Origin of the sequence: Pantoea phosphatilytica (assembly GCF_051025615.1) — a bacterium.
GTDB lineage: Bacteria > Pseudomonadota > Gammaproteobacteria > Enterobacterales > Enterobacteriaceae > Pantoea.
In genome coordinates this window covers 617594-672413 of record NZ_JBPFDF010000001.1, presented here as the reverse complement: position 1 = coordinate 672413, position 54820 = coordinate 617594, and the positions used below count along the sequence as shown (strand labels likewise).

Here is a 54820-nt window from a genome sequence, read left to right as displayed (position 1 = left end):
GACCGCTTGGGAAAATGACATGTGTGTGTGTCCTGTCTACAGGTTAATCAGAGAATCTGACGTACGTCGTCAAGGGTGGCGGAGCCCATGGTGCCGAGATCCAGTTTTGTGGTGTCGTTGGCCGTACTCACCCCGTTGACGTAGGCGTAGTTAAGCGGTTGTGCCACCAGTTGTGTGCTGCCATTGCTTGCGGCAATAGCAACGGTATATTTCCCATCCGGGGCGACAGAGCCATCGCTCAGCTTGCCATCCCAGGAGAAGGTGTGAACGCCTGCGCTCAGCGCGCCCAGGTCCACGGTGTTGACCACGGAACCGCTGGCATCCTTAATGGTGGCGGTGGCTGCCGTCGACGCGGAGGTCAGCTCAACGCCAAAGGGGGTGGTGGTGCCCTTGCCAACCAGAATCTGCCCGCCGTTAACCATGACGCCATGACCAATCAGCGTGGAGCTCTGCAGCGACTGGCTGGTGTTGATCTGTCCGGAGATCGATCCCAGCGTGGTATTCAGTTTTTCAATGCCGCTCAGGGTATTGATCTGTGCCAGCTGTGTGGTGAGCTGGCTGTTATCCATCGGATTGGTGGGATCCTGGTTTTGTAACTGCGTCACCAGCATGGTCAGGAACTGATTCTGCAGATCCTGCGCACTGTTACTGGTGCCGGTGCTGGATGAGCTGAGGACCGTGGGGTCCAGCTTTTCGTTAACGCCTACCGCAATAGCCATTATCTTTCTCCGTTATTGCCCGATCGTCAGGGTTTTCATCATCATCGACTTCACGGTGTTGAGCACTTCAACGTTGGCCTGGTAACTGCGGGACGCCGACATGGTGTTGACGCTTTCCGAGACCACATCCACGTTGGGCATTTTCACGTAGCCTTTGGCATCCGCCATGGGATTGCCCGGGTCGTAGACCAGCTTCGGCGGCGTGGGGTCATCCACCACTTTCGCCACTTTCACGCCACCGGTCGCGGCGCCTGGCGCCGCATCGGTCTGGAAGACCACCTGTTTGGCCACGTAGGGTTTACCATCGGGGCCGGTGACGCTGTCGGCGTTGGCCAGGTTACTGGCACTGACGTTTAATCGCTGTGATTGCGCGGTCATCGCTGAGCCGGCAATGTCAAAAATGTTCAGCAAGGCCATAATTATTGCCCTTGTAACACGCTCATCATGCCTTTGATCTGGCTGCTGATGAGGGTGAGGTCGGTTTGATATTTCAGGCTGTTATCCGCGAACTGGGTACGTTCACGGTCCATATCTACGGTGTTGCCGTCGGCAGAAGGCTGATCGGGGATCCGATAAAGCATGTCCATCGAGGGCGCACTGTTGGTCTGCGCTTCAATGTGGCGGGCTGACGTGACTTTTAACGCCATGCTGCTGCCTTCCGCACGACCGTTGGACATCACCCGACTCAGCTCGCTGGCAAAGTCGATATCCCGGGCCTGATAGCCAGGGGTATCGGCGTTGGCAATGTTTGACGCCAGGATCTCCTGACGCTGAGCACGCAGGTTGAGGGCCTCGGTTCCAAATTTCAGCGCCGCATCCAGTTTGTCGAGCATGTTTCCTCCGCAAATGAGAATTTCGAGCTGGCAGCTTAATTTGAAAAAGCAAGAGGTCATCGTCTGAATAACGCCTCAAATGACCGCTATTTTAACTCTTGAGGATTTTCGGGAAGGGGTACACTCGTCGGCATTATCGGTGAGGAGATGCAAAATGCGTCGATATCTGACTCTGCTGGCCAGCCTGCTGGTCGCAATCGCCCTGCCGGCTTCTGCCGGGGATCTCACGGCACAACTGAATCAGTTTTTTAAAGCGCGTGACGTGCAGCATGCTGCTGGCATGGTGGTGGTGATTCGCACGCCGCAGGAGCAGTGGCCCGCCTGTGAGTCACCGCAGTTCAGCCTGCCCGGCAACAGCCGGCTCTGGGGCAATATGAGCGTGGCGGCCAACTGCGGTGAGAACCGTCGTTATCTTCAGGTACAGGTGCAGGTGACCGGCACCTACCTGGTGGCAAACCGTCTGCTGAGCCGTGGCAGCAGCGTCAGCGAGAGCGACTTCACGCTGCAGACAGGCCGCCTGGATACCCTGCCCGCCCGCGCCCTGCTGAACAGCGACGCCGTTGCCGATGCCGTGGTGCTGCGCGATATACAGCCCGGTCAGCCGATTAACCCCTCCACGCTGCGTCAGCCGTGGCGGGTCAAGGCCGGTCAGAACGTGATTGTGATTGCCAGCGGCGACGGTTTTGATGCCAGTGGCGAGGGGCAGGCGCTCAACAATGCCGCCCGATCGCAGTGGGTGCGGGTCAGGATGGGAAATGGCCAGATTGTCAGCGGTAAGGTGCGCGAGGATGGGAATATTCTTATAACGCTGTAAAGTGTTAAAGAAGCCCCTCATGCTGCCGATAGAAGAATCAACAAAGCGATTACGCTATTATGATTCAGGTGGCAGACTTCCCCTGACCCTACAGGAGCCCGAATATGAGCATTGACAGAACGCAACCTCTGAAACCCGCCAGCACCGTACAGAGCCGTGATAACAGCGAGCCTGGCAGCAGCAAGGTGCGTCAGAGTGCCAGCCCGGTCGCGAGCGCGCCTGCGGCAGCCCAGGTCAGCCTGAGCAGCGCGCAGTCACAGCTGATGCAGCCGAGCAGCAAAGACATTAACGTCGAGCGCGTTGAACAACTGAAAACCGCCATTCGCAATGGCGAACTGAAGATGGATACCGGCAAAATCGCCGATGCGCTGATTGCCGACACTAAAGCGTATTTAGAGGGTAATTAATTCCCATGAGTAATTTGCAGACCACATTAGATAAGATGCAGGATGTGCTGGCGTCGCTCTCCGCTGTGCTGGAAGAAGAGCAGCAGCAGCTGGCAGCGGGCAGCATTAACAGCCATCTGTTGCAGCGTATTACCGAAGATAAGAGTGCGCTGCTCACTACGCTGAATTATCTGGATGAGATGCGCCGGACCGCCGAACAGAGTCAGGCGACATCCGCACCTTATCGTGGTCAGAACGACATGGCGCGCCGCTGGGAGACCATCCAGCAGCATACCCGTCGTCTGCAGGATGCCAATGTGCATAATGGCCTGCTGCTGCAACATCAGATCCGCTATACCGAAGAGGCGCTTAATGTGCTGAAGCCGCATCAGACCCAGGCCTTTTATGGCCCGGATGGTCGGGGAAAAGGCCTGGCGACGCTGAGTCGCAAAGCCTGAAATCCGGACATAAAAAATCCCGCCTGATGCGGGATTTTTTATTATCTGCTTTCGCAGCGGGTTACACCGCCGTGCGGCGGGCGTAGTCGCGCAGCCGGAAGCCCAGCAGCCCCAGCGCGAGGAAGTACGCGCCACCGCCGACCGCACAGACCGCCGCCAGACGCAGCAGGCGCCACAGCATCGAGCCCTGCTCCCAGGCCGGCATCCACTGCAGCACCGCAAACAGCGCCCCTGCCATCGCCACTACCGCAATCAGCAGACGAATCAGGAAACTGCCCCAGCCTGGCTGCGGCATAAAGATCTTCCGCTTGCGCAGCTGCCAGTAGAGCAGCGCCGCATTCAGGCACGCCGCCAGACCAATCGACAGCGACAGGCCCGCATGTTTTAACGGACCGATAAACGCCAGGTTCATCATCTGCGTCATGATCAGCGTAATAATGGCGATCTTAACCGGAGTTTTGATGTCCTGACGGGAGTAGAAACCTGGCGCCAGCACTTTCACCACGATCAGGCCCATCAGGCCGACCGAATAGGCGATCAGGGCGCGCTGCGTCATGGCCGCATCAAATGCCGTGAATTTACCGTACTGGAACAACGCCACGGTCAGCGGGCCGGAGAGCATGCCCAGCGCCACCGCGCTGGGCAGCGCCAGCAGGAAGCAGAGGCGCAGGCCCCAGTCCATCAGCCGTGAATACTCATCGTGATTGCCGCTGGCAAAACTCTTCGCCAGCGACGGCAGCAGGATGGTGCCCAGCGCCACGCCCAGCACCCCCGACGGAAACTCCATCAGGCGATCCGCGTAGTACATCCAGGAGACCGATCCCGACACCAGAAACGAGGCGAAGATGGTGTTGATAATCAGCGAGATCTGGCTGACCGAGACGCCCAGAATGGCCGGGCCCATCTGGCGCATTACCCGCCAGACGCCCGCGTCACGCAGGTTCAGGCGCGGCAGGACCAGCATACCGAGTTTTTTCAGGTGAGGCAGCTGATAGCCGAGCTGCAGCACCCCGCCCGCGACCACCGCCCAGGCCAGCGCCATCACCGGCGGATGGAAGTGCGGCGCGGCAAACAGGGCAAACCCGATCATGCTGACGTTCAGCAGGGTCGGCGCAAAGGCAGGCACCGAAAAGCGGTTCCAGGTGTTCAGCACCGCCCCCGCCAGTGAGGCCAGCGAAATCAGCATGATGTAAGGAAAGGTTACCCGCAGCAGCGAGCTGGTCAGGGCAAACTTATCTGCGCTGTCGGCGAAACCCGGCGCCGTCACCATGATGACCCAGGGAGCCGCAATCATGCCCGCCACGGTCACCAGCGCCAGGACCAGCGTCAGCAGACCGGAGACGTAGGCCAGAAACAGTTTTGTCGCCTCGTCACCCTGTTTGCTTTTATATTCAGCCAGAATAGGCACAAAGGCCTGGGAAAAGGCACCTTCGGCGAAGATACGCCGCAGGAGGTTGGGCAGTTTAAAGGCAACAAAGAAGGCATCGGTCGCCATGCCGGCGCCAAACACCCGCGCCACAATGGCATCACGGGCAAAGCCCAGAACGCGGGAAAACAGGGTCATGGAACTGACCGCTGCCAGCGATTTCAACAGATTCATAATTGACGGCGCATCCTGAAAAGAATCAGCAAAAAAGGAGAATTAGCGCGGACACCAAAAGGTGCCCGGCGACAGTCTACTGCCACAGCCGGAAATGACCAGCACGGAGTGTTACAAGGCGTTATTCACGGGTCGCATCGCGCCACAGTTTTTCCACCACGCGCTGCGCCATCAGCGCCTGCTCACCGCTGGTTTCAGGCTTCGTCTGATTTTGTACGCAGTCGATAAAATGGCGGGCGGCTCCGCTGAAGCCGCGCTGAGCCAGATGGCTCTGCCAGGCAGGGGGCGGCGGGATCAGCAGTTGACCGCCCTGCTCCTCCTGCCAGTCACGCATCTCGCTGATGTCGATACACTTTCCTGCACCCACCACGCTGACCCGTTCGCGCTGACTGCCCGCGCGCCGGTGCATGCTGGTCGTGATCGACAATCCTGCCAGCGAGAAGTGATGTTCGGCATAGAGCATCTGCCCCTGCTCGTTGGTATCGATGCGCCCCTGAACCTCACGAAAGGGTTTGCCGCCCAGCCAGAGTGCGGTGTCCACCACATGCAGGTAGTCGTCAAGCAGGGTAAAACGCAGATCCTGCGGCCCGACGCTGTCGCTGCGATGCTTTTCAATCCGCAGCGACGCCGCGCCTGCCATTTCCGCCCGCAGTTGCTGATAGCGCGGCGCGAACCGGCGGTTAAACCCCACCATCAGTTTACGCTGCCGTTTTTCCGCCAGCGCCACCAGCGCCTCTGCCTGATCCAGCGTGTCGGCCAGCGGCTTATCGACGCAGACATCCTTTCCGGCCAGCAGCAGTGTCCTGACCACCTCATAATGGGTGGCGGTGCTGCTGTGGACAAACACCGCATCGCAGGCCGCCGCTAAGTCATCCAGCGATCCAAAACAGTGCATGCGATAGCTGTCGCAGATTGGACGGGCTTTGGTCTGGTTCGGGGAAAAGGCACCCACCAGCGTCCAGTCCGTTGCCGCCGACAGTACCGGCAACCAGGCTTTCTGCGCAATCCCGCCGAGTCCCACTACGCCAATACGTACGCTCATCTCAGCTCTCCGGTGACAGCAGTTGATCAAGCCGGGCCTGAAGCCGGGCGACCTGGGTTTCCAGCGTGGCAACGCGCGCCGCCAGATCGTCCTGTATCTCCGCTGACGCTGCAGACGGGGGCGTCTCACTCTCGTCACCCAGCAGATGCATAAAGCGGCTTTCGCGCTTGCCCGGCTCGCGCGCCAGCCTCATCACCTGCGCACTGTCGTCACGCTGCATCAGCGCCTCCAGCGTCTGTTCAACTTCGCTGACATCACTGAAGTCATGCAGCCGTCCGCTGCGGGTGCGCAGCTCACCTGGCGTCTGCGGCCCGCGCAGCAAAAGCAGCGTGAGGATGGCGACTTCGGCGCTGTTCAGCTTCAGCGCGCCAAAGGCGGAGTTGCAGAAACGCTGCCCATACTTCATGACCCGCTGCCCGCCGCCACTGCTGGCGGTGATCAGATGTCGCTTCTCCAGCTGATCGAGCTGATCCTGCACCTCACTCTCGCTTAGCTCCATTACCGGCTCGCGATTCGATTTCTGGTTGCAGGCCACCACTACTCCATTCAGTGACAGCGGATACTGCTCCGGCGTGGTGACCTGCTTCTCCAGCAGGCAGCCCAGCACCCGCTGCGCCTGTGCCGATAAAGCCATCTTCATGTTCGCATCCTCATTAGTGTCCACGCCGGTCAGGCGTCCATTCCCGCTGGGTTAACGCCGTCAGTACGTGATCCTGCCAGCGCCCGTCGATCAGAAGATAATCTTTCGCGTAGCCCTCTTTTTCAAACCCGAGCCGCGCCAGCAGATCGCCGCTGCGCTGATTGTGTGGCATGTAGTTGGCCATGATGCGATGCATATGCTGCTGGCGCTGCATATAGCGGATAGCCGCCTGCAGTGCTTCGAACATCAGTCCCTGGCCCTGCCACTTTTCACCCAGTGAATAGCCAAGGTAACAGGCGTGAAAGGAGCCGCGCAGCACGTTGCTGAAGTTCGCCACGCCCCGCACTTCGGTTTCTTCGCTGTCCATCAGAATGAAATAGAAGGCCGACCCCTGTTTATGCAGGTCAGTAATGAGGCCGAGTCGCGCCTGCCAGCCAGAGGGGTAGCAGTGGCTGTCATCGCGCACCGGCTCCCACGGTTTGAGAAAAAGGCGGTTTTCCGCATAGTAATCTGCCATTCGCCAGGCATCACGTTCGTGAACCAGACGAACCACCAGCCTGTCGGTGGTTAAGCGCACCCTGGGCGCGGCAGAACGATAGCCAAACATCCTGACTCCTGAAATCAATGGCTGATAGAGATGAGCCGTCATTACCCGGCCTTCACTATAACCGCCACCCGGGCTAGGGTAAAACGTTACTGCGGTTCTGCCATAAAGCGGTTGATTTCGCACGGTTATCGCCACCTGCGACGGTGACGCTGCTGGCCGCCCGCGACCCCGGTTTGCCCTGTCCACTAATCTCTTCCATACTTTTTATGGGTCCGCAAAACAGCATGAATTGATTCATGCTGTTAAACCCTAAACCTGCTATACGGGAGATCAGGATGAAGCTCTATATCTATGACCACTGCCCTTTCTGCGTGAAAGCGCGCATGATTTTTGGTCTGAAAAATGTGCCGGTTGAGCTGGTGGTGATGCTCAACGATGATGAAGAGACGCCAGTCCGTCTGGTTGGCAAAAAAATGGTGCCAATTCTGCAGAAGCAGGATGGCAGCGCCATGCCGGAGAGCATGGAGATTGTCCACTACGTGGATCAACAGGATCACGCGCCGCTGATCACCGGCGCGCTGAATCCGGCCATCGCCGACTGGCTGCGTCACATGAACAGCTATGTGAACAAGCTGCTACTGCCACGCATTGCAGAGGCGGCGTTTGCCGAGTTTGCTACGCCAGAGGCGCGCAACTATTTCCGCACGAAAAAGCAGGCGAGCATAGGCGACTTTGCCGCACTGAAGAGCCATTCGGCCGGATTGATCAAAAATGTCAGCGATGACCTGCGCAAGCTCGACAGGCTTATCGTCCAGCCCAATGCGGTCAACGGCGAGCTATCGGAAGACGATTTTAGCCTCTTCCCCCTGCTGCGCTCGCTGACGCTGGTAGCCGGTATCGACTGGCCCGCCCGGGTCGCCGACTATCGCGATAACATGGCAAAACAGACCCAGGTCAATCTGCTCTCGTCCATCGCCCACTGACCCGCCAGATGAGAGGCGCTGCGGCGTTTCTCATCCCTTTCCTGATGACACCCGCCCTACATTCAGGCAGGCTATGGCCTGTTTACTGGCTCTGATATTCAGGATATCGATCGATGAAAAAGGCTTTTTTCGGGCTGACCGCCCTGCTGTTCGCCCTGCTGCTGAGCGGCTGTAATAAGCTGATGCAATACACCATCAGCGAGCAGGAAGTTAACCAGGCGCTGCAGAAGCATAACAACTATGAGAAAGATATTGGCGTTTCCGGACTGGTTAACGCGCACATCGTGCTGAACAATCTCAGCAGTCAGATTGGTCGCGAAGAGCCGGGCAAAGTGACCCTCTCCGGCAGTGCCAAAATCAACGTCACCTCGCTGTTCGGGCCACAGCAGGCCGATATGCAGCTGAAGATGCGGGCTCAGCCGGTCTACGATCCGCAACAGGGTGCCATCTATCTGCGCGATCTGGAGATTACCGATGCGCAGGTGGCACCGGAAAAAATGGCCGCGATCATGAAGACGCTGACCCCCTACCTCAATCAGTCGCTGAAGAGCTATTTTGATCAGAAGCCCGCCTACGTGCTCAGCGCCGACCGCAGCAAAGGCGAGTCGCTGGCGAAGCGGTTCGCGAAAGGGCTGGAAGTGAAGCCTGGCGAGCTGGTGATCCCTTTTACGCAGTAAGCCCGAATGCCGCGCCTCTGGCGCGGTTTTTCTTTTCTGCATAAAAAGCAGGTGCAAACGGTTGCCTGAATCCTTATGCTTAGACCCCGGCCAAAACACGCCTTTTGTTTTCTCTTCTGCCGGAGCTTCACTGATGACAGCACACCCTCAGCAACTTACCCTGCGTCGCCCTGACGACTGGCATATTCATCTGCGCGACGATGAGATGCTCAAAACGGTCCTGCCCTATACCAGCGCGGTAAATGGTCGTGCCATTGTGATGCCAAACCTGGTGCCGCCTGTGACCAGCGTTGCGGCGGGGGAAGCCTATCGCGAGCGTATTCTGGCGGCACTGCCCGACGATCATAAGTTTACCCCGCTGATGACCTGCTATCTGACCGACTCCCTCGACCCGGATGAGCTTGAGCGCGGTTTCACCGCCGGTCTGTTCACTGCCGCCAAACTCTATCCGGCCCACGCGACCACCAACTCCAGCCACGGCGTGACCGACATCGCCTCGATTGCGCGGGTGCTGGAGCGGATGCAGACGCTGGGCATGCCGCTGCTGGTGCACGGTGAGGTGACCGCGGCGCATGTCGATATCTTTGATCGTGAAGCGCGCTTTATCGAAACGGTGATGGAGCCGCTGCGCCGCCAGTTCCCGGCGCTGAAAGTGGTAATGGAGCATATTACTACCCAGGATGCCGCGGACTACGTTGCCGCTGCCGATGAGAACCTGGGGGCGACCATCACCCCGCAGCATCTGATGTTTAACCGTAACCACATGCTGGTGGGCGGCATCCGTCCGCATCTCTACTGCCTGCCGATCCTCAAGCGCAACGTGCATCAGGAGGCGCTGCGCAAGGTGGTGGCGAGCGGCCATCCACGCTTCTTCCTGGGCACCGACACCGCGCCGCATCTGCGCCATCTCAAAGAGTCCAGCTGCGGCTGTGCCGGGGTATTTAATGCGCCGACGTCACTGCCCGCCTACGCCACCGTATTTGAAGAGCTGGGGGCGCTGGAGCACTTTGAGGCGTTCTGTTCGGAGAATGGCCCGCGTTTTTATGGCCTGCCGCTGAATGAAGGCACAATTACGCTGGTGCGTGAAACCTGGCAGGTGCCGGACACCATCGCTCTGGGCAGCCACTCACTGGTGCCGTTCCTGGCCGGTGAGACGCTGAACTGGCGCATCGCATAATTTCGCTTGCCTCCGGCCTGCGGATACTGTAAATATATACAGTATCTTAACCGGAGGCTGTTATGCGCGTTGAAATTACCGTATCAAATACCCGACCTCTTCCTGCTGGCGCAATCGAAGCATTAAGCGACGAGCTGTCGCGCCGCATCGATGAACAGTTCCCTGACTCGACCAACCACGTCAAGGTGCGTTACGCCAGTACCAACAATCTCAGCGTGCTGGGCGGTGGAAAAGAGACGCGCGACCAGATCAGCGAGATCCTGCAGCAGACGTGGGAAAGCGCTGACGACTGGTTCATTACTGATTAACCGCCACTGTGTTTTTTTCCGGGTGTCGCCACCCGGTTTTTTTATCTTTTCTCCCCTCTCGCGCTTCCCCCGCCCAGCATCTAGACTCTGAATGATCAATGCCCTATGCTTGCGCTCGTCACGCATAACAGGAGATGCGACACCATGACTACTGATAAACCAGAAGAGGCGATGACCTTTGGTGAGTTGCTGGCACTGATTGGCGACCAGCAGCGTCGTTTAACGGTGCTGGAAAATGCCTTTTCCAGTCTGATGTTCTGTCTTGACGATCGGGCCAGCCAGCTGCTGGCGCATAATCTGTCGCTGGAAGCCCAGAACCAGAATCACGATGAGCAGCTCCAGCAGCACTTTGCCCGTCTGGCAGAAAGCGTTCAGAGACGTGGCGGCGGCATCGTGCCGGAAACGCCGACGCTTTGATCCGATCTGGCCTTATCCGCTTTTTGCCTGTCCATTGAATCATGATAAAAATGCCTGCCCGTCAGGCATTTTATTTTTCATCTCCGGCCTGTTAAACACGAATGTTCTGTGAGAAGCTGTTTCACGGCACTTTTTAAACAGTGATACCCGGGATTACTGTTATAATTGTTTTTCGACTGGAATAAAAAAGCCGCATTGAACCTCACCATGCACTTCGTTTAACGAGTAATAAGGAGGTTATAATGGACAGAAAAGATGTGATTCAGACTCACCCGCTGGTGGGCTGGGATATCAGTACCGTTGACAGTTATGACGCCATGATGATCCGCCTGCACTCGTTGTCGTCGCAGGATCAAAAAGAAGAAGAAGCGGATGTTGGCCCTACCTACTGGCTGACAACGGATGTGGCAAGGCAGTTTATCTCGATCCTCGAAGCGGGGATTGCCAAGATAGAATCAGCCGAACAGATAGAGCGACTCCTCAGTAAGCATTAATTTCTGCCACATCAGACAGGCACCCTCAGGGGTGCCTTTTTCGTTTCTGTTTCTGGTATGCTTTTGATTATCTGACTCTTAGAGCGTGGTTATCATGATTTATGATCTTATTGTCGTTGGCAGCGGCTCGGTGGGCGCGGCGGCAGGCTACTATGCCACCCAGGCGGGTTTATCGGTGCTGATGATCGACAGTGCCCACCCTCCCCATCAGCAGGGCACTCATCATGGCGAGAGCCGCCTGATTCGTCACGCTTATGGCGAAGGCGAACGCTATGTTCCGCTGGTGCTGCGGGCGCAGACGCTGTGGGATGAGCTGGAGCAGCAGGCTGGTGAACGCATCATGCATCGCAGTGGCGTGCTAAACCTGGCCCCGCAGGCGTCGCCGTTTATCCGCAACGTCATCGACAGCGCCACCCGCTGGCAGCTCAATATTCAGGTGATGCAGCCCGATGAGGTGCGCAAACGCTGGCCGCAGATTAACGTGCCGGAGGGTTATCTGGGCGTATTCGAACCGCAGTCCGGTTTTCTGAAATGCGAACAGGCGGTTCGCAGCTGGATCCAGCTGGCCGAACAGGCAGGCTGTGCGCAGCTGTTCAACTGCCCGGTTTCCGCGCTGGGCCGCGACGGCGACCTGCAGCAGGTGACTACGCTGGATGGTGTCTACCGGGGGCGTAAAATGCTGGTCAGCGCGGGCACCTGGGTCGGAAAACTGGTTCCGGATCTGCCGGTCGCCCCGACCCGCAAAGTATTTGCCTGGTATCAGGCCGATGGCCGCTACAGTGAAAATAACCAGTTCCCCGGTTTTACCGTGGAGATGCGCGACGGCAGCCAGTTCTACGGTTTCCCGGCAGATAACAACGCCCTGAAAGTGGGCCGTCATGATGGCGGCCAGCGGATGCAGCAGCCAGAGGATCGCAGACCCTTTGGCACTGTCGCCTCCGATGGCAGCGAAGCCTTTAGCTTCCTGCGTCAGTTTTTGCCGGGAGTGGGCGTCTGTCTGCACGGTGAAGCGTGCAGCTATGACTTCAGTCCGGATGAAGATTTTATTATTGATACCCTGCCGGGGGAACCCGATCGGCTGGTGATTACCGGTCTCAGCGGACACGGGTTTAAATTTGCCAGCGTCTTAGGCGAGCTGGCGGCGGAATTTGCTCAGGGAAAACCCTTCTCCTTTGATTTAACGCCCTTCCGACTTTCCCGCTTCTGATATTGCAGCCGGAGGGGATCGTCACGCACGCCTCCGGCTGACAAAAATTGACGAAACCTGATTATTACTGACAGATAAGGGCACGGCTGTTTCGCCCTTAATGTTAATTTCCCCGCTATTTCGTTGACCGCGTCCTGTCCTGGAAAATTCTCATTCAATAATATTGCGCATTATCCCGACTTTTATTCAGTCATTTATTGGGCCACGCCAGAATTTATAGAAGCGTAAGGACGATTGCTTTTATATTTCATAATGTAGATGCTTATTTCATATTATTTCCCTGTGAACGCCTCATTATGTTAATACGGAATACCTCTCATCAGTTCGGACTGATTGCTGTGCTGCTGCACTGGACAATGGCGCTGGCGATATATGCCATGTTTGCGCTGGGATTATGGATGGTCGGTCTTGGCTATTACGACAACTGGTATCACGACGCCCCGGAGATTCATAAAAGCATTGGCGTGATCCTGTTTCTGACGCTGATTGTTCGCCTGCTGTGGCGCGTTATTTCTCCGCCGCCAGAACCGCTCAGCTCATATTCGCCGCTGGTGCGCATCAGCGCCGTGGTGGCGCACCTGCTGCTCTACACCCTGCTGCTGGCGATTCTGATTAGCGGCTATCTGATCTCCACCGCGGACGGAAAGCCCATCACCGTCTTTAACCTCTTTACTCTGCCCGCCCTGTTCAGCGGTGCAGGTGAACAGGCCGATCTGGCGGGCGATATTCACCTCTGGCTCGCCTGGACAGTGGTCATTCTTTCGGTTCTGCATGGGCTCGCGGCGCTCAAACACCATTTCGTCGACCGCGACATTACCCTGAAACGAATGTCCGGTTACCCTCTCTCCACTCCCCTTGAAAAGGATAGATAATATGTTCAGGAAAACGTTACTGGCGATGACCAGCGCCAGCCTGCTGCTTGGCTCACTGAGCGCCCATGCGGCAAACTATAAAATCGACAAGGAGGGCCAGCACGCCTTTATCCAGTTCCGTATTCAGCACCTGGGTTACAGCTGGCTGTATGGCACCTTTAAAACCTTTGATGGCCGCTTTACCTTTGATGAGAAGAACCCGGCGGCAGACAAGGTCGAGGTGACGATTGATACTGCCAGCGTCGATACCAATCACGCCGAGCGTGACAAACATCTGCGCAGCGCGGACTTTCTGAACAGCAGCAAAAACCCGCAGGCGACGTTCAAATCGACAGCGGTGAAAAAAGAGGGCGATGAACTGCAGATTACCGGCGATCTGACGCTGAACGGCGTGACGAAACCGGTGACGCTGGACGCGAAAATGCTGGGCGAAGGAAAAGATCCGTGGGGCGGCTATCGCGCAGGCTTTGAAGCGGAAGGCGAAATTGCCCTGAAGGATTTTAATATCACCAAAGATCTGGGGCCTGCTTCACAGAAGGTTCAGCTGATGATCTCGGTTGAAGGAATTCGTCAGTAAAACGGCAAGCCGCCTGAAGCGCACTTCAGGCGGCCACGCTTATTTCTTCTGCGGCGCGGGAATCGTCATGTTTAACAGGCCACGGGACTTGTTAAAAATCTTATTACCATTCTCACGTCCTGCCCGGCGGGCACGCTGCTCTTCCGGCGAGAGTTTTGCCTCTTCCTGACAGAGCGGGCTACAGCAGTTTTCAAACTTCTCTGCACACGCTTTACACTGGATAAACAGCAGATGACAGCCGTCATTCACGCAGTTAACGTGGGTATCGCAGGGTTCACCGCACTGATGGCAGTTCGACAGCACATCATCGGAGATCCGCTCACCCATACGCTCATCGAACACGAAGTTTTTGCCTTTGAAGCGAACCGGTAATCCCTGCTCACGGGCACGGCGGGCATACTCGATAATACCGCCTTCAATGTGGTAAACATCCTCAAAGCCGTTATGGCGCATCCAGGCACTCGCCTTTTCACAGCGGATACCGCCGGTGCAGTACATGACGATCTTCTTGTCTTTCTTATCCTTCAGCATATCAACCGCCATCGGCAGCTGATCGCGGAACGTATCAGCTGGCACTTCCAGCGCGTTGTCGAAGCGGCCCACTTCATATTCGTAGTGGTTGCGCATATCCACAAACAGCGCGTCAGGATCGTCCAGCATGGCGTTAACGTCGGCCGCTTTCAGGTAGTGGCCCACATCGCTGGCATCAAACGTCTCATCCTCAATCCCATCGGCAACGATGCGATCGCGCACTTTCAGACGCAGTACCCAGAACGATTTCCCATCATCATCCAGGGCGATGTTCATCCGCAGATTATCCAGCGCCGGGTCGAACGCATAGAGCCACGCTTTCATCTTTTCGTACTGACTGGCGGGCACGCTGATCTGCGCATTGATCCCTTCGTGCGCCACGTAGACTCGGCCAAAAACTTTGAGCGCGGTCAGACCAACATAAAGCGCGTCGCGAAAGGCTTTAGGATCGGCGATCTGAAAATACTTATAAAAAGAGACTGTCGTGCGCGGCTCCGTTTCAGCCAGCATGCGCGCCTTCAGCTCTTTATTGGAAACGAGGTTATGTAACACTGGCATGGTGTTCTTTCCTGTTATCAATAGGTGAAATTTAGCGGCAACATGATACCTGATTTCACTAAGATGCAAAGGCCGGTGTCGGGAATGATCGTCAGTTGCTGTTTTTATCATCACACCCGGGCTGTTGGCATTGATTACGCAGTCGGCTGTGCTGTCACCGATATTTATGCGCACGATAAAAACTGGCACAATGGCAGAAATTAATGAAATATCAGCACCGCACGGTGCGCGACGCAGGAAAATTAACCTTCATATGACTCAGTTGCCTCAGTTTTCACGAGAACTGCTTCACCCGCGCTATTGGCTGGCCTGGCTGGGTGTCGCTTCTCTTTATCTTTTGGTGCTACTTCCTTATCCCCTGCTCTATGTTCTCGGCTGCAATATTGGCCGCATCGGGATGCGTTTTATGAAGCGCCGCGTCAGCATCGCCCGCCGGAATCTGGAATTAACCTTCCCGGATATGCCGGTGAATGAACGCGAAGCGATGATCAAGCACAATTTTGAATCGGTCGGCATGGGCCTGATTGAAACCGGTATGGCGTGGTTCTGGCCCGACTGGCGGATCAATAAATGGCACAAGCCTTCAGGTCTGGAGCATATTCAGCAGGCTCACGACAGCCAGCGCGGCATTCTGCTTATCGGCATGCACTTTCTGACGCTGGAAATTGGTGCACGCATGTTTGGTATCCACAATCCCGGGATTGGCGTTTACCGTCCGAATGACAATAAGCTGATCGACTGGCTGCAGGTTAAAGGCAGGATGCGGTCGAATAAGAGCATGATCGATCGTAAAGATCTCAAGGGGATGATCCGCGCTCTGAAGCAGGGTGAAATTATCTGGTACGCACCCGATCACGACTATGGTCCGCGCAGCAGCGTCTTTGTGCCCTTCTTTGCCGTCGAAAAGGCCGCCACCACGGTGGGTACGCATCTGCTGATCCGTACCGGTAAGCCCGCCGTCATTCCTTTCGTGCCTCGTCGTCTGCCTGACGGTCGCGGCTATGAATTGATGATTCTGCCTGATATCAGCGGTGAATTTACCCTGGAAAGCGACGAAGTCACCGCAGCCAGAATGAACAAAGTGGTTGAGGAAGGCGTGCTGCTGGCGCCGGAACAGTACATGTGGCTCCATCGCCGTTTCAAAACGCGCCCGGAAGGCGAACCTTCGCGTTATTAGTCTTTTCGCGCCAGATGTCTGACAGGCATCTGGCGCGCTTCTGTTGCCATTCCCTGCCAGATAAATCAGTCCCGCCCTCTTTCTCATTCATCAGCAGAGCCAGTCATAAATACACATACGCATAATTAACCGCCCCACTGCGGGTTTAAAATAACATCGTCTTATCAATTCAGAATAGCGCAGGCGGCATGTGTGCCTTTCGGCTTTTAATTCATTACGCCTGCTGCAGAATATATTTAATTTACTCTGGTGCTGATTATTTCCCGTGCCAGGCCTAATCCTATTTAGCCGCGCTTAATGGTATCCCGCCTCTTATGAATTGATGAAAATTAACTTATTTTACAGTGAATTGCTGACCTGATTTGGCTTATATTCCATTTTACATTTTTTTAACAGCCCGATAGACCGTTATGGCATTTGAAGAAATTCATCGTTCCCGGTAATTTCGGGGTTAACCGTCAGACCTTTAACGGTTCTGACAAAATTATAAAAAAAGCACACACAGCAAACCTCTAACGGGACAGATAATATGAATAAAGGTCTCTACTATTACGTTACTATCGGCACCGATCAGGAAAATTATCACTTCCTCCATCGTAAAGGGTGCAAACGGATGCCGGATAAGGATTCGGTGATCTTTATCGGTACGTTATATAATCTGAGTCAGGCGCTTTCCATCGCCAGAATTAATTTTAAGAAGGTGAAGCCCTGTATAAAATGTTGTATCCGCTACTCAGCGCCAGTGATCCATGAGTCTGTTCAGCCGGTTCTGCACTTTCCGCAAAAGATGATCTGATGCTCACTGGCGAGAAATGACTTATTTCCCGCCAGTTGCACTGCCCGCGCCTTTCCCTCCCCTGAATTTCGTCTATCCTTCACTGAAATCAAATCAACCCGCAGTCAATGAACCCGTAAAGGAGAAGCGCAATGAGCATGTACAGTACGTTAGAGGAAGCCATTGATGCTGCACGAGAAGAGTTCCTCGCGAATCACCCGGAGCTTGAGGAAGAGGATGCATCGATCAGCCAGTTTGGTCTGCAAAAGTATGTAATGCAGGATGGCGATATCATGTGGCAGGCTGAGTTCCTGGAAGATGAAGGGGATACCGGGGAGTGCATGCCATACCGCAGCGGTGAAGCCGCTCAGGCCATTTTTGATGCTGACTTTGACGAAGTGGAACTGCGTCAGGAGTGGTTAGCGGAAAACACCCTGCATGAGTGGGATGATGGAGAATTCCAGCTGGAACCGCCGCTGGACACCGAAGAGGGTGAAGCTGCGGCCCAGGAGTGGGAAGACGACAACAGCGATTCCGATCGCAGCTACTCGTAAGGCCCGTGCCGGGCATCCACGGGTAGCAACAGGGTATCCACCACCAGCGACAGCGGCAGGTCGAGGATCGTCAGGATCCGCCATCCGCTGTCGCGGATATCCCACTGCACGCCGGGATAGTATTGATTACCGTGCCCCTGCCCCGGAAAAGTGCGGCTGATAATACTGCCGCAGCCGCTTAAGCAGAGCACGGCTACACCGATAAGGCCCGCCTTCAAAAACCCTTTCACCACTGATACCCGCCCCGGACAGCCGTTAACGTCGTCACACGCGTTGCGGTGACGGTAAGACCTCAATCTACCACTGTGTGCCGGTTTTTATCCGAAAAAAAAGCGGCATCGCTGCCGCTTTTTCAGGTTACGCGTTTTTCAGCGCGTGAGGGTTAAGGGAGAGTTTCTGATAACTCTCCACCCACTGATGATACTTGTCCGCCTCTTCCCACAGCCGGGTGTGAACGCGGGCCAGTACCACCGGGTCGCTGATCAGCTGCAGACGCTGGTCGCGGCTCAGTTTCTCCGGCGTATCGCTCAGCGCCTGGTCCACACGACGGTCACGGGCATAGTCCAGTAACTGACTCTGCTTGTGACGTGAGGTCGCCAGCGCCGTGGCCAGCGCGTTGAACGCAGGGTGGAACACAGCGTGCATAAAGCCATTTTCCAGTGCGCGTTCACGGTTCAGCTCCAGATAGCGGTCCGTGTCCACCAGCTCCTGCGGCGGTGCGTACTCTTCCGGGATCAGGAACAGCTTCGCGCGCTTGCTCTTAAGCCCCAGCGTGGCGCGACTCGACATCACCGAAACAAACGGCGACAGGATCAGTGAGAAGACAATCGGTGCCAGCCACCAGAGGAAATTGAGATCCAGCAGGCCCATACCAATCGCCCACACCAGACCCAGTGCCATCTGTGAACCGTGACGTTTAAATGCCTCTCTCCACGGCGTCGCATCATCATCACGCTGTGGCGAGTTCCACACCACTTCCCAGCCCAGGAAGGCGCTGACCACGAAGACCGTATGGAACAGCATGCGCACCGGTGCCAGCAGCACCGAGAACAGCGTTTCCAGCACCAGCGACGCCAGCAGGCGCAGCGGGCCGCCATAGGCTTTCGATCCTTTAAACCAGATCAATACCACGCTCAGCATCTTCGGCAGGAACAGCAGCACCATCGTGGTCGAGAAGAGCGCGATGGCCAGCTCCGGACGCCACTGCGGCCAGACCGGGAACAGCTGCCGCGGTTGCAGGAAGTAGGTCGGTTCCATCAGCGTGTGCACCACCTGCAGGGCGGTAGACAGCGCCAGGAACATAAACCAGAGCGGCGCCGAGAGATAGGACATCACACCGGTCAGGAACACCGCGCGGTGAACCGGGTGCATCCCTTTCACCAGGAACAGGCGGAAGTTCATCAGGTTACCGTGACACCAGCGGCGGTCACGTTTCAGCTCATCCAGCAGGTTCGGCGGCAGCTCCTCATAGGAGCCTGGCAGATCGTAGGCAATCCAGACGCCCCAGCCGGCACGACGCATCAGCGCAGCCTCGACGAAGTCATGCGACATGATGGAACCGGCAAACGAGCCTTCACCCGGCAGCGGCGCCAGTGCGCAGTGCTCGATAAAGGGTTTCACGCGGATAATGGCGTTGTGACCCCAGTAGTGCGACTCGCCCAGTTGCCAGAAGTGCAGACCGGCGGTGAACAGCGGACCGTAGACGCGGGTCGCAAACTGCTGACAGCGCGCATAGAGCGTGTCCATACCGGAAGCTTTCGGCGACGACTGGATGATCCCGGCGTTCGGGTTGGCTTCCATCATGCGCACCAGGCCGGTGAGACACTCACCGCTCATGACGCTGTCGGCGTCCAGCACGACCATATAGCTGTAGTTGCTGCCCCAGCGACGGCAGAAGTCATCGATGTTGCCGCTTTTACGCTTCACACGACGACGACGACGGCGATAGAAGATCCGGCCTGCGCCACCGACATCGCGCACCAGCTCCATCCAGGCTTTCTGTTCGGCGATGGCGATATCCGCATCGTAGCTGTCGCTCAGGATGTAGACATCGAAGTGATCGGCGTTACCGGTGCGAACCACGGATTCCCAGGTCGCACGCAGACCCGCGTAAACACGCTCCACATCTTCGTTACAGATAGGCATGATCAACGCGGTCCGATGCGCCGGATTCAGCGGCTCATCCCCGACGGTCGAGTAGGAGATACTGTATTTATCCCGTCCGATCAGCAGCTGCAGGAAGCCCATCAGAGCCGTCCAGAAACCGGCAGAGACCCAGCAGAACAGGATCGCAAACAGGAACAGAATACCGGTCTGCAACACATACGGCAGAATCTGCATCACAGACTGCTGCCAGTTCTGGTTGATCATCTCCATCGGATCCAGCAGCGTCCAGCCCTGGTACGGCAGAATACTCTTCATGTACCAGGTGGCGACCACGGTCTGGAAAAGGGTCAGGATCAGCAGGATATAGCGGCGAATCGAACCGACATGACGCCACTTCTCTTCTGCACGCTGCTCTTCCGCATTGGCGTAACGCGGTACCGTTTTGTGTCCACGCAGTGAGTCCCAGGCACGGGCGACCGGGTTGGTTCGCCAGGCTTCCGGGAACATCAGGGAGCGTTTGACTTTCGGCATCGCCTTCAGCGTGGTGCGATCGAGATCATCCTTGCCCAGCTGCTGGCCGTCGGCCAGTGAATCCGGCCAGGCCATTTCAACCCGCGATGAGACCGATTTTAACGGTGCATCGTCGGGGCGATCGCTGGCGGCGACATCCCTGCCCAGCGCATCATGGATGAAGTGGAACGCCCCGGCATTCTGTAAAGAACCGCTGAGACGTGCCTTCCCTGCCGCATCCAGCGGCAGAGAGTCCACATAACGTTGAGGTGTAAAAGTCGATTTATTCATTGGCAGGTAACTGATAGCTCCAGGTTTCCGTCAATGTCTTGTCGCCGCTGACCAGCGCCGCCCGCATTTCGGTGGACTGTTTGGCATCTTTCACGCGCAGACGCAACACCAGACGCCAGCCTTTGGTGACCGGGTTATAACGTACGCTCTGCTCAACCACATCGGCATTCTTGCCAACGCTGACCTGTGGCGCAACCTGACTGTTTTCAGCCATCTTACTCATGTCTTTACCCACGAAGTCGATGGTGAAAGCCACAGTGCCATCCGGCTGACGCACCAGATTAGACTGCTTCACGTCGCCTGCCGAACGCAGGGTATTTTTGACCCAGGCGATATCGTCAGAGTGCAGCTGATTTTCGTCGCGCGAGAAGTGCAGACGATATTTGAAGTTCATCTCTTTGCCAGGCTCTGGCAGTTTCTCCGGCGTCCAGAATGCAACGATGTTGTCGTTGGTTTCATCCGCCGTCGGGATCTCAACCAGTTCCACCCGGCCTTTACCCCAGTCGCCTAACGGTTCAACCCAGCCGCTTGGACGCAGGTCGTAACGATCATCCAGATCCTGATAGTTGCTGAAGTCACGTCCGCGCTGCAGAAGGCCAAAGCCTTTTGGATTTTCGATGGTATAGGTGCTGACCGCCAGATGACGCGGGTTGTTCAGCGGACGCCAGATCCACTCTCCATTGCCGTTGTGGATGGAGAGACCGTCTGAATCGTGCAGCGCCGGACGGAAATTGTTCACCGCAGACGGCTGATTCTGACCAAACAGGAACATACTGGTCAGCGGGGCGATCCCCAGCTTGCCGACGTTGTCACGCAGGTAAACCTTCGACTGTACGTCTACGGTTGACGCCTCACCCGGACGCAGCACAAAGCGATACGCGCCGGTCGCACGCGGCGAGTCGAGCAGCGCATAGATCACCAGCTGTTTATCCTGCGGCTTCGGCCGTTCAATCCAGAACGTTTTAAAGCGCGGGAACTCTTCACCGGACGGCAATGCCGTGTCGATGGCCAGTCCACGCGCAGACAGGCCATAGACCTGACCGGCACCGATGACGCGGAAGTAGCTGGCACCCAGGAAGCTGGCGATCTCATCGCTTTTACCCTTGTTGTTCAGCGGGTAAAGCACTTTGAAACCGGCAAAACCGAGGTTTTTCACCGCATCGGCGTCATGTTTTACGTTACCGAAATTGAAATAATCGGGGTTGTATTTAATCTCGCGCACCGCGCTGGCGGTCACCTCGTTGATCTGCACCGGGGTATCGAAGTACATCCCCTGGTGATAGAACTCCAGCTTAAATGGCGTGCGCAGTTTGCCCCAGTACGCTTTATCGTGGTTAAACTGGATTTGCTGATAGTCAGCAAATTTCATTTCACGAAACTGAGAGGGTAAATTGCTTTTAGGCGCTTCGAAGCTTTTCCCTGCCAACGCTTTGGCTTGAACTGCGACATCATCAATATTAAACGCCCAACTGTTGTTGGCATACAACGCCAGCAGAACCGCAGTACCCATCCAGCGTACCTTCATCAGTCCGGCTTTATTTTTTTCTTTAGTCAGCACATCCCCCCCTTTCGTGTGCTTAAATCAAACCCGTTTATCTTAAAGGATTATTCGGTTTTCCGACAGCTTATGCGCAAGATTGTTCCTGCATTTCAGCAGGCTTAACGCCAGTTTAGGACAATTAGACACTCCGGATTCTACTGATAGTATACCCGCTTTATCGCAGCTAGAATTTCATCCGATGATAATCCGGTTTCAGGGTGAAACCGGCCAACCGTACTAACGAACTGGAACTTTATGAGTACTGTAAAACCTGAACGTGAATACTTCCTCGACTCCATTCGCGCCTGTCTGATGTTACTGGGGGTTCCGTTTCACGTTTCCCTCATCTACTCTGCGCAGAAATGGGCAGTGAACAGCCAGGAGGCGTCACTGTGGCTGACGCTGCTGAATGATTTTATTCATTCCTTCCGCATGCAGGTCTTTTTTGTCATCTCGGGCTACTTCTCCTACATGCTCTATCTGCGCTATCAGCCACGGCGTTTCCTGAAGGTGCGGCTGGAGCGGGTCGGGATCCCGATGCTGACGGCGGTTCCACTCATCACCCTGCCGCAGTTTTTCATGCTCAAGGCCTGGACCGATAAACTGGCTGACTGGCCCCGCTTCACCCCCTATCAGAAGTTTAACAACCTGATGTGGGAGCTGATCTCACACCTGTGGTTCCTGGTCGTGCTGGTGATGCTCACCACCCTGGGCATGGTGACGTTTCGCTGGCTGCGCGATCAGCACCGTACAATCGACTACTCACGGGTCGGCTGGGGTGCCCTGGCGGGCAGCGTGCTGGCGTGGGCGCTGGTGTGGTGTCTGTTCCGTCGTCTGGTGTTTATCTTCCAGCCCAACTGGCTGATGGATGGCCTGTTCAACATCGTGGTGATGCAGACCCTCTTCTATCTGCCGTTCTTTATGCTGGGGGCGCTGGCGTGGAAGCATCCACCGCTGAAGGCGCTGTTTGTGCGGTTTAATCCGGTGATGTGGTTCGGCGCGCTGCTGCTGTTTGTCGCCTACTGCACCAATCAGCGTCTGGGCAGCGGCGACGGCTGGTTATATGAGACGGATGCCATTATCACGACGCTGATGGGGCTCTGTATGCTGAACGTCTGCTTCTGCCTGGGTCACAAGCTGCTCAATTCCCATTCGCCGCGCATCCTGTATCTGGTCAACGCGTCGCTGTTTATCTATCTGGTGCACCATCCGCTGACGCTGCTGTATGGCATCTATGTCACGCCACGGATTGAAAATAACACGCTGGGCTTTTTCATGGGTCTGCTGATGGTATTTGGCATCGCGTTTCTGCTCTATGAGATCCATCTGCGCATCCCGCTGCTGCGCTTCCTGTTCTCGGGGAAATCTGAACGTAAACAGGCGCAATAAGCGCGAGCCGTGACTTCCGGCCTTAAGGCAAAGCGTGCAGAGACTTAACGTGCCGGGCGCTCGCGCCAGCCGCCTCTCAGGGATGAGGGGCGCAATCGCCCTTACTGAGCCTGCCCAGGATGGCAGGTTCTGCGTTTTTTGCCGGGATGCAGGCTCACTGAGGCCGCGAGGCGCTTACAGCAGCCACTCAATCGGCAGCCGCCACACTAATCGCACCTGCAGCCGCTGCCACCAGGAGCAGCCCGGTTCATGTTTGTGCACAATCTGCTGCGCTTCGCCCGGATACTCCAGCCAGTTAACCCGCCCCCACTTATCCAGCCGCAGCGTCCAGGCCCGGTCACGCATCGACTGACTGAAACGCTGATGCGTCTCTCCGGCCAGCGCCGCACTCTCGATTACCAGCCCCATTTCGGTATTCAGCATCGCCGATCGCGGGTCGAAGTTAAACGAGCCGATAAACAGCGTCTGCTGATCCACCGAAAAGGTTTTGGCATGCAGGCTGGAGCCGGAATTACCGGTTAATCCCCGGTCGTGCGGGGCATCCTGCAGGGTCGCCTGCGGTTTCAGCTCATACAGTGCAATCCCGTGACGCAGCAATTTTTTACGCCACTTGGCGTATCCGGCGTGGACAATCGAGACATCGTTAGCCGCCAGCGAGTTGGTCAGAATGGCAATTTTGACCCCTTTGCGCTTCAGCGCCAGCAGCTGGGCCACGCCCGCGCGGGTCGGCACAAAATAGGCGGAAATGATGTCGAACTGATGTTGCGGCGTGCCGATCACCTCCAGCATCCGCTGCGGCAGCAGCGTCCGCGCGCGCGCCTTGCCCAGCCCCTTGCGCGGATCGTCGCTCAGCAGACGTGCGCGGGCCCAGGTCAGGGGCAGCGTACCCGTCTCCAGCTCCTGCAGAAGCGACGCGTTTTCCAGACGCTTCAGATAGCGCTGCACCGGTTCACTGTGACGCCACGCGGCAGGCAGACTGACGCTGTCCTCCTCCGGCTCCCCGGCATCCAGCACCTGCTGTAGCGGCGACACTGGCTTGCTGTGCCAGTAGCGTTCAAAATCGTCGGCCACTTCGTTCACTACCGGACCAATCGCCATCACGTCGAGATCGGCAAACAGCGGTTCATTGCCGGTGCCGAAATATTCGTCGCCAATGTTGCGACCGCCTACCACGGTTGTCACCCCATCAACGGTAAAACTTTTATTGTGCATCCGGCGATTCAGCCGGGCGAAGTCGGTGAGATAACCCAGCGCGCGCAGGGTGCGGAAAGAGAACGGATTAAACAGACGCACTTCAATACCGGGATGACGGTTAAGCTGCGCCAGCGTGTCGTCCAGGCCCGGCGTATTATTATCATCCAGCAGCAGCCTCACCTTTACCCCGCGCCGGGCGGCCTCCAGCACGGCGCTGAACAGCAACCGGCCCGAAAGATCGTTCTGCCAGATGTAGTACTGAATATCGAGAGATCGCTCTGCTTTCTGTATCAGCAGGTAGCGGGCGGCAAACGCATCCAGTCCGTCGCTGAGTTGATGAATGCCGCTCAGCCCAGAATGGCGCTGACACACGGGTTCCAGCCGGTTTTGCAGCCAGCTGGCACGTTCCGATGACTGGGAGAGCTCAAACGCTTCGGTCATGACAATTCCCTGTAAGATGCTGTTATTTTATTATTCCCCGGTCCGACCGCTGGCGCTATACCGCTGTTCCGAATGAGTGAAAGTTGCGGGCGTTTTTTAGTCTAGACTTAACCGGACGATCTGTGACCGGCAATGGCCGGCAGGAGAGGAATATGTCTCATCACCCCCTTACAGATACCGGCCCGCGTTACCATCCCAGCCTGTTCCGCAGCTTTTTTCAGGGCAGTTTTCCCTGCTCTGCCGCCTGTCGCACACCCGGCAAACGGCTCGACATGGTCATCAGCAGCGGACACGACATGCTGCTGGAAAAAGATTACGCCGCCCTGGCCACCCAGCATCTGCTTACCGCGCGCGACGGCGCCCGCTGGCATCTGATCGAGAAAATCCCGGGTCAGTATGACTGGCAGAGCTTTCTGCCGATGGTGGATGCCGCACAGCGTCAGCAGATAGAGATCATCTGGGAGCTGGCCCACTTCGGCTACCCCGACCACCTGAACATCTGGAAGGCGGAGTTCGTTGATCACTTCTGCCGTTTCGCCCGCGCGATGGCCCTGCTGATGCGTGACCGCGGCATTGAGCGCCCCTTCTTTACCCCAATCAATCAGATCTCCTTCTGGTCATGGGCCGGGGCGGAGGTCGCCTGGTTTAATCCTCATGCCGCCCGGCGTGGCAGGGAGCTGAAACGTCAGCTGGTCCGCGCCTCACTGGCCGCGATTCATGCCATCCGTGAGGTTTACCCCGATGCGCGCTTTGTTCTGACCGATCCACTGGTGCAGATTGCCCATCATCCTGACAACCCGGACAGTAAACCCCGGGCCGATGCGCAGCATCAGGCGCAGTTTGAAGCCTGGGATATGCTGGCGGGCCGGATCGATAAGGAGCTGGGCGGCAGTGAAGCGTGTCTGGATATTCTCGGCCTGAACTACTATCCCGATAATCACTGGTTTTTCCCCGATCAGCCGATGTCACTGACCGACCCGGAGCGGGTGCCGCTGCATATTCTGCTGGCCCGCTGCTGGGAGCGTTATCAGCGCCCGATGCTGATCGCCGAAACCGGCGCAGAGGGTGACGCACGCGCGCCCTGGCTGCAGGAGGTTGCAGAGAATGTGACGGTGGCGCTGGATCAGGGCATCGCGGTGGAGGGCATTTCGCTCTATCCGGTAGTGGAGTATCCCGCCTGGGCCGACGATCGGCGTTCGCCCGGTCCGCTGCTGGGACTCGCCGATCCCAACGGCAATCGCAACCTGCATGAGGCGTTAGCGCTGGTACTGCGCAGTCAGCAGATTAAATTCACCACCCGAAATCAGGCGTGCTGAGCCCGGTTTGTTTTGGGAGTACAGGAGTGAACGTCCAGGGAGGGATCGACAGGATGACGAATGTCGGTCAGCCAGACCATCGTCAGCAGGAACGTTACCCCGATCAGACAGGCCGCCAGTAAACCAATAATTGCGATCAGTTTATCATCTCCGGAGTCCATCGCCTTCTCCTCATTCAATCCGTTGAAGCTGTGCGTGTCAGCTCATCCAGAGCGTAATCATGAGCACAAAGATTATAAGCGTTACGGAGGTCACCGCAAGCACCACAATCGCGAAGTGCGCATCATCAAGGGACTGGCGGATCGGCTCGTCCTGATCGTCGGGCGGCAAGGGTAACGACATAACTGTCCTGTGAAAAAAAGGGTCCGCCGGGCGGTGAGAGACAGTGTAGAGGAAAGGGCGTTAACCGTCTGTTTCTTTCGCCATGAAAATAAACGGGCCCGTGCCGGGTGGCACGGGCCTGCGATCAGCTGCCGCGCCAGCGTCTGAAGATCAGTGACGTGTTGATCCCGCCAAAGGCAAAGTTGTTACTCTGGATATAGTCAGTCTCGACCTCGCGAGGCGCACCCATGATGAAGTCGAGCGCGCCGCCGTCAGCGGCCGGCTGAGTCAGGTTAAGCGTCGGCGCAAACCACCCTTCCCGCATCATCTCGATGCTCATCCAGGCTTCCAGCGCCCCGCAGGCACCCAGGGTATGCCCGAAGTAAGATTTCAGCGAGGAGATGGGCGTGGATTCACCGAACACGGCAGCCGTCGCCAGACTTTCCGCCATGTCACCCCGTTCGGTCGCCGTGCCGTGCGCATTGACATAACCGATCTCTGCTGCCGTGATCCCGGCGCTCTGCAACGCCCGTTCGATACAGATCTGCATGGTTTCCCGCTGCGGCTGGGTAATATGCGCAGCATCGCAGTTGGTGTGGAAGCCGGTCAGTTCGGCGTAGATCGTGGCACCACGCGCCTGTGCATGCTCCAGCGACTCCAGAATCAGCGTACCCGCCCCCTCGCCAATCACCAGCCCATCGCGCTGCTGGTCGAACGGCGCTGGCGTGGTGTGCGGCGCGTCGTTACGCTGGCTGGTGGCAAACAGGGTATCGAACACCGCCGCTTCCGACGGACAGAGCTCTTCCGCCCCGCCAGCCACCATCACCGTCTGATAGCCGTGACGGATCGCTTCCCAGGCATAGCCAATCGCCTGGCTGCCGGAGGTGCAGGCGCTGGAGGTGGGGATGACCCGTCCGCGCAGGCCAAAAAAGAGCCCGGCGTTGACGGCGGTGGTATGCGGCATCATCTGTACGTAGGTGGTGCCGGTAATATTGTTGGTGTGTTTCTCGGTCAGCATAGTGGCGAACTCGCTGACCGGCCCGGTACTGCCGGTCGATGAACCGTAGGCGATGCCGGTTTCGCCGCTGGTCAGCACCGGGTGGTCAATCAGGCCCGCCTGGGTCAGCGCCAGTTCGGTTGCACGGGTCGCCAGCAGCGACACGCGGCCCATCGCCCGGATGCGCTTGCGGGTGTAGTGAGCGGGCAGCGTAAAATCATCCACCGGTGCGCCCAGCAGGGTGTGCAGCCCGTCATAGACCTGCCACTCTGGCATAAAGCGCACCACGTTGCGGCCTGCACGGATGCGGGCCGCGATCTCAGCCCAGGATTCACCAAAGGCAGTCACGCCTCCCATTCCGGTGACAACGACGCGCTGCATCACAACATGCCTCCGTTAATCGAAATGACCTGACGCGTGACGTAGCCTGCGATATCGGACATCAGATAGCTCGCCAGGCCCGCCACCTCTTCGGCTGCGCCCATGCGTTTCATCGGCACAAGTTTCATCGCCTCGTCGACCACCTGCGGTGCCAGCCCTTCCATGCCGGTATCGATCAGGCCGGGCGCGATGCAGTTAACGGTGATCTTACGTTTGGCCAGCTCAATCGCCAGCGCCTTAGTGGCACCGATAATGCCCGCCTTGGCTGCGCTGTAGTTGACCTGCCCGCGATTTCCCATTATCCCGGAGACCGAAGAGAGGGTAATGATCCGGCCACCGCGTCGCAGGCCGATCATCGGCATCACGCAGGGCTGAATGACGTTGTAGAAGCTGTCGAGATTGGTGTGGATGACGCTGTCCCACTCCTGATCCGTCAGGGCCGGAAAGGCCGCATCGCGGGTAATGCCCGCATTGCTGACCACACCGTAATAGGCCCCATGCTCTTCGATATCCGCCTCAAGCGCGGCGCGGGTTGCGGCCCGATCGGCGACATCAAAGCCCAGCAGACGGCCGCTGCCGCCTGCGGCTTCGATCTGCTGCAGGCACCGCTCAGCTCCGGCGCGATCGCGATTGAAATGCACGATAATCTGAAAGCCATCCTGAGCAAGACGCAGCGCAATCGCGCGGCCAATGCCTTTACTGGCGCCCGTGACTAATACCGACTCTGTCATGGCTGTTTTCCTTGTAACATTAATTGCTGTAATTCTGCTTCATTGGGTTGATAGGTATTCAGGCGGCCGCTGGCAAGCAGTTGCGTGCCCGCGCGAATCTCACCTTCAAAACTGCCCATGCGATCGTCGCGCATCAGCAGCGTCATGCGGATATCCAGTGTGACCGCCGCGGGAAACAGCGGCTGCTCTGCCCGCCAGCCGCGTCCGCCCAGCAGCATACCGGGCGGGATCAGCGTTGCGCCGCCCTGCCGGGCGTGCCAGCCCGACCAGACGCCCACGGTCTGCGCCATCATCTCAACGCCAAACCACGCAGGCAGTTCACCCTGCGCCGTCAGAAACGGCGCCAGTACGCCATCCGCAGCGGTCGAAACCTGGCAGTGAACCTGCACATCATCGACGGCGATCAGCTGGTCTAGCAGCAGCATCGGCGCAGCGTGCGGCAGCCAGTGTGCCGCAGGAGAAGGAAAAATCATGAAACACGTCCCAGAATCAGACAGGTATTGTTGCCGCCAAAGGCGAATGAGTTAGAGGCGATGACGGGCCGCTGCAGCGCCTGCGGCCGTAACAGCAGGCCGAAATCCGGCAGGCTCTCATCCTGCGCCGCCTCGCTGAAATCCTGCGCAGGCAGCAGCAGGTTCTCCTGCAGGATCAGCGCGCTGAGAGCGGCTTCGCACACGCCCGCCGCGCCAAGCGTATGGCCGGTCAGATGTTTGGTTGAACTGCAGGGTATGCGGTTGCCGAACAGCCGCTGGATCACCCCGGCTTCCATCTGGTCGTTGAGCGGTGTGGCGGTGCCGTGCAGATTGATATAGCCAATCTGTTCCGGCAGCAGGCTGGCCCGCTGCAGTGCCATGCGCATCGCCCGTTCTGCGCCCTCGCCTTCGGGATGAGGCGCGGACATATGCCAGGCGTCAGAGGATTCCCCCGCGCCCAGCAGCGCCAGCGGCTGCGGCTCACGCGTCAGCAGCATCAGCGCCGCCCCTTCCCCAATCGAGATGCCGTCGCGATCGCGGCTGAAGGGTGCGCAGCGTCGTTCAGAGAGCGAAGCCAGGCTGTCAAATCCGTTGATCGGCATCCGGCTCAGCGAGTCTGCCCCGCCCACCAGCGCCACATCGGCCAGCCCTGCCGCGATCAGCCGCTCGCCACTCATGATGGCGCGTGCGCTGGAGGAGCAGGCGGTCGAAATAGTATAAGCCGGGCCATCCAGACGCAGATAGTGCGCCAGAAAGCGGGAAGGATCGCCTAACTCCTGCATCTGATAGTGATAATCGGGCTGCCTGCCGCGGATCTGCTCGTCGCCCTCATCCACGCCCGAGGTGCTGGTGCCCAGCACGATCGCGACCCGGCTGGCACCATAGCGGTCAATCGCCGCGTCCAGCGCCGGACGGATCTGCGCCAGCGCGGCCAGCAGCAGCTGATTGTTGCGGGTATTGTGCGCGCGCAGGGCGGCAGGGATCGGCGGTAACGCCCCTTCGACCCGGCCAAGCCAGCAGGCACGGCCGCTGCTCAGCCAGCCCTGGCTGCGCTGCATGCCAGGCGCCTCCCCTTTTTTCAGATGCGCGGCAATCTGCTGGCTGTTATTTCCCAGGGCATTCAGCATGCCGGTGGCAGCAATATAGATCATGAGGCGTCCAGCTGTTGAATATGGATCTGATAGCCAAAAGCATGCTGCCGGATGCTGATCGGCTGGCGCTGATGACCGCGTTGCAGATAGTCAATTTCGGTCACCAGATGGTTATCGGCATCGATCAGTTTTCGCTTTAACCCCTGATCCTGCAGCGTCCAGCCTGCCGGCAGCACGGCCTGCCAGCGAGCCACTGGCCAGTAGCTGAGCATAATATCCGCCAGGACCTGACTGGCAGGCGGCATCTGCGGCAGCGGCATCAGCTGCTCTGTGTGGATACCGCTGGCGTCGTAGCGCAGGCTGAACAGCCGGATGCCCACCGAGGAGAGTCCCGCCAAATCGATCTGCTGCTTATCGGCGCTGAGCAGCACCAGCAGCGACTGGCTCCGCCCTTTCACCTGCCCGGTAAGTAACTGCTGCTGCTGAAAAGCGGGTTCAATCCCCGGCGACGGCAGGGTCACTTTCACGCCCGGCTTCAGCCAGGCGGTGGGACGACTGCTGTCGGGGGCCGGTCCGGCACAGGCGCTGAGCAGCAGCGCCGTCAGCAGAACAGAGGCGGCACGGATCATCGTTTACTCCTTGATCGGGTGGGTCGCATCGCCAGCGGCGACAGCAGGAACGCGCTGAAGATGCCGCTGCATAAAACGGTGCCGAAACTGGCAATTGCGCTGGTGCTGCTGAACACCAGCATTCCCAGCGTCAGTAAGGTAGTGATCATCGCCAGCGATACCGCCAGCAGCGAGGTCAGCGGCGTGCCCTGCGGATTGCTGAAAAAGAGCGTGTAGTTAATGCCAATGCCCAGCACCAGAATCAGCGCCAGCAGGGCAAACAGGTTCAGCGAGGCGCCTGTCCAGCCCAGGGTCGACAGCGCCATCGCCAGCGACAGCACCGACGGCAGCGCGCTGCGCAGGCCCGCTCTGAGCCCCAGCCGCAGCACAAAGCTCAGCGTTATCAGCGCCAGCGCCAGTGCCAGTAATCCGCCGAGCAGAGTGCGCCAGAAGCTGAACAGCGCATCGTAGCTCGCCTTGCGGTCGATCCAGCTGACGCCCGGATGCTGCGCCGCCAGTGCCGCGAGAGCTGCGCTGTCCCGGACACCGCTGACGGGCACCAGCACCCCGCTGCGTCCATCCGGCAGCGTCAGCCAGAGCAGCCGCCAGCCTTCGCTCAGGGGGCTCGCCAGCCAGGCCGCTGGCGTCACCGGCATCGGGCTCAGATCCGGTTCAGCCAGCGCCATCCCCGCCTGCTGCAGACGGGCCCGTATGTGCGGCGCGGCCTGGTTAAGCAGCCGGAGATCCTGCTGCTGCCGGGCGAGTGACGACAGCGGCAACAGGCGATAGTGCTGCAGCCAGCCCTGCTGCTGAGCCTGCTGCAGATCCGGGGCCAGGGTTTCCAGCCGCTGCAGCGTCTGCTGCGCATCCTGACCCCAGACGACAAACCAGGTCTGATCGGCGCGCTGTCCGGTCAGGCTGGCCAGCTGGCGATCCTGCTCCAGCAGGCGGGCCGGGGCACTTTGCAGATGCGCGATATCATCATCCACCTTCAGCTGGGCGATCCCGGCCAGGGCAACGATCGCCATCGCCAGCGGCAGCCCCACGCGCAGCCCGCGCTGGCGACGCCAGGCGGCCAGCCAGCGGGCCAGCGTCACCATCAGCGGCACCGGGCGGACCGGCAGGCCGCGAACCAGCCACGGATAAATCAGTATCACCGTCAGGCAGGAGGCGGTTAATCCGCTGGCGGCAAAGACCGCCAGCTGACGCAGTCCCGGAAACGGTGCCAGCAGCATCAGCAGCCAGGCGATGGCGGTAGTGGCAAGCGCCAGCAGCAGCGTGCCGCGCACTTTGCGCAGACTCTGCCACGGCGTCTGCTGATCGCCATGCACCATCCGCTCGGTAAGATAGTAGAGCGTGTAATCCGCCGAGATGCCCACAATACTCAGGCTCATCACCAGCGTCATCAGATGCAGTTCACCGAAGCAGAGCAGCGTGACCACCGTACCCGCCAGCGCGCCGATCGCCACGGAGGTCACCGTCAGCAGCAGCGGCCGCAGCGAGCGGAAGACCAGCAGCACCAGCAGCAGCACGCCGCCCAGCGTCACGCTGCCCAGCGTCTTCACATCATGCTGCGCCCGCTGGCTGGCGCTGTCGCTGAACAGCACCGTGCCGCGCGTCAGCAGTAACGCCTGCGGCCAGCGCTGTTTCAGCTGCTGCTCCAGCGCGCTGAGCCGGGTCACAAGCGCATGACTCTGCTCAATGCTGAAAGCGTTGCTGGCCAGTTCACCGTGCAGAAAATACCACTGCTTTCCCTGCGCATCCCTGACCGTCAGCCAGCCGTCATGCAGCGACATACGGCCGGCATTCCCGGCCAGCGCCAGCTGCGAACCCCGCACCAGCATCAGCGGGTCGCCCTGCAGCTCCTGACTGCTGACGCCAGAGAAGGCCGAAAAGAGCTGCCCCAGCAGCCACGTCGCCTGCGCCTCGCCGCCGTTCTGCAACCGGCTGCGGGTCGCCTCATCAAGTAATCCATTGCGGTGCTGCCAGGCAAAACGGCCCCACTGCTGCTGCTGCTGTGCACCGAGATCGCCTTCAACCTGTTTCAGGTCAGGCAGCGCGCGCAATTGCGCCAGCCACCAGGCCGCAATCTGAGGATCGTACTGTTCACCGGGCGAAACCAGCCAGACCAGCTGGCGATCCAGCCGCTGCATAAAGCCCTGCTGAAGCGCAGGTGGCGCTGCACCCAGATTCTGCTGCGGCAGCAGCGCCAGCACGCTGCTGTTAAGCTGGCTGCGCGGCAGCAGAAAAGCGAGCGCCGCCGCCAGCAGCAGACAGAGCAGCAGCCACAGGAGGGCCAGCCTGCGATCGTTACGGCCCGGCAAAACGCGCCTTCTCTTCGTCGCTCAGCTGCGGCGGTTCGGTTCGGGTCTGACTCAGCTCAATCCGGGTTTTATCCCCCTGCCGGTCATCCAGGTTAATGCTGTCCAGGAAGGTGCTGCCCGCCAGCGAGATGCGGTTAAAGATTTTGTTGAGCGGCGCGGCCTTTGGTGTCAGATCCAGCGTCCAGGCGCCGTTGCCGCGATCGCTGAACGCCACGCTGAAGTTTTCATTGAGGACTTTTTGATCGGCCTGGAACAGCGCCCGCAGCAGATGGTTGAACTGGAACATCTGCGGGTTGCTCTCTGCGGTGATCACCTGCGGCTTCTGACCACTGAGGCTCTGCACCATGCGTTTATCATCCAGCAGCAGCGTCATCACAAACGGCGTCTGCTGATGCCACCATAATCCCTGCTCGCGGGCGATCAGCATCTGTCCATGCGATACCAGCGGCTGGCGCATCCCGGCGATGGTGCGCGTCTGGGTAAAGTCGGCCCGGATCACCGGCTGGCTGGCAAAGCGCTGCTGCAGCTGGTCCAGCGTGACCGCGCTGGCGGCACTGGCCCACAGCAGCAGGCCGGTAAGCACGATTTTCAGCATCCTTTCACTCCTAAACGTTCCAGTAAAATATCGGGCGACACGAAGCACAACGCCTGCGTCGCCTGCTCAACGGCCACCTGCAGGGTATGGGCTTTGGTGGTGACCTCTCCGGCTGCGTTGCGGACCTCATAATCGATGCGCAGACGGTTCTCATACTCTGTAATCCGGGCACTGACGCGAATGGTCTCTTCACAGCGCAGGGGCTGGCGATATTTTACCCGGGTATCGACCACCGGCCAGACATAGCCGCTGGCGGCCATCTCGCCGTAACTGTAGTTAATGCTGCGCAGCAGGGCCTCACGCGCCACTTCGAAAAAGCGGAAATAGTTGCCGTGCCAGACCACGCCCATGGGATCGCAGTCGTGGAATGAGACAGTCAGCACAACCTCAGCATGATGTTCAGTCATGGTCAGTCCCCTTGTGAGATGCCTGTGGATCAGGCAGCGTCCAGAAATCGAAAAAGTTAAACCAGTCGAGCGGCGCCAGCAGGGCGTAATGGGCCAGTCGCGCCGCGTAGCGATCGACCGCCTCCTGCAGCGCCTGCTGACGCTGCGCGCGGGGCAGCAGCAGCGGGTCGGCGAACGGCTCACAGTGAACCCGCAGTTTACCCTGTTGACGCAGTGCGAACATCAGCAGCACCGGACAGCGTAAGGCAGCCGCCAGCACAAAGGGCCCCTGCGGAAAGGGCGCGGCGCGGCCCAGAAACTCGCTCCAGATGACCCGGCGTTCACCGCCCCGCTGCGGATTTACTGCGGTGCGATCGCCGACGATCGCTACCCACTCACCCGCCTCCAGCTTCTGCTGCAGCAGGATCGCCGTTTCCGGCCCGATATCGCTGACCGGCATCAGATTGACGCCCGCCTGTGGCGCGATCGTTTCCAGCACTTCCCGGAAACGCCGGGCGTTGTCGGTGAAGACCAGGGCGTTAATCACCAGCCCGCTGACCTGCTGCGCCATGGCCCGGCAGGCTTCGATGTCGCCGAGATGGGAGGCGAGGATCAGCTTACCCTGTGGCGAGGGTGCGCGGATCACCGCTTCTGCGCCCGGTGCAAAGTCGATATCCCGGCCCCAGCGCAGATCGCCCCGCCAGCTGGCGACTTTATCCAGCATCGCCCCGGCGAAGCGCAGAAAATGACGGTAGCTGTTGAGCCGGGGCGGCAGTGAAACCTGTTGCTGCTGCGCGGCCGTGGTGACCTGCGCCAGCCACTGCCGGGAGGCGCGCCGTGCACGCTGCCCGCTGAGCCAGTAGACCGCCACCACCGGCCAGAGCAGCAGCGTAAAGGGCAGCCGCCCGCCGTAGCGATAGACCGCCAGCATAAAGCGCAATCCCCCCTGCCCGCGACGTTCACTTTCCACCGACCAGTGCGCGGGCGGCTTACGCATCGCCAGCAGACGGGGAAGGCGTGGCAGCATGCCGAAAAAGAGCCGGGTGTGCATCCAGGAGATCCGCAGATTGTCGTAGAGCGCATCGAAGTGCGACAGGCCGGTCGCCGGATAGGTGACGCGGGTCGGGATAAAGCGGCTGCGGGTGCCCTGCCAGTAGAGCCGCACCATGATCTCGGTGTCGAAATCCATGCGCTGGCCGATGGCCCGGCGGTCACACAGCGCCAGCGTCGCCGCCAGCGGATAGACCCGGAAGCCGCACATGCTGTCACGGATCGACAGCGACAGGGTTTCGATCCAGACCCAGAAGTGAGTGATATAGCGACCATACAGGCGGGATTTCGGGATCGAGTCGTCATAGAGCGGCTGGCCGGAGATCAGCGCGTCAGGATAGCGTGCCGCTTCCGCCAGCATCAGCGGCAGATCCTCTGCCTGATGCTGGCCATCGGCATCCAGCTGCACCGCATGGGTAAAGCCGCGCGCCGCCGCCGCCCGCAGACCGTGGATCACCGCCGCGCCCTTGCCCTGATTGCGTTCCAGCCGCAGCAGGCTGAGCTGCGGCGCGTGCAGCGTCGCCAGCTGAAGCTGGGTGGCCGCATCGCTGCCGTCATCCACGACGATCACCGGCAGATTAAAAGGAGCCAGCCGCGCTATCACCGACGCCATCATCGCGCCGTGGTTGTAGCAGGGGATCACCACGCAGGGCGAGAAGGTCGTGTTTAACACAGCTGGATCTTCCCGCTGCTGGCGATCTGCTCGCCCTCCGCCTTCAGCAGGCTGTAGCGGAAGCTCAGCCGGGATTTCTCTGCATCCCAGTCGAGACGCAGTTGCAGCAGCGAGTCGGGCAGCACCGGCTGCTGAAATTTGATGTTATCCATCACGGAAAAGTGTTTACCGGGTGCCAGCAGCGACACCCCATAGTGCATCACCCAGTTGAGCTGGGCCACGCCAGGCAGAATTGGCAGGTCCGTGAAGTGGCCCTGGAACCAGAACAGTCCGGCCTCCACCTGCAGGGTCAGCATCACGCTGTCACCCTGCTGCTGTCGGCTGCGTTCAATCGGTAACATGAAAAAGTTCCTCTATTTGCGGCCAGGCGCGTTTGCTCTGCGCCGTCACCGGAATGGCCGGGACAACCCGCCAGTAACGCGGCATCGCCAGCGGTTCCAGCCAGTGCTGAAGCTGCCGCTTCCACTCCTGCCTGCGCCGGTGCAGTGCCGCATCATCCAGCGGTGTGTTCAGCGACAGCACCACGCCTATCGCCTGACGTTCATGACGGGTGACCACCAGCGCCGCCGCATCGGTGACCTCCGGCAGGCTGAGCAGACGGCGCTCTATCTCACTCAGTGAGAGGCGCTTATCACCGATTTTGACGATGCGATCGTGCCGACCTGCCAGCCGGAAACCGCCGTCCGGCTCCATTTGGATGCGGTCATCCAGCGGCAGCCCGCTGGCCTTGCCGATCAGCGGCGACCAGACCTGCCAGCGATCGGGGGCGGTCTGCGCCAGTCTGACCTCAGGAAAAGCGCGCCAGTGCGGCGCCGGCCGGTCGCAGACACGCCAGGCCAGCACGCCGGTTTCGGTGCTGCCGTAGATCTCACTGACCGGGCAGCCAAAACGCTGCCAGACCTGTTGCGCATCGGCGCAAGGCAGCACACCGCCGGCAGAGATAATCCGTTCACAGACGGGCGCGGCGAGCGCATCATCCAGCCGCGACAAAAAGGCCGGGCTGCTGACGAAGAGATAACGCCCGTCACGCGGCAGCTCGGCCAGCTGTTCGCCATAGAAGATCGGCTGGGCGGCAAACGGCAGCCTGAGCATCATGGGCAGAAACAGCCGGAAGGATAAGCCGTAGAGATGCTGATGGCTGACCGAGGCGATGACCCGGCAGCCCGGTAATCGCGCGCCCCACAGTGTGCTGAGCCAGTGGCTCTCCTGCTCCATCGCCGCCAGCGTTCTGACCACCTGCCGCGGCGTGCCGGTCGATCCCGAGGTAAACAGTACCAGCTCTGCGCGTTCAGGCAGCGGCGGCAGCGCCCCCGACGCTTCGGCGTCGTCCCACGCCAGTTGCGGCAGGGTCACCGCCAGCGGCATATCGCACACCACCCCATCAAGCTGCTCCTGCATCTCCTCCAGCAGGGCGGCGCGACAGTGGCCCGGCATCACCGGCGTTTTACCGGCATACCAGCAGGCTAACAGCGCCACGCAGAAGCGGTAGCTGTCATCAAAACAGAGCGCCCAGTGCGTGCCGGGCCGGGCCGCCAGCCGCTGACTGAGCGCCACGACCTGACGGTGCATGCTGCTCAGCATCAGAGGCCGATCGCCGCGCCAGGCGACCTCGCGATCGGAGCCGGTCAGCCACGTCGCTACCCTCACTCTTTGCGCCTCACGCGCTGCCGGACACACCATTCCGCGCCCATCAGCAGGCCGATTAACAGGTAACTGATGCCGCCGTTCCACAGCGTCCAGAGCCGCAGATCGCCCCACAGGCAGGTGAACAGCGCCATGCTGCCGTTGGCCATGAAAAACAGACACCAGATTTGTGTCACGCGGCGGGTATAGCGCACGGCCGCCGCAGGCAGATCGGGCTCACGCAGCCGTGCAATGCGCTCCACCAGCGGCATTCCGCGCCAGAGGGAGCCGCCAGAGACCAGCAGCAGCGCCAGATTAACGGCGACCGGATACCAGAGCAGCAGATGCTGTGCGCGCAGTAGCTGGCTGCTGGCGCAGAGCAGCGCGCCAAGCAGCGCCAGCCAGCCCATCACGGCCCCCATCGCATGGTGCTGACGACGCAGCTGCAGCCAGCGCAGACCAAACAGCAGCGCCAGCAGCCAGAAGAGTCCCTGCCAGTGCGGCTGCGTCAGGGCCAGCCAGACCAGCAGCGGCCAGACCAGCAGCGTAAGCAGATTCAGCAGGCGAAGTATGGCGGCAGGCACGGCAGGATCAGGCTTCGTCGCGCATCAGTTGTTCAACCGCATCCACCACATCCTGCACGGTACGTACCGCGCGGAAGGTTTCCGGCTTGATTTTGCGGCCGGTCCGTTTTTGCAGGTGAACGATCATATCGACGGCATCGATGCTGTCGAGTTCCAGATCTTCATAGAGACGTGCCTCAGGCTGAATATCCTCGGGCGCGATCTCAAACAGGCTGGTCAGCAGCGAGGCCACTTCCTGATAGATTTCATCTTTATTCATCATAATGTTATCTCCGCTTTCAGCCTCGCTGTTGGTTGACGAACGCGGCCAGCGTCGCAACAGAGAAGAAGTGAGCACGCAGGGTTTCACTCTCCGCAGACAGCGCCACGCCGTAACGGTTTTTCACGGCCAGGCCAAGTTCCAGGGCATCAATCGAGTCGAGCCCCAGCCCGTCGCCAAAGAGCGCGGCGTCGGTTTCAATATCGTCGGGGCTGAGATCTTCAAGATTCAGCGTGTCGATAATCATCTGTTTGATATCGTTAATTAATACATCCATACCGGTTTTCGTCTTACCTGTTCTCGGGGACCAGCGCCTGCTGTAAATGGCGGGTCAGGCGACGCGCGGCCAGCGGCTGCGCATCGGGGTTACTTTCAAAAAACGACTGACTGTCGATCTTATGCTGTACCCGCACGGTAAACAGCGGTTTAACCGGCGGGATCTGAAACCAGCGGCTCTGTTTGTCGAGCATACGCTGGCTGCAGGTAATGTGTACCACGCGCAGATCGCATCCGGCGCGCACCGCAACATTGGCGGCTCCGCGCTGCAGCGTCAGCGGCTGGCCATAGCGGGTGCGGGTCCCTTCCGGAAAGATCAGGATGGTGTCGCCGCGCGCCAGTCGCCGCTGACTGTCCGGCAGCAGCGTCTCAGCCTCACTGTTGATGAGGTAGTCCGCGGCACGGATCACCCCACGCACAAACGGATTCTTTTGCAGATCGGCTTTGACCAGACAATCCATCTCCGGCAATACGGAGGCGATCATCACATAGTCGATCAATGACGGATGATTGGCGACGATCAGACAGCCGCGATCCTGCTGCAACGCTCCGACGCCTTCAATGCGGTAGTCAAAGACCCCGGTCATGCGGCAGAAACGCAGAAAGCAGCGAAAGCTGAAGGCGATGGCACGACGCGCCAGCAGGCGGCGACGCAGCGAATTGCGCTGAACCAGCAACAACAGGTTAAAACCCAGCAGCGACAGCAGCAGTCCGCCGAGGCCAAACAGCGTAAAACTTACCGCCGTCATCACCAGTCGCCAGGCGTAGTTCAGGCGGCTGCCCCTGCCCGCTGCAGAGGATGAACAGTCAGCCATCGTGCCTCCTCCAGTGCCAGGTCAGGCGTTCGCCCGACAGAGAAAAGGCGGGCGAACCCGCCAGCCACTGCTGCAGAAACGCCAGGCTCTGCGGCAATCCCTGCGACGGCACCGTGTCGGCTGCCGCCTGGCCCGTGCAGTGCAGCTCATCCCCCGCTCGCAGCAGCAGCGCCACCGCATAGGGAACGTTCACAGAGTGATCCGCCAGCCACGGCAGATAGTAGTCAGGTACGATGCCGTCAAAATCGACCAGCAGCACCTGCTGATAGCCCGCCTGGTGCAGGGCGCTGACTTCAACCAGCCCCTGCTGAAAGGAATCAATGCCTGCGGCGATGGAGGTCGAGACCAGCGGCGCTTTCGCCGCAATGGTGAGGCTGCCGACCGCAGAATTGTGGACCGACATCGCGAAATCCGTAGGTGACATCGGCTGCTGATCCGCCAGGCTGGTGAGGATGCGCAGATTACGCTCCAGTTCACCGTGACGACTGGTAAACACGATCGCGTCAACCTGCTGACGCGCCAGCAGCGCCAGCCCGCACTCTACCGCCGCACGACTGCCACCGCTCAGACGACGCGCCGTCATCATCGGTAAAAACTGCGGCTTCGCGATCGCCCCTGCGGGATCGATCGCAGCGCCCTGTTGCGCCCAGTCCTGCCAGGCCTGGCTTCCGTGTAATCCGGGAGCCAGCGCCTGCCAGTCGACCAGCGAGTAAGTGAGTCTCATCTCAACACTCTTTTCGTCATGCATGTGGTGGCGGCGTTCATCGGGTGATCGCCCGGCTCAGCCCGTCAGATCTGCGCTGCCCGACCGGCGGCCGCCTCGGGCTTCACGGTAGAGGGTTACCCGAAGGTTCAGCAATAGCAGCTCATCTGATTTATCGGCCGGTGCGCGGCGAACGTTATACGCCGGGGCCCTGACGGCAACACAGCGTGACGGTAACGCCGTTATCGGGCCGCCAGTGCGGACAGACGCAGCTGAATATCCTGGTCCAGATTGGCGATCCAGCGGTTGTAGTTGTTGTGGATCTGACCCTGTCCGGCTTTCAGGTTTTCGCTGCTGACATAATCGATGCGGTAGTTCTGGCTGGTGTACGAAACCCGGATTGTCGCCACGAAATCACGCTGAGCCAGTCGGCCATTAATAACGCCGGGTGAAACCGGTGTCATCACCCATTTGCGGCCTACACCCGCTTCGATAATGGCCGTTTTCATCTGATTGTCGCTGTAGCGCTGCGTCAGGGTCTGATTCACGTTATGAATCGGCGCAGTACGCGCACAGCCAGTCAGTAACACCGCGACCGTTGCCAGCGTCAGAAACATTTTTTTGTTCATCGTGATTCCCTTCTTTTATCAAAAATATCAGTGAGTTAAACGGATATCTCGCCGCGCGCAACTTTAGCTTTTTGTGCGCTTTTCCGTCTGGCTGGTAAAAAACCCGCGCATGATACCATCGAATGTAAAGACAGGTAAGCAGAAGTCTGCGTGGGTTTTTGGGGCTTATTCAGGGGATCGGAATCGGGGAAGCTGCGCCATCGTCGCGACAGCGTGGAGGCCGCTCCCGCCTCCGGTACTCTGGTTGCGGCTGGAACGGCCTGAAAGGTTATGACGCTGGCGTGGCTTTCCAGCCACCGCCCAGCGCGCGGTAGAGGTCAATCTGCGCCAGCAGCAGATCGCTTTTCACCGTCACCAGGTTCAGCTGGGTCGAAAACAGGGTGCGCTGCGCGTCCAGTTCATCCAGGTAGGAGGCGTAGCCGTTCTGATAGCGGTTACGGGCAATGCGCAGCGCCTCCTTCACATAATTTTCCTGCTGTTGCAACGCCTTCAGCTGCACTTCACGCTGCCTGATGGCGTCCACGGCATCACTGACCTCAGAGAAAGCGTTTCGCACCACTTTTTCATAGCCATAGAGCGCCTGATTTCGCGTCGCCATAGAAACATCGACCTGCGCCGTCAGCGCTTCACGGTTCAGCAGCGGCGCAAGGATGCTTCCCCCCACGCTCCAGAGCCGGAACGGATTGTCCGCGAGCTGATGCAGCACTGAACTCTGCAGGGTGCCAGTGGCAGTGAGATTCAGGCCCGGCAGCAGTTTCGCCTGCGACGAGGCGAGGCTGGCATCAGCCGCCAGCAGCTGGCGCTGCGCCTGAACGATATCCGGACGACGATTAAGCAGCGCAGAGGGCAGCAGCGACGGCATCGGCTGCGGTGAGATCAGGTCAAACTGCTGACGGCGGGCGATGCTACGCGGATTCATACCCGCCAGGATGCTGAGGGCATTCTCCTGCCGGGCGATCTGATGCTGCAGCAGCGGCAGCTGGGCGCTGGCCGACTGGTACTCCGATGCCGCCTGCATCCACTCCAGCCGGGAGGTGTAGCCGGTTTCAAACTGACGCCGGGCCAGCTTCAGTGAATTACTGCGGCTGGCCAGCGTCGCCTCGGTGACCCGCAGCTGCTCATCCAGCGCGCAGAGGTTGAAATAGCCGGACGCCACCGAACTGGCGATCGTCAGCTCGGCAGCAGAGGCGGCGGCCTGCTGTGCCGCCAGGGTTGCCTGCGCCGCCGTGATGCTGCTGCTGCGTGCGCCCCAGAGATCGACATCATAATTCGCCTTCAGCAGCCCCTGAAAAATATCAGTTTCATACGGCTGGCCTGTTACCGAGGAGAGTGTGCGCTCACGGGTCGCGGCCACCCCGGCGCTCAGGCTGGGAAAGTTATCGCCCTCTGCTGCGCGCAGCTGGGCGCGGTATTGATCCACCCGCGATCGCGCCGTGAGAATATCGGGATTGTTGCGCAGCGCCTGAGTGACCAGACGGTTGAGATTCTCATCATGAAACGCGCGCCACCACTCCGCCTCGGGCGCGGCTGACGGCCCGACCTGACCGCGCCAGGCCTCAGGGATCAGCAGCGAGGCGGGTGCCTTCTCAACCTGGGTCGCGCAGCCCGACAGCAGGAGAGTAACCACGGCGATAAGCGTGCGATGCCTCATGGCGCCCCCTCTGCGGCGGGCTGCGCGGCGGTGTCGATATCCACTTCCACCGACATCCCGGGACGCAGCTGCGACATATCCTGATCATGGATGCGGATACGAACCGGGATCCGCTGGGCGATTTTGACGAAGTTACCGGTGGCGTTGTCCGGTGAGATGGCGCTGAATTCTGATCCGGCCGCTGGCGAGATAAATTCCACCTGACCGTTAAAGCGTTTGCCATCCAGGGCGTCGACCCGGATGCTTACCGGCAGGCCGGGGCGAATATGCGCGAGCTGGGTCTCTTTCAGATTGGCGATGATCCATTTGTTATTCGGCACCACGGAGGTCAGACGTGTTCCGGCGGTGACGTAGGCGCCGGTGCGCACCGACAGCTGGCCGAGCTGACCGTCATCGGGCGCGGTGATCCGGGTATTCGCCAGATCGATCTCCGCCAGCTCCAGCGCGGCACGGGCGCTGGCGACGTCACCTTCCAGCGCACCACGGTTGACGATGACGGTTTGCAGGTTCTGCTCAGCCACAGCGATCTGGGCGGCGGCCTGACGCACCTGCGCCTGCGCCTGGGCGCTGGCGGCGCGGGCTGCATCGCGCTCGCGCACCGATAGCGAGCCATCTGCCGCAAGGTTTTCGACGCGCTTCAGGTCAAAGCCGCTCTTCAGCGCCTGCGCTCTGGCATTCTCCAGCGCCGCCTTGTTGCTCTGAATAGTGGCTTCTGCGCTGCGACGCTGTTGCAGGTTATTGTTGAGTGCCGCCTGCTTCATCGCCAGCTGCGCCTGCGCCTGATGCACCCGCTGGCGATAGATACGGTCATCAATCGTCATCAGCAGTTGCCCTTTTTTCACCGGCTGCAGATCGATCACCTCTACCGACGTGAGATAGCCATTGACCTGCGGACTGATAAACGTCACCTGACCGCGCACATAGGCGTTCTCGGTGCTCTGTATGGCGCTGGTAAAAGGCCAGAGCTGCCAGGCATAGAGAATGACCAGTACGCCAATGACGACGATGCCGCTGCCTGCGGCGATGGAAAGAATACGGCGGCGATTGGCGCGTTCGCGTTCGGCCGCCTGAAGCTCATCCTGCTGACTCATTGTTTCTCCGTTGATTCCTGTAATGCGGCCATCTGCTGCTCACGCAGGTTAAATTGTGCCTGACGCCAGTCGAGGTAACGACGCCGGGTTAAACGCCAGATCACCCACATCAGGGTAATGAGTGCCAGCGCGGCGGTTAACAGGTAAGTGTCGTTATAGGCGAGGACGTTGGCCTGCAGCGTGGCCACCGTCTGCAACTGGCTGGTGCTCTGCGCGCCGCGCAGTACGTCGTCGCCCACCTGCGAATGAAACAGGGCATTGTACTGGCTGAGGCGTTCGGTGACGTTGGGGTCGAGCAGTGAAAGCTGATCGCCCAGCAGGCTGGAGTGATACTTCTCACGCCAGACCTGAAACGTGCCGAGGATCGCCGAGCCAATCAGCCCGCCGAGGTTCTGGCTCATGCCAAACAGCACCACGAAGCTCACCAGATTTTTTGGCTGCGTCACCACGCTGCCGATCCCCATCAGCATGGCGGGCGCCATAAAAAAGGCGCTGCTGAACCCCAGCAGAAACTGACTGAAATACATCTCAGTGGCGCGGGTCAGCGGGCTGGACTGCGCATCCATCAGCGACGCAATAATCATCACCACCAGCGAGACAACAATCGGCCAGTTAAGGCGGTCAGGTTTGATGGTCAGCGCACTGGCGGCGATACCCACGATCACCCCGGCAATGATCGCCAGCGCCAGGCCGCGCATCTGATCGTTCTGCAGGCCGATCTGCTGCAGAAAACCGACCGCGCCGGTGTTCTGCTCGGCCAGTACGATACGGATCATAATCATTACGATGCCGAGCCGCACCATCATGCCGCTGCTGAGCCAGCGGGTGTTGATCAGCGGGTTGCGCCGGTTGTGCTCAATGACGATAGCCGCGACGATCAGCGTCAGGGCGATGGCGGTACAGATCCCCAGCCACGGCGTGGTAAACCACCACTCAATACGCCCCAGCGTCAGGACGCCGCACAGCAACGCCATACCGGGAGCCAGCAGAACAAAGGTGACGAAATCCATCTTTTCAAAGGTTTTGATGCGATCGCCGGGCGGCAGCTTGACGAGCAGCACCCCGCCCAGCGCAATCAGCGCCAGACCGAGTTCAAACAGGTAGAGACCGCGCCACTCGTTGAGCTGCAGCAGTTCGGAGGAGAACAGGCGAGCCAGCGGGATCGCCAGCTGCGACACTGTCAGGCCAATGACCAGCGCTTTCAGACGATGTTTCGCGGGCCACGCCTGCACCTGATAGTAGATCCCCAGCGAACTGAGCGCCGCCGCCACCATGCCGTGGGCGGTGCGCACGATAATTGCGGAGCTAAGGTCGTTGGCAAACAGATGGAAAAACGCCACCAGCACATAGAGCACCAGAAACGCTTCGGTAAAGACCCGCAGGCCAAACTGCTGACGGAACTTCACCAGCAGCAGGTTGATGGAGATATTGCCCATCACGTAAACCGCGGGCAGCCAGGCAATCTCATTTGACCAGGCCGCGAACGTCCCCTGCAGATTGACCAGATTGGCCGTGACCAGCGCGTTACTCAGCGCACCGGTCAGCGAAATCAGCAGGCCAATCAGGCCAAATGCCAGTCGTTTTGGCATCGGATGCAGCGGGGTCGAAGGTGAACCTGGCAGCATCGGTTTTTCGTGCGGCAACCACTCGCGTGCAGCGTAGGGATTTCGCTTTGCCACTGTTACATGCTTCCCATACGACTCAGCAGTTGTTGCAGAACGCGCTCGGTGACGGCCAGATCTTCAGGGTCGATATCCGCCAGCATTTCGGTTCGCAGTGCATCAGCCTCTGTTTTCACTCTGGCGAACGCTTCGTTGCCCTTTTCAGTCAGCACCAGATGACGTTTGCGGCGATCCTCTGGCGGCTGGACCCGCATCAGCAGAGATTGTTTCACCAGCCGATCGACCAGCGGCACCATGCTGGCATCTTCCAGCCCCAGCATCTGCGCCAGTTCGGTCTGGGTCATCCGTTGTGGTTCGCTGGCGATCAGTCCGATAGCCATCCAGCTGCTCATGCTCAGGCCGCTATCTTTAAGGTGACGATCGACCGCCAGGCGCCAGGCGTGCGCGGTCAGATGCAGTAAGTGGGTAAAGGTACGTGTATGCTGAGACAAATGTTAGCAGCCTAATAGTAAGATATCTAATTGAGTATGGACGTTATTATACGCAAAGCGATCCGCGAATGAAAAGCGTCCGATCTGTTAAAAATTAGTGTATCGCGGCAGAATGTCCAGAGACCGCAACCGGGAGCCGGATACCATGCCAAAGCCATCAGCAAACTGGGTTGACCTGCGCCGGGATGCCGCGAGCGGTATCGAGGCGCTGCGTGCCCATTTTACCGGCCACGCCTACGATCCTCACTGGCACGACAGCTACCTGATTGGCGTGACCGAACAAGGTGTACAGCAGTTTCATTCGCGACGCAAAGAGCATCAGAGTCGGCCCGGCACGGTCTTTATGCTGGAGCCGGAAGAGCTGCATGACGGGGATGCCATCAATGACAGTGGTTTCACCTACCGGATGCTCTATCTCTCGCCCCAGCAGATCGCGCAGCACCTGCCTCCGCTCACGTCCGACGGGGTCGCCGACCCTGAGCTGCATTTTGCCACTACATTGCGCGACGACCGTCCGCTGGCTTATGCGGTCTGGCATGCGTTCGATGCCCTGTGGCACAACCACCCTGCCCTGATCAAAGAGGCGGCGCTCGATCGGCTCGCGGCACTGCTCTCCCCGCACCGCCAGGCGTTCCGGCCGGTCCAGCCTGAGGATCAGGATATCCGGCTGGCGCTGCAGGCGCGTGACTGGCTGATTGCTTATCATGCGGATAACCCCGGTCTGGCGCAGATGGCGCATCACCTGCAGGTGGATCGTTTCCGGCTGTCACGCCTGTTCCGGGCGCACTGGGGACTGCCCCCGCACGCCTGGCTGGTGCAGTGGCGGCTGAGTCAGGCGCGTCGTCGGCTGGCACAGGGCGAGCCCGTTGCCGATGTAGCCGCCGCGCTGGGCTTTGCCGATCAGAGTCACCTGGGCCGCTGGTTTAAGCGTGCCTGCCAGCTGTCGCCTGCGCGTTATCAGCACGCCTGCACAAATCTTCCAGACCCCGGTTAAGCCTCCTGACACACTACGTTTTTTCCTTTCGGACAGGAGATGCGTAATGCAGGACCTCAGATGTGTGATGATACTCAACAGCATACTGACACCCGGTAAAGCCGCCAACGCGGCAGCCGTGATGGCCTTAACCCTGGGACAGCGACACCCGTCGCTGGTGGGCCAGCCTCTGGAGGATGCGGCGATTCGCTCCTCTCCCGGCCTGATCACCACCGGTATTCCGGTACTGGTCGCCAGCGACCCGCAGCTGGATGCCCTGCGGGCAGCCTGCGAACAGGCTGATTATGATCTGGTGCTGTTTCCGCAAGCGGGTCAGACCACCACCGACTATCAGGCCTTACGCGACGTGCTGCGGACGCAGCCGCGGGAGCAATGGCGTCTGCTGGGTATAGCCCTTGTCGGTGAGAAAAAAGCCCTGCGTAAGCTGACGGCCAGACTGGCACTTTTCAGCTGATATTGCCGGCGTGAAACAGGACAGGGTTTCCCGTTTTTTCCCCGTCTGCCCATTCAGCCAGGCCGCTTGTATAGGTTATTTGTACAGATTTTGTTTCGGAATAATCTTTATAAGCTGCTGAAAAGTGAAAAATAGCACGTTTAGCCAAAGGATCCGATTGTACAGATTGGGGTTCATTGTATAACTTTATTACCACGAGTTGTTATGCGACTCTGTAACGAATGATGCACTTGCGTCGCCTCTGAAGGTGTCAGTGGATTTCCACCTTCAGAGGCTATTTTTATCTGCTCGCTTTCCGGGCTGGCACCATCGCATCTGTCCATGTGATGGTTTTTTTTGATCGCTTTTGTCCTGACATCCGAACCGGAATCGGGCTGTTCTGAAGGGATTACACATGCAAGATAGTCTTCCCCGGACTGAAAAAGAAATTTCCGATTATTTTAATGCTGCGGCCAGCCGGCCTGCCAGCGAGATGGAAACCCTGGGTATTGTGATTGCAGAAATCCTGCAGTCCGGCATGCCCGTGAATAACAAAGCCATTATTTCAAAGCTGATTCACCGGCTGGAGCTGGAAAGTGACCGGGCGTTACTGGATGTCTACCGGCAGCTGCTCGACCTGGTGGTTCACAAAACGCCGGACGATTTTTCATTGTAATAACAGTGATTCCACGGAGGGAGTCGTCCGCCTTTTTCTGGTATCTTTCCTGCACGCCCGGTAATATCTGCCCCTCACCTGCTATTACTATTTTCCCGTCCCTCGCGCGGGAGCAAAATAACTCAAGAGCCTGCAATCTTTATGACTCAATCCAATGATAAGGCCGCAACTGAGGTTGTGGCTGGTGATATCAGCGTGGGGCGCGTTCTGCGTTCGCCTGCGCTGCTGACGCGCGAATGCCTGGCCGGGGTGATTACGGCGCTGGCCCTCATCCCTGAAGTCATCTCTTTTTCCGTCATCGCGGGCGTGGACCCGAAAGTCAGCCTGATCGCCTCTGTCGTGCTCTGCCTGACACTGTCGATTCTGGGTGGCCGTCCGGCGATGGTGACGGCGGCCGCCGGATCGGTGGCGCTGGTTATCGGCCCGATGGTGCATCAGCACGGCGTGGAATATATTCTGCCCGCCGTGGTACTGGGCGGCGTGATTCAGATCCTGTTTGGCGTGGCAGGCCTGGCGCGCATGATGCGCTATATTCCCCGCTCCGTGATGCTGGGGTTTGTGAATGCGCTCGGCGTGCTGATCTTCTTTGCTCAGGTGCCGCACGTCTGGGGGCAATCCTCACTGGTCTGGATTTTCTTTGCCGTCACGCTGGCTATCGTGCTGTTGCTGCCACGGCTGATAAAGAGTATTCCCTCTCCGCTGGTCGCTATTGTGGTGGTGACGGCCGTGGCCCTGCTGATGGGCTATCGTATGCCGAATGTCGGCGATGAGGGATCGATGAGTCCGGGTCTGCCGGGCTTCAATAGCCTGCTGGTGCCCCTGAATCTTCAGACGCTGCTGATTATCTGGCCCACCGCGCTGAGTATCGCCTTTGTCGGCCTGATGGAGTCTCTGCTGACCGCTAAACTGGTGGACGATCTGACCGACACCCCATCCAGCAAGCGTCGCGAATCCTGGGGGCTGGGGATCGCCAATATTCTGGCGGGCTTCTATGGCGGGATCGCCGGCTGCGCGATGATCGGTCAGACCATCGTCAATGTGGAGCTGGGTCGGGCGCGCAGTCGGGTGTCGACGGTTGCGGCTGGCCTGGTTCTGCTGCTGCTGGTGACCGGGCTGAGCCAGATTATGGCGCAGATCCCGATGGTGGTGCTGGCCGGGATTATGATGGTTGTGGCCGTGAAAACCGTAAACTGGCACAGCCTGCAGCCCGCTACCCTGAAGCGTATGCCGTGGTCCGAAACGCTGATTATGGTGCTGACGGTCGCGGTGACGGTCTGGACCGGGAACCTCGCGCTGGGCGTGCTGGCTGGCGTGATTCTCGCCATGCTGCTGTTTGCCCGCCGCATTGCCCATGTTATCCATGCGGAACGCGAGCTGAGCGCAGATGGCAAATCGGTGCGCTATGTGGTGCGCGGCCCGCTCTTTTTTGCCAGCAGCAACGATCTGTTCGAGCATTTCGATTATGCCCACGATCCAAAAAAGGTGACGATCGATCTGACTCATGCGCAGATCTGGGATGCCTCCAGTGTCGCGGCGCTGGATGGCATTGAGTATCGCTATCAGCGTTATGGTGCAGAAGTGGTGATTGAGGGTCTGGATCCGCGCAGCACCGACTTTCATCAGCGTCTGACCGGTAACTTTGGTTAAATGAGGCTGTTCTGCTGCCGGTCCGGCAGCAGAACAGATTACGCCTGTTGCCGCCGTGCCCGGTAGCGGCCCACCATCGTGATCAACGCCTGATAGATTAAGCCGGCGTAGAGACTGCTCAGAACAGCCAGACCGGGCTCTTTGCCCTGCGCCTGCCATGACATAAACCACATGAATACGCCCCACAGAACAGAGAACACCAGCCAGCCGCGGACGAACTTCATCATGCCATTCATAACGTCTCCTCTAAAATGAAGCGCTACCTTAACGCGGGCCATCGTGAAACGCATGGGTAATGTGTGTGAGTTGCGAGGCGTTTCAAAATATTCGTGACTGATTTTCCTGATTGTCAGCGGTCACATCGGTTTCAGGCGATTTTATGGCGCTTATCTATACTTAACGCTCCGCTTAACCGATCAGGGAAATATGATGAAACGTACGGCTTATCTGTTATCCACACTGGCTATTCTTGCAACCCTCACCGCCTGTGCGCCGCCTCCACCAGGGAGAGACGCTCCCCCGCCGCCACCGCCAGGTAAAGACGCACCACCACCACCGCCTGGCGCACCCGGCACCATGACCCCGTCAGGACAACCGCAGGCCTGATGTACCTCAGCCAGCCTGCATGTCAGGCTGGCCTGGAAGGGTAATGCCGCTGATAAATCGGAATATAAAGATTCACATGCTGTATGACAGCAACCCAAAGCCTGACGATCAGGGAAAAGTTGCCGTTTTCAGCCCTGTTTCGGGTCGCCGAAGCCGGTCTGAACCGCAATGCACACACAACCGGATGCCAGTGGGTGCACTTCGAGACCGGAGGCAGGAAGTGGACCGGGCAGCAGGAATTGAACCCGCATCGTCAACTCATTCTGAGTTGCAGTAATACCTTTATACCATGCCCAGACAGCGTGCCTGAAAAGGCAGCTGTTACTGTTAAGGGTAGCGCTACTCCCCGGACAGGCAAGCGCAAGCGGCAGCTATTTTTCCCCCTGCACCCGGAAGCAAAAATCATATGCGGTAGCCGTGCAGCGTGATAATTCAGCTAACCTTACGTTTAAGGCAACCTGTTCCGGCCAGAATGTCAGGCCACTTTTATCGCGAGGTACAAACTATGCCTTCAGGACAATTTTACGTCGTTGATCAGCCTGAGCTCAATTTTACCGCCAGCTATCATATTGATAAGGTAAATGAAAAACCCTTCACATCACGGATGGTGCTGGAGATCCAGAAGCAGATACAGTCTACGGAGGCGTTCGATACGCTCAGCATCGGTAATGAAGTGACGTTTGTCTCCTCCAGCGGCGAGGCGCAAAAGATGGTGCTGGTGAGTGAGACAGATGAAGAGCTGGTATTCAGTTCGCGCGGCTGAACAGAATGCCGTTGAGAGGGATTGCGGTATCTGACAACAGGCACAAAAAAACCGCCTCTTATGGGGCGGCTTACGACACTGCTTATCATTGATTTTATTGGTAAATCGATATGGTGCCCGGGGCGGGACTTGAACCCGCACGACCTTACGATCGAGGGATTTTAAATCCCTTGTGTCTACCGATTTCACCACCCGGGCAGGGTGTAACTGGAGGCGCGTCCCGGAGTCGAACCGAGGTACACGGATTTGCAATCCGCTGCATAGCCACTCTGCCAACGCGCCTTAAACTGATGTGCCGCCAGGCTAACCTGACCTGCGAATCTGGAGCGGGAAACGAGACTCGAACTCGCGACCCCGACCTTGGCAAGGTCGTGCTCTACCAACTGAGCTATTCCCGCAAATTTCAGCACTTTCTTCGAACCTGCTGATTTTACTTATCTTCTGGCAGACTCGCTGCCTTTCGATGCGTTGCATTCTACTGACCTGACGGATTGAGTCAATAAAATTATCCTCACAATCCGTCCGTTTGCTGCTTTTTAAATCGTATCGATCACGGTTCGAGCAAATCGCCACGCGCGGCACTCAGATACTGGAACATCGACCAGAATGTCAGCACGGCAGCAATGTACAATGCGACGACGCCGACGGCCACAACGGTGGCATCAGGACGCCACAACAGCGCAAACAGGGAGAACATCTGCGCAGTGGTTTTGACTTTACCAATCCAGGAAACCGATACGCTGCTGCGTTTGCCAATCTCCGCCATCCACTCACGCAGTGCAGAAATGATAATCTCGCGCGCAATCATGGTCGCGGCGGGCAGCGTAATCCACCAGGCGTGGAAGTATTCGGCCACCAGCACCAGCGCAATCGCCACCATCACTTTATCGGCAACCGGATCCAGAAAGGCCCCAAAGCGTGTCGTCTGCTTCCAGCGGCGCGCCAGAAAGCCATCAAACCAGTCAGTGATGGCTGCAAAAACAAAGATTAAGGCGGTCGCGAGCGGCGCCCAGTAAAACGGCAGATAGAAAGCCAGCACAAAGAACGGAATGAGCACGACTCGAAACAGGGTGAGACACGTCGGGATGTTTAATTGCATATGCCGGTAACTGTCTGGATATAGGTAGAATTTGTCCTATGTTCCTACATTGCCCCCCCTGTTTCAATGCTAGTGTTTCAGGGAGTAGTATATTTTTTCTGCCAGCGCGTGCGAGATACCGGGCACATTGGCGATCTCCTCCACCGACGCATTCAGCAGCGGTTGCAGGCCCCCCATGTACTTAAGCAGTTGCTGACGCCGTTTTGGCCCCACCCCTTCGATGCTTTCCAGTGCGCTGGTGTTCTTCACTTTGGCCCGTTTTTTACGGTGGCCCGAAATTGCATGGTTGTGAGCGTCGTCACGAATATGCTGAATCACATGCAGCGCCGGGGCATCAGGCGGCAAGGAAACGCCCTCACCTTCCGCTTCGAAGAACAGCGTCTCCAGTCCCGCTTTACGATCGCTGCCTTTGGCAACGCCCAGCAGAATGGGCCGGCTCTTGTCCCAGGGCACATCCAGTTCGGCGAAAACCTGCAGTGCCTGGGCCAGCTGGCCTTTACCGCCATCGATCAGAATCACATCCGGGATCTTATCTTCTTCAATCGCCTTACCATAACGGCGTCGCAGCACCTGATTCATAGCAGCGTAGTCATCGCCCGGCGTGATACCGGTGATGTTGTAGCGGCGATAATCGGCGCGCAGCGGTCCGTTCTGATCAAACACCACACAGGAGGCGATAGTCTGCTCACCCATGGTGTGACTGATATCGAAACACTCCATGCGCTTGATTTTGTCGAGCTCAAGAAACTCCGCCAGTGCCATCAGCCGCTGATGGATAGTCGAGTGCTGTGACAGCCGGGTAGTCAGCGCCGTCGCAGCGTTGGTGCGCGCCAGCTTCAGGTAACGGGCGCGGTCGCCGCGCGGCTTGCTCTGAATGTTTACCCGCCGCCCCGCCAGTTCACTGAGCGACTCGGCCAGCAGCTCGCGCTCCGGCAGCGTGAAGTCCAGCAGGATATCACCCGGCAGCGTGCGTGCCTCGCTGCCCTGCAGGTAGAACTGCCCGACAAAGGTCTGCACGACTTCGGCCAGGTCGGTATCCACCGGCACCTTCGGGAAGTAACTGCGGCTGCCCAGCACCTTGCCCTGACGGATAAACAGTACATGCAGACAGGCCATGCCTGCCTCATAGGCTACGCCCATCACATCCAGGTCATCGCCCTGATTCGAGACAAACTGCTTCTCGGTGATGCGGCGCACCGCCTGAATCTGATCGCGCAGTCGCGCCGCCTCTTCAAAGCGCAGGCCAACGCTGGCCTCTTCCATGCGTTTCACCAGCTGGTTCAGGACCTGATCGTCCTTACCGGCCAGGAACAGCCGCACGTAATCGGTTTGCTGCGCATACTCCTCTTCGCTGACCAGACCCGCCACACAGGGCCCCAGACAGCGGCCTATCTGATACTGCAGACAGGGCCGGGAGCGATTGCGGTAGACGCTGTTTTCACACTGACGGATAGGAAAGACTTTTTGCAGCAGCCCCAGGGTTTCGCGCACCGCATAGCCGTTGGGAAACGGACCAAAGTACTCCCCTTTGGCATGTTTTGCGCCACGGTGCATCGCCAGCCGCGGATGGGTATCGCTGCTCAGAAAGATGTAGGGGTAAGATTTATCGTCGCGCAGCAGCACGTTATAGCGCGGCTGATAGAGCTTGATGTAGTTATGCTCAAGCAGCAGCGCTTCGGTTTCGGTATGGGTAACGGTGACATCGATGTGCTGGATATTGCTGACCAGCGCTTCGGTTTTGCGGCTGCCGACCTGGGTGCGGAAGTAGCTGGTCAGACGCTTCTTCAGGTCTTTGGCTTTACCCACATAGATGACAGTGCCTGAGGCGTCATACATGCGGTAAACACCGGGCTTGCTGGTTACCGTACTCAGAAAGGCTTTAGAATCAAAAACGTCATTCACTACTGATTAACGGCTCCGCATTGAAGAGGCCATGTCGAATGGCCAGATGCGTTAACTCGACGTCGCCACTGATATTCAGCTTACTGAACATCCGGTAGCGGTAACTGTTAACGGTTTTAGGACTGAGATTTAACTGCTCGGAAATTTCCGTCACCTTTTGTCCACGGGTGATCATCAGCATAATCTGCAATTCCCTTTCCGACAAACAGCTGAAGGGGGATTCCGCTTTTTGCGGCTCAATCTGACTCAGCGCCATCTGCTGAGCGATGTCCGATGCGATGTAACGCTGCCCGGCGTTCACTGAGCGGATGGCGTTGATCACCTCCTGCGGCGCGGCCCCTTTACTCAGGTAGCCTGCGGCACCCGCCTGCATTACTTTAGCAGGCAGCGGATTTTCCGTGTGAATGGTCAGCATGATGATTTTGATATCGGGGTTATAGCGCACAATTTTGCGCGTCGCTTCCAGCCCACCGATACCCGGCATGTTCATGTCCATCAGGATCACATCGACCTGGTTGGTCCGGCACCACTTTGCCGCATCCTCGCCACAATTCACCTCTCCGACCACGGCCAGACCTTTAACATCCTCAAGGATGCGACGGATACCAGCACGGACAAGTTCATGGTCATCAACAAGAAGCACACTGATCAACGGGGAAACTCCAGAGGCCAAAAAAGAGGAAGCAATTCACGATTGCAAGAGGTAATCATACCCGCTTTTCCCTTAAAAGCACATCAACAAAGTAAAACAGTGGACGCTTTACATGATTAACGGCGAACAGGCGTCAGGCGCCTGAACAGACTTTTCTTACAACTAATCAGCCCGCTTAATAAAATGATAACCTGCTGTATATCAGCAGATTAATCATATTCTATAACGGACGCTGGTCGGATAAGTCGGTGCAGTCACTCAGCCTGAGGCGGCAGTAATTACTTTCAGAGATTGATTAATTGCACTGGACAAACCAGCTATTTAAGGCAAAGCGAAGCCGTTGCGTCAGCAACTTCATGCCCCTGTGATATACTCACGCTTTGCTGTACGGACAGTGAGCCGCTACGTTGTCATTCACCAAGGAGAAACTCATGAGCGATGAAGATTTTGCCACTTCGCAGGAAGCCCAGAAATTATCGGATGAAATCGCGGGTCTGAAGATGATGATCACCCTTATCCTCAAAGGTATGGGTCAGGCTGA

General features: G+C 58.5%; 63 protein-coding genes and 4 tRNA genes (2 of these 67 cut by a window edge). 23 read left to right on the top strand and 44 right to left on the bottom strand.

Annotation, left to right across the window (positions count from 1 at the left end):
• The 4 genes in view from flgE to flgB are tightly spaced (at most 26 nt apart) and all read right to left on the bottom strand, a layout consistent with a single transcriptional unit that may run on beyond the window.
• Window positions 1-21 carry the beginning of a flagellar hook protein FlgE gene (flgE, locus tag ACR6AS_RS03465; RefSeq protein ID WP_111138633.1) on the bottom strand. It extends 1236 nt beyond the left edge of the window, so the window shows 21 of its 1257 coding nt (coding positions 1-21); the start codon lies at window positions 19-21; its stop codon lies beyond the left edge, outside the window.
• A 26-nt stretch (window positions 22-47) separates the two neighbouring features.
• Complete coding sequence (gene flgD, locus ACR6AS_RS03460; RefSeq protein WP_111138632.1) at window positions 48-719, bottom strand: flagellar hook assembly protein FlgD; 672 nt, start codon at window positions 717-719, stop codon at window positions 48-50.
• Window positions 720-731: 12 nt separating this feature from the next.
• Window positions 732-1136: a flagellar basal body rod protein FlgC gene (gene flgC, locus ACR6AS_RS03455; RefSeq protein ID WP_111138631.1), complete on the bottom strand. Its 405-nt coding sequence runs from the start codon at window positions 1134-1136 to the stop codon at window positions 732-734.
• Between the two features lie 2 nt (window positions 1137-1138).
• Window positions 1139-1552, bottom strand: coding sequence for a flagellar basal body rod protein FlgB (gene flgB, locus ACR6AS_RS03450; RefSeq protein ID WP_128085685.1), 414 nt, complete (start codon window positions 1550-1552; stop codon window positions 1139-1141).
• Window positions 1553-1706: 154 nt separating this feature from the next.
• On the opposite strand from flgB, the gene flgA reads away from it, so the two are divergent.
• The 3 genes from flgA (at window position 1707) to flgN (ending at window position 3210) form a co-directional block, all read left to right on the top strand.
• A complete protein-coding gene (gene flgA / locus ACR6AS_RS03445; protein ID WP_111138629.1) occupies window positions 1707-2366 on the top strand; it encodes a flagellar basal body P-ring formation chaperone FlgA in 660 nt (219 codons plus the stop codon).
• Window positions 2367-2470: 104 nt separating this feature from the next.
• Window positions 2471-2773, top strand: coding sequence for a flagellar biosynthesis anti-sigma factor FlgM (gene flgM, locus ACR6AS_RS03440; protein WP_111138628.1), 303 nt, complete (start codon window positions 2471-2473; stop codon window positions 2771-2773).
• A 5-nt stretch (window positions 2774-2778) separates the two neighbouring features.
• Entirely contained in the window at window positions 2779-3210 is a 432-nt protein-coding gene (flgN, locus tag ACR6AS_RS03435) for a flagellar export chaperone FlgN (protein WP_111138627.1), read from the top strand.
• 61 nt (window positions 3211-3271) lie between these two features.
• On the opposite strand, the gene murJ is transcribed toward flgN, so the two are convergent.
• The 4 genes from murJ to rimJ form a co-directional block, all read right to left on the bottom strand.
• Entirely contained in the window at window positions 3272-4810 is a 1539-nt protein-coding gene (gene murJ, locus ACR6AS_RS03430) for a murein biosynthesis integral membrane protein MurJ (protein ID WP_418802395.1), read from the bottom strand.
• A 121-nt stretch (window positions 4811-4931) separates the two neighbouring features.
• Window positions 4932-5852 (bottom strand): Gfo/Idh/MocA family protein, encoded by a 921-nt coding sequence (locus ACR6AS_RS03425; RefSeq protein ID WP_111138625.1) that lies wholly within the window; start codon window positions 5850-5852, stop codon window positions 4932-4934.
• A gap of 1 nt (window position 5853) precedes the next feature.
• Complete coding sequence (locus tag ACR6AS_RS03420) at window positions 5854-6492, bottom strand: DUF480 domain-containing protein (RefSeq protein ID WP_418797293.1); 639 nt, start codon at window positions 6490-6492, stop codon at window positions 5854-5856.
• 13 nt (window positions 6493-6505) lie between these two features.
• Complete coding sequence (gene rimJ, locus ACR6AS_RS03415) at window positions 6506-7099, bottom strand: ribosomal protein S5-alanine N-acetyltransferase (RefSeq protein WP_111138623.1); 594 nt, start codon at window positions 7097-7099, stop codon at window positions 6506-6508.
• A gap of 275 nt (window positions 7100-7374) precedes the next feature.
• On the opposite strand from rimJ, the gene grxB reads away from it, so the two are divergent.
• The 9 genes from grxB to ACR6AS_RS03370 all read left to right on the top strand — a co-directional run bounded on the left by grxB (window position 7375) and on the right by ACR6AS_RS03370 (window position 13751).
• Window positions 7375-8022, top strand: a complete 648-nt coding sequence (gene grxB, locus ACR6AS_RS03410; RefSeq protein WP_434161121.1) for a glutaredoxin 2 — start codon at window positions 7375-7377, stop codon at window positions 8020-8022.
• A 113-nt stretch (window positions 8023-8135) separates the two neighbouring features.
• A complete protein-coding gene (locus ACR6AS_RS03405) occupies window positions 8136-8699 on the top strand; it encodes a lipoprotein (protein ID WP_111138621.1) in 564 nt (187 codons plus the stop codon).
• Between the two features lie 133 nt (window positions 8700-8832).
• Entirely contained in the window at window positions 8833-9876 is a 1044-nt protein-coding gene (gene pyrC / locus ACR6AS_RS03400) for a dihydroorotase (protein WP_111138620.1), read from the top strand.
• Window positions 9877-9938: 62 nt separating this feature from the next.
• The gene (gene dinI, locus ACR6AS_RS03395) at window positions 9939-10184 is read left to right on the top strand and encodes a DNA damage-inducible protein I (protein ID WP_111138619.1); all 246 of its coding nucleotides are present in this window, start codon (window positions 9939-9941) and stop codon (window positions 10182-10184) included.
• 144 nt (window positions 10185-10328) lie between these two features.
• Window positions 10329-10601 (top strand): hypothetical protein, encoded by a 273-nt coding sequence (locus ACR6AS_RS03390; RefSeq protein ID WP_111138618.1) that lies wholly within the window; start codon window positions 10329-10331, stop codon window positions 10599-10601.
• A gap of 242 nt (window positions 10602-10843) precedes the next feature.
• Window positions 10844-11095 carry a biofilm formation regulator BssS gene (bssS, locus tag ACR6AS_RS03385; protein WP_111138617.1) on the top strand — a complete coding sequence of 84 codons (252 nt, stop codon included), beginning with the start codon at window positions 10844-10846 and terminating at the stop codon, window positions 11093-11095.
• Window positions 11096-11189: 94 nt separating this feature from the next.
• Window positions 11190-12302 (top strand): N-methyl-L-tryptophan oxidase, encoded by a 1113-nt coding sequence (gene solA / locus ACR6AS_RS03380; RefSeq protein ID WP_293773987.1) that lies wholly within the window; start codon window positions 11190-11192, stop codon window positions 12300-12302.
• A 296-nt stretch (window positions 12303-12598) separates the two neighbouring features.
• Window positions 12599-13174, top strand: a complete 576-nt coding sequence (locus tag ACR6AS_RS03375) for a cytochrome b (protein WP_434161118.1) — start codon at window positions 12599-12601, stop codon at window positions 13172-13174.
• A 1-nt stretch (window position 13175) separates the two neighbouring features.
• A complete protein-coding gene (locus ACR6AS_RS03370) occupies window positions 13176-13751 on the top strand; it encodes a YceI family protein (RefSeq protein WP_434161116.1) in 576 nt (191 codons plus the stop codon).
• 39 nt (window positions 13752-13790) lie between these two features.
• On the opposite strand, the gene trhO is transcribed toward ACR6AS_RS03370, so the two are convergent.
• The gene (trhO, locus tag ACR6AS_RS03365) at window positions 13791-14840 is read right to left on the bottom strand and encodes an oxygen-dependent tRNA uridine(34) hydroxylase TrhO (RefSeq protein WP_111138613.1); all 1050 of its coding nucleotides are present in this window, start codon (window positions 14838-14840) and stop codon (window positions 13791-13793) included.
• 253 nt (window positions 14841-15093) lie between these two features.
• Here trhO and ACR6AS_RS03360 point away from each other — a divergent pair, with 253 nt between their 5' ends.
• The 3 genes from ACR6AS_RS03360 to ACR6AS_RS03350 all read left to right on the top strand — a co-directional run bounded on the left by ACR6AS_RS03360 (window position 15094) and on the right by ACR6AS_RS03350 (window position 17346).
• A complete protein-coding gene (locus ACR6AS_RS03360) occupies window positions 15094-16017 on the top strand; it encodes a Kdo(2)-lipid IV(A) acyltransferase (RefSeq protein ID WP_111138612.1) in 924 nt (307 codons plus the stop codon).
• Window positions 16018-16546: 529 nt separating this feature from the next.
• Complete coding sequence (locus ACR6AS_RS03355) at window positions 16547-16813, top strand: hypothetical protein (RefSeq protein ID WP_111138611.1); 267 nt, start codon at window positions 16547-16549, stop codon at window positions 16811-16813.
• Window positions 16814-16944: 131 nt separating this feature from the next.
• Window positions 16945-17346, top strand: coding sequence for a MysB family protein (locus ACR6AS_RS03350; RefSeq protein ID WP_111138610.1), 402 nt, complete (start codon window positions 16945-16947; stop codon window positions 17344-17346).
• On the opposite strand, the gene ACR6AS_RS03345 is transcribed toward ACR6AS_RS03350, so the two are convergent.
• The 3 genes from ACR6AS_RS03345 to ACR6AS_RS03335 form a co-directional block, all read right to left on the bottom strand.
• Window positions 17337-17576 (bottom strand): YceK/YidQ family lipoprotein, encoded by a 240-nt coding sequence (locus ACR6AS_RS03345; protein WP_111138714.1) that lies wholly within the window; start codon window positions 17574-17576, stop codon window positions 17337-17339. The two genes, ACR6AS_RS03350 and ACR6AS_RS03345, sit on opposite strands and share 10 nt — an antisense overlap.
• 127 nt (window positions 17577-17703) lie before the next feature.
• On the bottom strand, window positions 17704-20253 hold the full coding sequence (mdoH, locus tag ACR6AS_RS03340; protein WP_111138609.1) for a glucans biosynthesis glucosyltransferase MdoH: 2550 nt from the start codon (window positions 20251-20253) through the stop codon (window positions 17704-17706).
• A complete protein-coding gene (locus ACR6AS_RS03335) occupies window positions 20246-21781 on the bottom strand; it encodes a glucan biosynthesis protein G (protein WP_199559964.1) in 1536 nt (511 codons plus the stop codon). The genes mdoH and ACR6AS_RS03335 overlap by 8 nt, the downstream gene beginning before the upstream one ends.
• Window positions 21782-22048: 267 nt before the next feature.
• Here ACR6AS_RS03335 and mdoC point away from each other — a divergent pair, with 267 nt between their 5' ends.
• Window positions 22049-23182, top strand: coding sequence for a glucans biosynthesis protein MdoC (gene mdoC / locus ACR6AS_RS03330; RefSeq protein ID WP_111138608.1), 1134 nt, complete (start codon window positions 22049-22051; stop codon window positions 23180-23182).
• A gap of 174 nt (window positions 23183-23356) precedes the next feature.
• Here the strand turns inward: mdoC and ACR6AS_RS03325 are convergent, their stop codons facing one another.
• Window positions 23357-24817 (bottom strand): phospholipase D family protein, encoded by a 1461-nt coding sequence (locus tag ACR6AS_RS03325; RefSeq protein ID WP_434161112.1) that lies wholly within the window; start codon window positions 24815-24817, stop codon window positions 23357-23359.
• Between the two features lie 152 nt (window positions 24818-24969).
• On the opposite strand from ACR6AS_RS03325, the gene ACR6AS_RS03320 reads away from it, so the two are divergent.
• A complete protein-coding gene (locus ACR6AS_RS03320) occupies window positions 24970-26133 on the top strand; it encodes a glycoside hydrolase family 1 protein (RefSeq protein ID WP_293773976.1) in 1164 nt (387 codons plus the stop codon).
• Here ACR6AS_RS03320 and ACR6AS_RS03315 read toward each other — a convergent pair.
• The 23 genes from ACR6AS_RS03315 to ACR6AS_RS03205 all read right to left on the bottom strand — a co-directional run bounded on the left by ACR6AS_RS03315 (window position 26121) and on the right by ACR6AS_RS03205 (window position 45507).
• On the bottom strand, window positions 26121-26294 hold the full coding sequence (locus ACR6AS_RS03315; RefSeq protein WP_199559963.1) for a hypothetical protein: 174 nt from the start codon (window positions 26292-26294) through the stop codon (window positions 26121-26123). The two genes, ACR6AS_RS03320 and ACR6AS_RS03315, sit on opposite strands and share 13 nt — an antisense overlap.
• A gap of 37 nt (window positions 26295-26331) precedes the next feature.
• Entirely contained in the window at window positions 26332-26475 is a 144-nt protein-coding gene (locus tag ACR6AS_RS03310) for a hypothetical protein (RefSeq protein WP_167498268.1), read from the bottom strand.
• A gap of 124 nt (window positions 26476-26599) precedes the next feature.
• Window positions 26600-27832 carry a beta-ketoacyl-ACP synthase gene (locus ACR6AS_RS03305; protein ID WP_434161957.1) on the bottom strand — a complete coding sequence of 411 codons (1233 nt, stop codon included), beginning with the start codon at window positions 27830-27832 and terminating at the stop codon, window positions 26600-26602.
• Window positions 27832-28563, bottom strand: coding sequence for a 3-ketoacyl-ACP reductase FabG2 (locus tag ACR6AS_RS03300; protein WP_111138604.1), 732 nt, complete (start codon window positions 28561-28563; stop codon window positions 27832-27834). The genes ACR6AS_RS03305 and ACR6AS_RS03300 overlap by 1 nt, the downstream gene beginning before the upstream one ends.
• Window positions 28560-29036, bottom strand: coding sequence for a hotdog family protein (locus tag ACR6AS_RS03295; protein WP_111138603.1), 477 nt, complete (start codon window positions 29034-29036; stop codon window positions 28560-28562). The genes ACR6AS_RS03300 and ACR6AS_RS03295 overlap by 4 nt, the downstream gene beginning before the upstream one ends.
• Window positions 29033-30187 carry a beta-ketoacyl-[acyl-carrier-protein] synthase family protein gene (locus ACR6AS_RS03290; RefSeq protein ID WP_293773972.1) on the bottom strand — a complete coding sequence of 385 codons (1155 nt, stop codon included), beginning with the start codon at window positions 30185-30187 and terminating at the stop codon, window positions 29033-29035. Before ACR6AS_RS03290 ends, ACR6AS_RS03295 begins: the two co-directional genes overlap by 4 nt.
• On the bottom strand, window positions 30184-30756 hold the full coding sequence (locus ACR6AS_RS03285; RefSeq protein ID WP_293773970.1) for a DUF3261 domain-containing protein: 573 nt from the start codon (window positions 30754-30756) through the stop codon (window positions 30184-30186). Before ACR6AS_RS03285 ends, ACR6AS_RS03290 begins: the two co-directional genes overlap by 4 nt.
• Complete coding sequence (locus ACR6AS_RS03280; protein ID WP_434161109.1) at window positions 30753-33059, bottom strand: MMPL family transporter; 2307 nt, start codon at window positions 33057-33059, stop codon at window positions 30753-30755. Before ACR6AS_RS03280 ends, ACR6AS_RS03285 begins: the two co-directional genes overlap by 4 nt.
• Complete coding sequence (locus ACR6AS_RS03275; protein ID WP_111138599.1) at window positions 33046-33654, bottom strand: outer membrane lipoprotein carrier protein LolA; 609 nt, start codon at window positions 33652-33654, stop codon at window positions 33046-33048. The genes ACR6AS_RS03280 and ACR6AS_RS03275 overlap by 14 nt, the downstream gene beginning before the upstream one ends.
• Window positions 33648-34061: an acyl-CoA thioesterase gene (locus tag ACR6AS_RS03270; protein WP_293773964.1), complete on the bottom strand. Its 414-nt coding sequence runs from the start codon at window positions 34059-34061 to the stop codon at window positions 33648-33650. The genes ACR6AS_RS03275 and ACR6AS_RS03270 overlap by 7 nt, the downstream gene beginning before the upstream one ends.
• Window positions 34054-35763, bottom strand: coding sequence for a glycosyltransferase family 2 protein (locus ACR6AS_RS03265; RefSeq protein WP_111138597.1), 1710 nt, complete (start codon window positions 35761-35763; stop codon window positions 34054-34056). The genes ACR6AS_RS03270 and ACR6AS_RS03265 overlap by 8 nt, the downstream gene beginning before the upstream one ends.
• On the bottom strand, window positions 35757-36104 hold the full coding sequence (locus ACR6AS_RS03260; RefSeq protein ID WP_111138596.1) for an ApeI family dehydratase: 348 nt from the start codon (window positions 36102-36104) through the stop codon (window positions 35757-35759). Before ACR6AS_RS03260 ends, ACR6AS_RS03265 begins: the two co-directional genes overlap by 7 nt.
• Window positions 36091-37410, bottom strand: a complete 1320-nt coding sequence (locus tag ACR6AS_RS03255) for an AMP-binding protein (RefSeq protein ID WP_111138595.1) — start codon at window positions 37408-37410, stop codon at window positions 36091-36093. The genes ACR6AS_RS03260 and ACR6AS_RS03255 overlap by 14 nt, the downstream gene beginning before the upstream one ends.
• Window positions 37407-37970: a COG4648 family protein gene (locus tag ACR6AS_RS03250; RefSeq protein WP_111138594.1), complete on the bottom strand. Its 564-nt coding sequence runs from the start codon at window positions 37968-37970 to the stop codon at window positions 37407-37409. The genes ACR6AS_RS03255 and ACR6AS_RS03250 overlap by 4 nt, the downstream gene beginning before the upstream one ends.
• 7 nt (window positions 37971-37977) lie before the next feature.
• A complete protein-coding gene (locus tag ACR6AS_RS03245; protein WP_111138593.1) occupies window positions 37978-38232 on the bottom strand; it encodes an acyl carrier protein in 255 nt (84 codons plus the stop codon).
• A gap of 16 nt (window positions 38233-38248) precedes the next feature.
• The gene (locus ACR6AS_RS03240; protein ID WP_111138592.1) at window positions 38249-38506 is read right to left on the bottom strand and encodes a phosphopantetheine-binding protein; all 258 of its coding nucleotides are present in this window, start codon (window positions 38504-38506) and stop codon (window positions 38249-38251) included.
• Window positions 38507-38519: 13 nt separating this feature from the next.
• Window positions 38520-39320 carry a lysophospholipid acyltransferase family protein gene (locus tag ACR6AS_RS03235; RefSeq protein WP_418802377.1) on the bottom strand — a complete coding sequence of 267 codons (801 nt, stop codon included), beginning with the start codon at window positions 39318-39320 and terminating at the stop codon, window positions 38520-38522.
• Window positions 39313-40044: a beta-ketoacyl synthase chain length factor gene (locus tag ACR6AS_RS03230; protein WP_111138712.1), complete on the bottom strand. Its 732-nt coding sequence runs from the start codon at window positions 40042-40044 to the stop codon at window positions 39313-39315. The genes ACR6AS_RS03235 and ACR6AS_RS03230 overlap by 8 nt, the downstream gene beginning before the upstream one ends.
• Before the next feature lie 221 nt (window positions 40045-40265).
• Window positions 40266-40652 carry a hypothetical protein gene (locus ACR6AS_RS03225; RefSeq protein ID WP_111138590.1) on the bottom strand — a complete coding sequence of 129 codons (387 nt, stop codon included), beginning with the start codon at window positions 40650-40652 and terminating at the stop codon, window positions 40266-40268.
• A 268-nt stretch (window positions 40653-40920) separates the two neighbouring features.
• Window positions 40921-42303, bottom strand: a complete 1383-nt coding sequence (locus tag ACR6AS_RS03220) for an efflux transporter outer membrane subunit (RefSeq protein ID WP_293773955.1) — start codon at window positions 42301-42303, stop codon at window positions 40921-40923.
• Window positions 42300-43394, bottom strand: coding sequence for an HlyD family secretion protein (locus tag ACR6AS_RS03215; protein WP_111138588.1), 1095 nt, complete (start codon window positions 43392-43394; stop codon window positions 42300-42302). The genes ACR6AS_RS03220 and ACR6AS_RS03215 overlap by 4 nt, the downstream gene beginning before the upstream one ends.
• Complete coding sequence (locus ACR6AS_RS03210; RefSeq protein ID WP_111138587.1) at window positions 43391-45073, bottom strand: MFS transporter; 1683 nt, start codon at window positions 45071-45073, stop codon at window positions 43391-43393. Before ACR6AS_RS03210 ends, ACR6AS_RS03215 begins: the two co-directional genes overlap by 4 nt.
• Before the next feature lie 2 nt (window positions 45074-45075).
• Window positions 45076-45507: a MarR family winged helix-turn-helix transcriptional regulator gene (locus ACR6AS_RS03205; protein ID WP_111138586.1), complete on the bottom strand. Its 432-nt coding sequence runs from the start codon at window positions 45505-45507 to the stop codon at window positions 45076-45078.
• Window positions 45508-45652: 145 nt separating this feature from the next.
• Here ACR6AS_RS03205 and ACR6AS_RS03200 point away from each other — a divergent pair, with 145 nt between their 5' ends.
• The 4 genes from ACR6AS_RS03200 (at window position 45653) to ACR6AS_RS03185 (ending at window position 49257) form a co-directional block, all read left to right on the top strand.
• On the top strand, window positions 45653-46501 hold the full coding sequence (locus ACR6AS_RS03200) for an AraC family transcriptional regulator (RefSeq protein ID WP_418802375.1): 849 nt from the start codon (window positions 45653-45655) through the stop codon (window positions 46499-46501).
• Window positions 46502-46547: 46 nt separating this feature from the next.
• On the top strand, window positions 46548-46955 hold the full coding sequence (locus ACR6AS_RS03195; RefSeq protein ID WP_111138584.1) for a DUF2000 domain-containing protein: 408 nt from the start codon (window positions 46548-46550) through the stop codon (window positions 46953-46955).
• Between the two features lie 394 nt (window positions 46956-47349).
• Window positions 47350-47610 carry a biofilm/acid-resistance regulator YmgB/AriR gene (locus ACR6AS_RS03190; RefSeq protein ID WP_111138583.1) on the top strand — a complete coding sequence of 87 codons (261 nt, stop codon included), beginning with the start codon at window positions 47350-47352 and terminating at the stop codon, window positions 47608-47610.
• Between the two features lie 141 nt (window positions 47611-47751).
• Entirely contained in the window at window positions 47752-49257 is a 1506-nt protein-coding gene (locus ACR6AS_RS03185; protein ID WP_199559962.1) for a SulP family inorganic anion transporter, read from the top strand.
• Window positions 49258-49295: 38 nt separating this feature from the next.
• Here the strand turns inward: ACR6AS_RS03185 and ACR6AS_RS03180 are convergent, their stop codons facing one another.
• On the bottom strand, window positions 49296-49493 hold the full coding sequence (locus ACR6AS_RS03180; RefSeq protein ID WP_111138582.1) for a DUF6404 family protein: 198 nt from the start codon (window positions 49491-49493) through the stop codon (window positions 49296-49298).
• Window positions 49494-50084: 591 nt separating this feature from the next.
• A tRNA-Leu gene (locus ACR6AS_RS03175) sits at window positions 50085-50160 on the bottom strand.
• 208 nt (window positions 50161-50368) lie between these two features.
• Between ACR6AS_RS03175 and ACR6AS_RS03170 the strand changes: the two genes are divergently transcribed.
• Window positions 50369-50626 (top strand): hypothetical protein, encoded by a 258-nt coding sequence (locus tag ACR6AS_RS03170; RefSeq protein ID WP_111138581.1) that lies wholly within the window; start codon window positions 50369-50371, stop codon window positions 50624-50626.
• A 111-nt stretch (window positions 50627-50737) separates the two neighbouring features.
• On the opposite strand, the gene ACR6AS_RS03165 is transcribed toward ACR6AS_RS03170, so the two are convergent.
• The 6 genes from ACR6AS_RS03165 to uvrY all read right to left on the bottom strand — a co-directional run bounded on the left by ACR6AS_RS03165 (window position 50738) and on the right by uvrY (window position 54279).
• A tRNA-Leu gene (locus ACR6AS_RS03165) sits at window positions 50738-50824 on the bottom strand.
• A gap of 10 nt (window positions 50825-50834) precedes the next feature.
• A tRNA-Cys gene (locus tag ACR6AS_RS03160) sits at window positions 50835-50908 on the bottom strand.
• Between the two features lie 40 nt (window positions 50909-50948).
• Window positions 50949-51024 (bottom strand) — tRNA-Gly (locus tag ACR6AS_RS03155).
• 152 nt (window positions 51025-51176) lie between these two features.
• Window positions 51177-51725: a CDP-diacylglycerol--glycerol-3-phosphate 3-phosphatidyltransferase gene (gene pgsA, locus ACR6AS_RS03150; RefSeq protein WP_111138580.1), complete on the bottom strand. Its 549-nt coding sequence runs from the start codon at window positions 51723-51725 to the stop codon at window positions 51177-51179.
• 69 nt (window positions 51726-51794) lie between these two features.
• Window positions 51795-53627 (bottom strand): excinuclease ABC subunit UvrC, encoded by a 1833-nt coding sequence (gene uvrC, locus ACR6AS_RS03145; protein ID WP_111138579.1) that lies wholly within the window; start codon window positions 53625-53627, stop codon window positions 51795-51797.
• On the bottom strand, window positions 53620-54279 hold the full coding sequence (gene uvrY, locus ACR6AS_RS03140) for a UvrY/SirA/GacA family response regulator transcription factor (RefSeq protein WP_111138578.1): 660 nt from the start codon (window positions 54277-54279) through the stop codon (window positions 53620-53622). Before uvrY ends, uvrC begins: the two co-directional genes overlap by 8 nt.
• A 431-nt stretch (window positions 54280-54710) precedes the next feature.
• Between uvrY and ACR6AS_RS03135 the strand changes: the two genes are divergently transcribed.
• A protein-coding gene (locus tag ACR6AS_RS03135) for a DUF2594 family protein (RefSeq protein ID WP_111138577.1) crosses the window boundary here: on the top strand, window positions 54711-54820 show its start. 115 nt of this gene lie beyond the right edge of the window; 110 of the gene's 225 nt are visible here — the first part of the coding sequence; the start codon lies at window positions 54711-54713; its stop codon lies beyond the right edge, outside the window.

Coding starts and splice junctions, on each gene's coding strand:
- flgD (WP_111138632.1), bottom strand. CDS start 719: ATGGCTATTGCGGTAGGCGTTAACGAAAAGCTGGACCCCACGGTCCTC.
- flgC (WP_111138631.1), bottom strand. CDS start 1,136: ATGGCCTTGCTGAACATTTTTGACATTGCCGGCTCAGCGATGACCGCG.
- flgB (WP_128085685.1), bottom strand. CDS start 1,552: ATGCTCGACAAACTGGATGCGGCGCTGAAATTTGGAACCGAGGCCCTC.
- flgA (WP_111138629.1), top strand. CDS start 1,707: ATGCGTCGATATCTGACTCTGCTGGCCAGCCTGCTGGTCGCAATCGCC.
- flgM (WP_111138628.1), top strand. CDS start 2,471: ATGAGCATTGACAGAACGCAACCTCTGAAACCCGCCAGCACCGTACAG.
- flgN (WP_111138627.1), top strand. CDS start 2,779: ATGAGTAATTTGCAGACCACATTAGATAAGATGCAGGATGTGCTGGCG.
- murJ (WP_418802395.1), bottom strand. CDS start 4,810: ATGAATCTGTTGAAATCGCTGGCAGCGGTCAGTTCCATGACCCTGTTT.
- ACR6AS_RS03425 (WP_111138625.1), bottom strand. CDS start 5,852: ATGAGCGTACGTATTGGCGTAGTGGGACTCGGCGGGATTGCGCAGAAA.
- ACR6AS_RS03420 (WP_418797293.1), bottom strand. CDS start 6,492: ATGAAGATGGCTTTATCGGCACAGGCGCAGCGGGTGCTGGGCTGCCTG.
- rimJ (WP_111138623.1), bottom strand. CDS start 7,099: ATGTTTGGCTATCGTTCTGCCGCGCCCAGGGTGCGCTTAACCACCGAC.
- grxB (WP_434161121.1), top strand. CDS start 7,375: ATGAAGCTCTATATCTATGACCACTGCCCTTTCTGCGTGAAAGCGCGC.
- ACR6AS_RS03405 (WP_111138621.1), top strand. CDS start 8,136: ATGAAAAAGGCTTTTTTCGGGCTGACCGCCCTGCTGTTCGCCCTGCTG.
- pyrC (WP_111138620.1), top strand. CDS start 8,833: ATGACAGCACACCCTCAGCAACTTACCCTGCGTCGCCCTGACGACTGG.
- dinI (WP_111138619.1), top strand. CDS start 9,939: ATGCGCGTTGAAATTACCGTATCAAATACCCGACCTCTTCCTGCTGGC.
- ACR6AS_RS03390 (WP_111138618.1), top strand. CDS start 10,329: ATGACTACTGATAAACCAGAAGAGGCGATGACCTTTGGTGAGTTGCTG.
- bssS (WP_111138617.1), top strand. CDS start 10,844: ATGGACAGAAAAGATGTGATTCAGACTCACCCGCTGGTGGGCTGGGAT.
- solA (WP_293773987.1), top strand. CDS start 11,190: ATGATTTATGATCTTATTGTCGTTGGCAGCGGCTCGGTGGGCGCGGCG.
- ACR6AS_RS03375 (WP_434161118.1), top strand. CDS start 12,599: ATGTTAATACGGAATACCTCTCATCAGTTCGGACTGATTGCTGTGCTG.
- ACR6AS_RS03370 (WP_434161116.1), top strand. CDS start 13,176: ATGTTCAGGAAAACGTTACTGGCGATGACCAGCGCCAGCCTGCTGCTT.
- trhO (WP_111138613.1), bottom strand. CDS start 14,840: ATGCCAGTGTTACATAACCTCGTTTCCAATAAAGAGCTGAAGGCGCGC.
- ACR6AS_RS03360 (WP_111138612.1), top strand. CDS start 15,094: ATGACTCAGTTGCCTCAGTTTTCACGAGAACTGCTTCACCCGCGCTAT.
- ACR6AS_RS03355 (WP_111138611.1), top strand. CDS start 16,547: ATGAATAAAGGTCTCTACTATTACGTTACTATCGGCACCGATCAGGAA.
- ACR6AS_RS03350 (WP_111138610.1), top strand. CDS start 16,945: ATGAGCATGTACAGTACGTTAGAGGAAGCCATTGATGCTGCACGAGAA.
- mdoH (WP_111138609.1), bottom strand. CDS start 20,253: ATGAATAAATCGACTTTTACACCTCAACGTTATGTGGACTCTCTGCCG.
- mdoC (WP_111138608.1), top strand. CDS start 22,049: ATGAGTACTGTAAAACCTGAACGTGAATACTTCCTCGACTCCATTCGC.
- ACR6AS_RS03325 (WP_434161112.1), bottom strand. CDS start 24,817: ATGACCGAAGCGTTTGAGCTCTCCCAGTCATCGGAACGTGCCAGCTGG.
- ACR6AS_RS03320 (WP_293773976.1), top strand. CDS start 24,970: ATGTCTCATCACCCCCTTACAGATACCGGCCCGCGTTACCATCCCAGC.
- ACR6AS_RS03315 (WP_199559963.1), bottom strand. CDS start 26,294: ATGGACTCCGGAGATGATAAACTGATCGCAATTATTGGTTTACTGGCG.
- ACR6AS_RS03310 (WP_167498268.1), bottom strand. CDS start 26,475: ATGTCGTTACCCTTGCCGCCCGACGATCAGGACGAGCCGATCCGCCAG.
- ACR6AS_RS03305 (WP_434161957.1), bottom strand. CDS start 27,832: ATGCAGCGCGTCGTTGTCACCGGAATGGGAGGCGTGACTGCCTTTGGT.
- ACR6AS_RS03300 (WP_111138604.1), bottom strand. CDS start 28,563: ATGACAGAGTCGGTATTAGTCACGGGCGCCAGTAAAGGCATTGGCCGC.
- ACR6AS_RS03295 (WP_111138603.1), bottom strand. CDS start 29,036: ATGATTTTTCCTTCTCCTGCGGCACACTGGCTGCCGCACGCTGCGCCG.
- ACR6AS_RS03290 (WP_293773972.1), bottom strand. CDS start 30,187: ATGATCTATATTGCTGCCACCGGCATGCTGAATGCCCTGGGAAATAAC.
- ACR6AS_RS03285 (WP_293773970.1), bottom strand. CDS start 30,756: ATGATCCGTGCCGCCTCTGTTCTGCTGACGGCGCTGCTGCTCAGCGCC.
- ACR6AS_RS03275 (WP_111138599.1), bottom strand. CDS start 33,654: ATGCTGAAAATCGTGCTTACCGGCCTGCTGCTGTGGGCCAGTGCCGCC.
- ACR6AS_RS03270 (WP_293773964.1), bottom strand. CDS start 34,061: ATGACTGAACATCATGCTGAGGTTGTGCTGACTGTCTCATTCCACGAC.
- ACR6AS_RS03260 (WP_111138596.1), bottom strand. CDS start 36,104: ATGTTACCGATTGAACGCAGCCGACAGCAGCAGGGTGACAGCGTGATG.
- ACR6AS_RS03245 (WP_111138593.1), bottom strand. CDS start 38,232: ATGATGAATAAAGATGAAATCTATCAGGAAGTGGCCTCGCTGCTGACC.
- ACR6AS_RS03240 (WP_111138592.1), bottom strand. CDS start 38,506: ATGGATGTATTAATTAACGATATCAAACAGATGATTATCGACACGCTG.
- ACR6AS_RS03235 (WP_418802377.1), bottom strand. CDS start 39,320: ATGGCTGACTGTTCATCCTCTGCAGCGGGCAGGGGCAGCCGCCTGAAC.
- ACR6AS_RS03230 (WP_111138712.1), bottom strand. CDS start 40,044: ATGAGACTCACTTACTCGCTGGTCGACTGGCAGGCGCTGGCTCCCGGA.
- ACR6AS_RS03225 (WP_111138590.1), bottom strand. CDS start 40,652: ATGAACAAAAAAATGTTTCTGACGCTGGCAACGGTCGCGGTGTTACTG.
- ACR6AS_RS03220 (WP_293773955.1), bottom strand. CDS start 42,303: ATGAGGCATCGCACGCTTATCGCCGTGGTTACTCTCCTGCTGTCGGGC.
- ACR6AS_RS03215 (WP_111138588.1), bottom strand. CDS start 43,394: ATGAGTCAGCAGGATGAGCTTCAGGCGGCCGAACGCGAACGCGCCAAT.
- ACR6AS_RS03200 (WP_418802375.1), top strand. CDS start 45,653: ATGCCAAAGCCATCAGCAAACTGGGTTGACCTGCGCCGGGATGCCGCG.
- ACR6AS_RS03195 (WP_111138584.1), top strand. CDS start 46,548: ATGCAGGACCTCAGATGTGTGATGATACTCAACAGCATACTGACACCC.
- ACR6AS_RS03190 (WP_111138583.1), top strand. CDS start 47,350: ATGCAAGATAGTCTTCCCCGGACTGAAAAAGAAATTTCCGATTATTTT.
- ACR6AS_RS03185 (WP_199559962.1), top strand. CDS start 47,752: ATGACTCAATCCAATGATAAGGCCGCAACTGAGGTTGTGGCTGGTGAT.
- ACR6AS_RS03180 (WP_111138582.1), bottom strand. CDS start 49,493: ATGAATGGCATGATGAAGTTCGTCCGCGGCTGGCTGGTGTTCTCTGTT.
- ACR6AS_RS03170 (WP_111138581.1), top strand. CDS start 50,369: ATGCCTTCAGGACAATTTTACGTCGTTGATCAGCCTGAGCTCAATTTT.
- pgsA (WP_111138580.1), bottom strand. CDS start 51,725: ATGCAATTAAACATCCCGACGTGTCTCACCCTGTTTCGAGTCGTGCTC.